This window comes from Edaphosphingomonas fennica (assembly GCF_003034225.1).
GTDB classification, from domain to species: domain Bacteria; phylum Pseudomonadota; class Alphaproteobacteria; order Sphingomonadales; family Sphingomonadaceae; genus Sphingomonas_E; species Sphingomonas_E fennica.
The window spans coordinates 111,832-157,783 of the sequence record NZ_PHHF01000035.1 but is presented as its reverse complement, the minus strand read 5'-3'; the positions used below and the strand labels follow the sequence as shown (position 1 = coordinate 157,783).

The following is a 45,952-nucleotide window of genomic DNA, read 5'->3' as shown; positions in this document are numbered from 1 at the left end:
GCGCTTCGCCAAGCCGCTGGACGAGGCGCTGATCCGCCGGCTGCTGTCCACCCATGAGGTGGCGGTCACCATCGAGGAAGGCGCGATCGGCGGCCTCGGTGCGCATGTGCTGACGCTGGCCTCCGACGCCGGGTTGATCGACGGCGGCCTGAAGCTGCGCACCATGCGCCTGCCCGACATCTTCCAGGATCAGGACAAGCCCGAGCGCCAGTACGAACAGGCCGGCCTCGACCACAACGCCATCACCGCAACCGTCCTCGCAGCCCTCAGAAAAAATAGCGGCGGCGTGTCGCAGGAGGCCCGCGCCTGAAAGCGCTTTTCCGGGCCGCATGGCCGAAAGGCTGTCCTACACGGCTGGAATCGCTATAATCGCGCAAGGTCCGCGCGCTTATCGCCTGGATGATCGCCTTCTCCGGTTTTGAAGCCGGAGAAGGAGCGATCCCGATGCCTCAACTTCCTCAACTTTACCGATTCCTCGAACGCCTCGATCCCTTGCCGCGCATGCTGCGGGAGGCGCTGAAGCTGCTCGACACGCGCGAGCAGCCGGGGCCGGGCAACAATCCCGTGATCATGCAATGGGTGCGGGAGCTGGCCGACCCCGCCGTCGCCAGCGTCTATACCGCCGATGCGGTGCCGTGGTGCGGGCTGTTCATGGCGATCGTCGCCAAGCGGGCGGCCCGGCAGCCGGTGTCCGGGCCGCTCTGGGCGCTGAATTGGGGAAAATTCGGCGTCGAGGCGGGCCAGCCGATGCTGGGCGACGTGCTGACCTTTGTGCGGCCCGAGGGCGGGCATGTGGCGCTTTATGTCGGTGAAAGCGCGCGCAGCTATCATGTGCTGGGCGGCAACCAGTCCGACCGGGTATGCTTTACCGAGATCGCCAAGACCCGGCTGCGCGCCGCGCGCCGGCCGGCCTATGCGAACCGCCCGGCGACGGTGAAGCCCTATATACTGGGATCGAGCGGCTCCCTTTCCGTAAACGAAGCCTGATGGGTTGGGCCGGGTTGCGGACGGCTGCTCAGATCGTCCGCAGCCCGGCCTCCTCATGCGTCAGCGACGCGAGGATCTCGTTCAGGCCGGCGCCCTGCGCCATCGGCCCTTCCGCCGTGCCGATCAGCCGATCGAGCAGGCGTTGCCCTTCTTGCCACAGGCCGATGCCGCTGGCGGCGTTGATGTGGCCGCAGGCACCGATATTGACGAAATGGCTGCCCCAGTCCCGCGCCATATCGAAGCCGCGCTGGACGGAGGAATAGGGATCGTCCTCGCTGACGACGACGATCGAGGGGAAGGGCAGGCTGCACCGGGGCGTGGGCGCGAATCCCGCGACCTCGGCGGGCATGTCGCGACGGTCGACATCGGGCGGCGCCACCAGCAGCGCGCCGGCGACCGGCCAGCCCCAGGGCTGCCCGGCCAGTTCCGCCCACCACGCCACGGCGAGGCAGCCGAGGCTGTGGGCGGCGAGCAGCACGGGCTGTTCGGCGGACCGGATCGCCTGATCGAGCTTGGTGACCCAGGGGTTGCGGCGCGGCGTATCCCACATGCCCAGCTCCACCCGCACGACATCGCCGCGACTCTGTTCCCACAGCGATTGCCAATGCGCGGGGCCTGAACCATTGAGGCCGGGAACCGTGAGCACCAGCGGCCGCCGGCCGCTGAATTCGGAGATTGCCTGCACCATGCGTCGTCTCCCGATCCTGTCCGCACCGGGAAGAAGCTCCCCCGAAGCGATTCGCTGGGGAGGAGGATATCTCTATCGTTGCAGTCAACAAGAGGGGCGGCGCTCAATTATGGCTTTATTGCGGCAATCCGATCAGCCATGGACGGCGCCATGACGAAGAATATCCGGGCGGATCAGCTGCTGGTGGAACGCGGGCTGGCGGAAAGTCGGGCGCGGGCGCAGGCGCTGATCCTGGCAGGTCTGGTCTATGTGGCTGACCGAAAAGTGGAAAAAGCGGGGCAGGCGCTGAAGCCCGATGCGGCGCTGGAGGTGAAGGGCCGCGACCATCCCTGGGTGTCGCGCGGCGGCGTCAAGCTGGCCCATGGGCTTCAACATTTTGGCTGGAATGTGGCAGGCGCGATCGCGATCGACGTCGGCTCCTCCACCGGCGGCTTCACGGACGTGCTGCTGACCAACGGCGCGGCGCGGGTCTATGCGGTCGATTCGGGCACCAACCAGCTTGCCTGGAAGCTGCGCCAGGACCCGCGCGTGGTGGTGCATGAGCGCACCAACGCCCGCAACCTGACGGCCGAACATGTGCCGGAGGCGGTGGACGTCATCGTCTGCGACGCGAGCTTCATCTCGCTGGCCAAGGTGCTCGATGCCGCGCTGGGCTTCGCTCGCCCCGGCGCGCACCTGATCGCGCTGATCAAGCCGCAGTTCGAGGCGGGGCGCGGCGAGGTGGGCAAGGGCGGCGTGGTCCGCGACCCGGACGTGCACGAACGGGTGTGCCGCGAGGTGGCCGACTGGCTGACCGCACGTGGCTGGAATGTGGCCGGAATCACGCCCAGCCCGATCACCGGCCCCGAAGGCAATGTGGAGTTCCTGATCGGTGCCGTTCTGCCGCAAGAATCCGCGATCGTTGCGGAGGCGTGAAACCAAATCGCCTCCCCTGCTTTTACGCGAAATGCGGGGCGCACCAATGCGGGACGGGGACGAAATGGTTGTGCTTTGACCGGATCGCAAAGAGACGATACGCAGGATATCGAGCGGACCTGTAGCAAGGGGAAAACGTGGCTTTACCTCGCCTCTTTGCCTTGATCGTCGGGCTGCTGGCGGCGGCCTATTTCGGCTTTGGCCTGGCCCAGTATACGGTAAGCCCGATCGTCGCGGGCATCATGCTGTTCGCGGCCCTGATATTGGTGGCGGCGTCGCCGCGCCGGGCCGTCACCCGCCTGCAGCGCAACCTGGTGGTGGCCGCCTGGGGAGTCTTCAGCCTGCTTTCGATCGCCGCGCTGATCGTGCTGCTGCTGATGGGGGGCGACAATCGCGCCAAGGCGATGGCCCTGCTGCTGTTCCTGACCGGCTTCGGCTTCACCGTCCGTTCGGCCTGGCAGGCAGGCAAGAAGAAGCGCCGGAAATGGGACAATTATTTCGATAAATAAGGGCGGAAGGCCGGGCTCCCGTCAGGCGCCTTCCGATCGCAGCGTCGCCACCCAGATATCGGCGAGCGTATCGAGCAGCCCTTCGAAATCCGTTTCCCAGCCCTGGATGTGGACCGCCATCATCGCGCGTTCGAGCTGGAAGATCAGCAATTGCGCGCGCCGCCGCGCCTCATCGGCGGTGAAGGCCGACCAGCGCGCGCCATCCCCGATCAGCGCGGCGACGAAGGCGGCCTCGTGCGCGCTTGAATCCGCCGAAATCTCGGCCAGCATTTCGCGCAGCAGGGTGCGCATGCCGTCATTATGGACCCGCCAGGCGGCGCCGACCTCCGCCAGCCAGCCGCGGATCGAGCGGCGCGACCAGTCCGGCAGTTCGGCGAAGCGGACGTAGAGGCCGGTTCCCCGCTCCCACATGTCCGCCAGGATCGCCCGGCCGACATCGGGCTTGCCGGTGAAATGGGCATAGAAGGTGGCGCGGGAAACGCCGGCCGCGCCCAATATCTCCTCGATCGTGGCGGCCGCCATGCCGCGCCGTTCGAACACCGCCAGCGCGGCATCGACGATCCGCGCGCGGGTGGCGCGGCGCTGCTGTTCCCGAAGCGGGATCGGGCTGGGCCGGGCCTGGATGCTGGGCGCGATCGACATGGACCTTGGCTATCAGACGCGGCGGCGAAGACAAGACCATACATATGTATGGAATATTGACGATCATATGGCCCGTGATATGTCTTTTGCCGAAAACAGAATGGAGAGGCCCAATGAATGCGATCAGCCCGATTCCGATGCGCTATCGGACGCACGACACCATCTATCCGCGCGGATGGTATTGCATCGCCGAGTCGGAGGATGTGGCCGCCGACAAGATGCTGCCGGTGAGCTGGCTGGGCCAGCAGCTCATCATCTACCGCACGAAGGACGGCGCGGCGCAGGCGGCCGACGCCTATTGCCCGCATTTGGGCGCGCATCTCGCCAGCCATGACGGCAAATTGTGCGACGGGCGGATCACCTGCCCCTTCCACAAATGGGAGTTCGACAGCGCGACCGGCAAGGTCGAGCATATCCCCTATACCGACGTGCCGGTGCCGGCGAGCGTGCGGCTGACGCTGCACCCCACGCGCGAGACCGACGGCATGGTGCTGATCTGGCACGACCCGGCCGGCGGCAAGCCGAGCTTCGAGCCGTTCGATTCGAGCGGGCTGCGCGGCGATGACAAATGGGTGCGCTATGCGGTGAAGAGCTGGGAGACGCGCTGTCCCTTCCGCGACATGCTGGAGAACATCTTCGACACCGCGCACATCACGCAGCTCCACAATGCGGCCTCGCTGCCCGACATCACCAATTACGAGCCCAGGGATTACGGGCTGCGCCTGCAATATGTGACGGACCCAGACGCCGGCGAGGAGACGCCGATTTCCTCGTTCGAGATGAACCTTTCCGCGCTGTCGCTGCTGACCCAGATCTATCACGGCGTGCATTTCACGGCGCTGTTCGTGATCTCCTTCACGCCGATCGACGAGGAGCGGATGGTGGAAACCGCCCGGCTCTACCTGAAGGACAATGGCAATGCCGAGGCGATGGAGCAGATCGGAAAGGCCTTCGTCGAGCGCTTCGTGTTCGAGGTGGAACAGGACCTGAAGGTGCTGGACTATAAGAAGCACCTGACCCAGCCGCGCCTGTGCGCCGGCGACGGCCCGATCATGAAGTTCCGTAGCTACGCCGCGCAATATTACGACTGAGCGGAAACAGGGGTTGCGGCGCGCTTTGGGGCGCGTGCCGCGATCCGGGGCCGGGTTTCGCGCCCGGCCCCGTGACGTTTCAGGCGACGAGCGCGGCGGCCCAGCGCGCGAAGCCGAGCCAGGCTTCCGTCTGCCAGACCAGGATGGGCAGGACCATCGCCGCCAGCGCATAGAGGCCGCCCCACAGGGTCGCGCGATGGATGCGGCGGATGGTCGCCATGTCCCACAAAGCGACGAGGACGATGTAGAGCGCCGGCACCAGCACGATCCCGCTGAGCCCGGCGAACCAGGGCATGCGGCCGAAGGCGGCGCCCATCATCGGCACCATCGCGAGCACCATCAGCCGCTTGTGAGTCTGCGGCGCCCGGCGCTTCCACAGGGCGGCGAGGATCAGGCCGCCGAAGCCGGGCACGGCGAACAGCGGGATCGCCGCCCAGGACAAGGGCGGCACGATCGGCGGGCCGGAGGCGCGGGCGACGCCGTGAAGCCCGGTCAGGGTGCCGATGACGATCATCGCGATGACCAGCGGCAGCCCCAGCATGCCGAGTCGGCGGTGGATATCGGTGCGGCCGGCGCCGGCCAGCGCGGTCTGCGTCACGAACAGCAGCATCCACGCCGAAAAGACCGCGCCGTGCAGGTGCACCAGCGGCGTCGGCGACAGGACATGCGCCGGCCGGCCGTTGAACGGCACCAGGAACCAGGACGGCGCGAAGCCGATGAAGACGGCGACCAGCATCGACGCCGCGATGCCGGTATAGAAGATATGTTCCGGCGCCCATCGGCGCCGGCGAGCAAGAGCAATCGTAGCCAATCCGGCCTCCCCACAAGGCGGGAGCCCCGAAGGTGGGGCTCGCGGGATGTGGGGCGGGAAAGGCCCGATCGCGGGCGGATCGGCCAGAGGCGCGCGACGAAGATGCAATTCCGCGCGATCTTGCGACGAAATTGCGCCGCCGCCGCCGGGCGGGATCGCTGCCGGATCGGATGGCGGCCGCCCGTTCCGGCGCCGGTGGCTGGAACGGGCGACGGCGCCTCAGTTCAGATAATGGGTCAGCTCAGATAATGGGCCGTCGTCCTGGCGGCGACTTCCTCCGCCGTCACGCCCGGCGCCAGCTCGATCAGCCGGAAGGGGGACTTGTGGTCCGGCCGCTGGAACACCGCGAGATCGGTGATGACCATGTCCACCACATTCTTGCCGGTCAGCGGCAGGGTGCAGGCGGGGATGAACTTGGGGCTGCCGTCCTTGGCGTTATGCTCCATCACCACGATGATCTTCTTGACGCCGGCGACGAGATCCATCGCGCCGCCCATGCCCTTGATCATCTTGCCGGGGATCATCCAGTTGGCGATGTCCCCGCTTTCGGAAACCTCCATCGCGCCCAGCACGGTAAGGTCGATATGGCCGCCGCGGATCATCGCGAAGCTGTCCGCCGAGGAAAAGTAGCTGGACGACGGCAGCTGGCTGATCGTCTGCTTGCCGGCGTTGATCAGATCGGCGTCCACCTCGTCCTCATAAGGGAAGGGGCCGATGCCGAGCATGCCGTTTTCGGACTGGAGCGTCACCTCCACGCCTTCGGGCACATGGTTGGCCACCAGCGTCGGGATGCCGATACCGAGATTGACGTAGAAGCCGTCCTGCAATTCCTTCGCGGCGCGGGCCGCCATCTGGTCGCGGGTCCAGCCCTTGGTTGCTTCCGTCATCATGCCGCCTCCCGCGTCCGCACGGTGCGGAACTCGATCTTCTTGTCATAGGGCGCGCCCAGGATCAGGCGCTTCACATAGATGCCGGGCAGATGGATGCAGTCCGCATCCAGGCTGCCGACCGGCACGATCTCCTCCACCTCGGCCACGCAGATCCTGCCGGAGGTGGCCGCGGGCTGGTTGAAGTTGCGCGCCGTCTTGCGGAACACGAGATTGCCGGCTTCGTCGGCCTTCCAGCCCTTGATGATCGAAAGATCGGCGCGGATGCCGCGTTCGAGCACATAGGTCTCGCCGTCGAACTCCTTCAGCTCCTTGCCTTCGGCCACCAGCGTGCCCACGCCCGTTTTGGTGTAGAAGCCGGGGATGCCGGCGCCGCCGGCGCGCATCCGTTCCGCCAGCGTGCCCTGGGGGCAGAATTCCACCTCCAGCTCGCCGGCCAGATACTGCCGCTCGAACTCCTTGTTCTCGCCCACATAGGAGGAGATCATCTTGGCGATCTGGCGGGTGCGCAGCAGCTTGCCGAGCCCTTCATTGTCGATGCCGGCATTGTTGGAGGCGACGGTGAGCCCCTTCACGCCGGAAGCCTGGATCGCATCGATCAGCCGTTCCGGGATGCCGCACAGGCCGAAGCCCCCGGCCGCGATCGTCATGCCATCGAACAGCAGCCCTTCCAGTGCCGCCGCAGCATCGGGATATATCTTGTTGGCCACGCCTTCTCCTCTCCCCTGAACGCTTCTGTGCCGGCGGGATAAAAGCAGGCGGGGATGGCCGTCAATCGAAGCTTGTCCCGATTGTCCGCCACGCAATCGCACTCGGGAAACGCGGAGGCGGGATGTCCCTTTTTCCGCCGATCGGGGCGGGTTATGGATGCATCATGAGCAATCAACGCACTGGCGGGCGGATCCTTGTGGACGCCCTCGTCGCCCAGGGATGCGATCGCATCTTCTGCGTGCCCGGCGAATCCTATCTGGCCGTCCTCGACGCCCTGCACGACACGCCGGAGATCGAGCTGGTCGTCGCCCGGCAGGAAGGCGGCGTCGGCTTCATGGCGGAGGCGGACGGTGCGATGACCGGCCGGCCCGGCATCGCCTTCGTCACGCGCGGCCCCGGCGCCGCCAACGCATCGATCGGCGTGCATGTGGCGATGCAGGATTCGACGCCGATGATCCTGTTCATCGGCGACGTCGCGCGCAGCGACCGCGACCGCGAGGCTTTCCAGGAGATCGACTTCACGGCGATGTTCTCCCCCATCGCCAAATGGGCCTCCCGCATCGACGATGCGGAGCGCATTCCCGAATATGTCGCGCGCGCCTATGCGGTCGCCATGTCCGGCCGGCCGGGGCCGGTGGTGCTGGCGCTGCCGGAGGACATGCTGACCGATCTGGTCGGCGCGGTCGATCGGCCCCGCGTGGAGCCGCCGCAGCAGGCGGTGGGCGCGGAGACGATGGCCCAGGTGAAGGCCCTGCTGGCCGAGGCCAACGATCCGGTGGCGATCATCGGCGGCGCGGGCTGGAACGGCAAGGCCGCGCGCGACTTCGCCAGCGCGGCCGAGGCGATCGGCCTGCCCGTCGCGGTGGCGTTCCGCCGGCAGGATGCGATGCCCAATGATTGCGCCGTCTATGCCGGCAATCTGGGCTATGGGCCGAGCCCCGCGCTGGTGCGGCGGGTGAAGGAGGCGGACCTGCTGCTGGTCGTCGGACCCCGGCTGGGGGAGGCCACCACCGATGGCTATACCCTCGTCACCCCGAACCATCCCGGCCAGAAGCTGATCCATGTCCATCCCGATCCGGCGGAGCTGGGCCATGTCTATCGCGCGGACCTTGCCGTCTGCGCGGGAATGGCGGCCTTTGCCGCTGCCCTGGGCGGGATGGTCCGCGACGATGCCGGCAGCGGGGACATCGGCTTCACCACCGGCAAGGATGCCCATGTCGAATGGCTGGCATGGTCCACGCCCACGCCCGGCAGCGCGACGCTCGATCTCGGCGCCTGCGTGACGGCGATGCGCGAGGCGCTGCCGGCGGACAGCATCATCTGCAACGGCGCCGGCAATTTTTCCGGCTGGTGGCACCGTTTCTGGCGCTATGCCGGCCCGGTGAGCCAGCTTGCGCCGACCGCTGGCGCCATGGGCTACGGCCTGCCGGCGGGCGTTGCCGCCGCGATGCGCGCGCCGGAGCGGCAGGTGGTGGTGCTGGCCGGCGACGGCTGTTTCCTGATGAACGGGCAGGAACTGGCGACGGCGGTGCGATATGGCCTGAAGCTGCTGGTGCTGGTGATCGACAATGGCAGTTACGGCACCATCCGCATGCATCAGGAACGGCGCTACCCCTCCCGCATTTCCGGCACCGACCTGGTGAACCCGGACTTCGCCGCGCTGGCGCGGGCCTATGGCGCCTGGGCGGAGACGGTGACGGAGACGGCGGCGTTCGCGCCCGCGCTGGCGCGCGCGCAGGAACAGCCGGGCGTGGCGCTGCTCCACCTCAAGACCGATATCGAGCAGATCGGGCCGGGGATCACGGTGAGCGCGCTGCGCGGCCGATGAGCGCGGGATAGAGTGAAGGAAGCGCCCGTCCGGGATGGAGCGGGCGCTTCCCCGCGACCCTCGCGGGTAATCGTCGATCGTTTGATGACAGCAATGTTACCGGTCCCATCGGCCGGGCGAAACCGCAAGTCCACGGGGCGTTGGAAAAGGGCGATGGCCGGCCTTCCGCGAAGCCGCTCGCCTAGCGCGCGGCGCTGCGCTAAGGGGAGGGCATGATCCTCGAACTTGCTGAAATCGATATCCTCCCCGGCAAGGAAGCCGCGTTCGAATCGGTGCTGGAGGAGGCTTCGGGCCATTTCCTGCGGACACCCGGCTGCCTGGGCATGAAGGTGACCCGATCGATGGAGCATCCGCACCGTTTCCGGCTGCTGGTGCAGTGGGAATCGGTCGATGCGCATATGGTGGGCTTCCGCAATTCGGATGCCTTCCTGGAATGGCGGCGGCTGGCCGGGCCGTGTTTCGCCAAGCCGCCGCGCGTCGAGCATCTGAGCCTGCTGATCGACAAATGATCGGGCGCGCCGGCGATCAGCCGGCGGAGTTTTGCCCTTCGCGCTTCGCGAGGATGCCGGCGACGAGATCATAGTCGCTGGCCTTGTCCACATCGATGCCCGCTTCGGCGCGGTCGAGCAGCACCGGCTTCACCCGGAAGCCGAGCCGGCGCCCCGCCGTCGCCAGCGCATCGGCCAGCGTGATCGTGCGGGTGAGCGCGCGGAGGGCGAGGCAGGGGCCGAAGCGCATCATCAGCTTGCGTGCGGCCTTGCGGTCCTGTTCGGCGCCGGCCCACAATTCCAGCGCCGGGGCCACGGCCGGGCCGGTGAGCGCGAACAGGTTGGCGCCGGTGAACCCGCCGTCGCGGAAGCGCAGCCAGGTGCGCTTGTTCTCGGGATAGGCGGCCAGCAGCACGCGGGCGGGCACCATCGCCACGGCCACGTCGGTATCGCCCACGCCATCGATGAAGGCATCGACATCGGCGGGCAGCAGCAGCGGATGATCGGCGGTGGCGATCAGCACGGGCCACGGCGCCTCCGGCCGGCCGGCGACCGCCTCGATGCTGCGCGATATGCCCATGCCGCTGACGTGGAGCCGCACCTTGGGGTGATCGGCGATCCAGCCGAGATCGCCCGCGACGACCGCCTCGGGCTCCTGCGAGAGGATGAGGATGCGGCCGATGCGATCGACGGCGGCCAGCGTGCGCACCATGCGGGCGATCATCGCCTCGCCCGCGATCGGGATGCGGGCCTTGAAGCGTTCGCCATAAGCCTCGGCGAAGGGATCGCCGCCCGGCCGCGACCCGGCGAGCAGGATCGCCGTCCATTGGCCCGTTTCGTTCACCGCCGCTCCGCCCTTCCTGTCCGCCGGCCAGCCTGCCGGGAAGCCCGAGCTTATAGCCGCCGCCCCGGAAAAGTCACGATTGCGGGCGATAGGCGCGGGCCATATTCTGTCCCCATCATCAGCGCGAGCGCATCATGACCATCCGCAAGGCCGTTATCCTGAGCGCGGGCAAGGGATCCCGCCTGCTGCCCCTCACCGAGAACCGGCCGAAATGCCTGCTCGACTGTTCGGGCAAGACGCTGCTGGAATGGCAGCTCGACGCGCTGTTCTCCGCCGGCGTGGAGGAGGCGGTGATCGTCACCGGTTTCCGTTCCGATCTCGTCGACGCGCTGGTCGCCGCCCGGCCTGACCGGCGGGCGCGCACGCTCTACAACCCCTTCTACCATGTCGCCGACAATACCGGATCGGTGTGGATGGCGCGCGAGGAGATGAAGGAGGATTTCCTGATCCTCAACGGCGATACGCTGATCGGCCCCGATATCGTCCGCAGGGTGATCGACAATGCGACCGCGCCGATCACCGTGACGGTGGACGAGAAGCCGGCCTATGACGATGACGACATGAAGGTGCTGCGCGACGGCGACCGGCTGCTGCGCATCGGCAAGACCATCACCGAATGCAATGCGGAGTCGATCGGCTTCCTCGCCTTCCGGGGGCAGGGGCCGGCGGTGTTCGTCGATGCGGTCGATACGCTGATGCACGGGCCGGAAGGCGTATCGAGCTGGTATCTGAAGCTGATCGACCAGCTCGCCCCGCTCGGCATCGTCAGCACGACATCGATCCACGGCATGGAATGGCAGGAGGTGGATTTCCTCCCCGATCTCGACGCCGCGCAGAAGCTCACCGCGCGCTGGCGCGAAGCGGGGCGATAGGCCCGATCAGCCGCGCGCCTTCGGAACCAGCTCCACCACGTCGAGCAGCGATTCCCAGCGCGGATAGGGCAGGACGAGGCGCCAGCGCTGGTCGCCGATCCGTTCGAAGGCGCCGATCATGTCGCGTTCCGGATCGCGGCCATATTCCAGCGCGCGCCGTTCGTCCCCCAGCATCATCGTGCCGAGGAAGATCATGCGGCTGCCATCCTGGGGAAAGAGCAGCCCCACCGGCTTCTGCCCGCCTTCCAGCTTGGTGAGGCTGAGGATGCCGCCTTCCTGCGCGACGCGGCAGGTGAAGGGCGGCAGGGTCGTGACCACGGGCCCGGCAGGGCGGCGGGAACCGAGCTTGAAGACGCGGCAGGCATAATCGCCGGCCGGCGGCGTGGCGCCGGGCTGGGCCGCATCGGGCTGCATCAGCGCGCCCAATGGGGCGATCTGCTGCGACTGGCCGGCGGCGGCGACCTGGTCCAGCGCCTTGATCCAGGCCGTCCGCCATCCGCGCAGGCGTTCGCGATCGGCGCTGGTGGCGATGACGCGCCAGTTGGTCGGCGGCGGGGAATCATCGGCATGGGCATCGATCGCCGCGCCCGCAACGCAGCCGGCGAGAAGGATGAGCGACAATATCCGGGGGGATGATTGGAGGCTCTTCAGCAAATCATGTTCCTTCGGCCCTTCATCGCCGGGCTGGACGTGCCGAGGGGATCGCGGCAACCGGAAGCCGTAAAGACGACGGGAGATACAGGATGATGACAGACCTCGAGACCCGGATCGACCGCCTCGAATCGACCGAGGCGATCCGTCAGCTCGTTTCGCGTTATTCCCTGTCGCTCGACATGCGCGATCTCGACGCGCACGTGAACCTGTTTGCGCCCGACATTCGCGTGAGCCGCGACAAGGTGGGTCGCAGCCACCTGAAGCGGTGGCTGGACGATACGCTTCGCCTGCAGTTCACGGGCACGTCCCATCATGTCGGCAACCATGTGATCGAGTTCGACGATGCCGATCATGCACATGGCGTCGTCTATTCCAAGAACGAGCATGAGACCGGCCCCGAATGGGTGATCATGCAGATGCTCTACTGGGACAATTATGAACGGATCGACGGGCGCTGGTATTTCCGGCGACGGCTGCCCTGCTACTGGTATGCGACCGACCTGAACAAGCCGCCGATCGGCGACATGAAGATGCGCTGGCCGGGGCGGGAGCCCTATGAGGGGACGTTCCACGCGCTCTGGCCGTCCTGGAAGGACTTCTGGGCCAATCCGCCGCGGTCGGACGAGCCGGAGGTGGCGGAGCCGGCGCCCCTGGGCGAGTTCCTGAAGCGGATGCGGCGGGATGCGGCCGATCCGCGCATCCGGGTGCGGTGAGCGGGAAGGGGCGGAACGGGCTTGAGGCCGCCCGCCAAGCTGTGTATTGCTTGCATAACACAGTGGAGGATCGACCGATGCGCCTTGCCCTTATCGCCCTGCCCGCGGCCTTGCTCGCAGCCTGCAACGCCGGTGGACCGGCCGCGGCCGACAATGGCGGCGGCGGACGCGACGTGCGGCAATTCTCCGCCGCCGGCTTCGATCGGGTGGCGTTGCGCGGGCCTGACGACGTGACGGTACGGGTGGGGCCTGCCGTGTCGGTGCGCGCCGAGGGCGATCGCGCGGTGCTCGACCGGCTGGAGGTGAGCGTGGTCGACGGCGAGCTGCGCCTCGCCCGCCGCAAGGAAGGCTGGAATTCCAACACGCGCGGCAGCGCCCGCTTCATCGTGACCCTGCCGGCGCTGCGCGGCGCGACCGTCGCCGGATCGGGCAACATGTCCGTGGATCACGCCAAGGCCAGGGAATTCGCGGCGTCGATCGCGGGATCGGGCAATCTGGGCGTGGGCGCCGTGGAAGGCGAGACGGTGGACCTTTCGGTCAACGGATCGGGCAATCTGACGGTGGCCGGCAGCACGCGGACGGTGAGCGGATCGATCAACGGATCGGGATCGATCCGGGGCCAGGGGCTGAAGGCGGACACCGCCTCCATCTCGATCGCGGGATCGGGCGACGCCGACCTGACGGCGCGATCCACCGCCGCCATATCCGTGATCGGATCGGGCAATGCGACCGTCACCGGCGGCGCCAAGTGCACCATCCGCCGCGTGGGATCGGGCGGGGCCAATTGCAGCTGAACTGAAGGCGCGCGCGTCGTCGGCGCGCGCCTTCAGGCCGTGGGTTCCAGCCCCGCCGGGGTGAGCAGGCCGCGACGGGTGGCGGCGTTGAAGATCAGGTTCACCACCGGGTTCGACCAGCCGCAATTGGTGGCGAAATCGCGGGTGAGGGTGTCGTGGTGGAGTTGGTGGGCGGCGGGCGTCATCAGCAGGCCCAGCCGCCGCATCGCCCGCACCACCGGCGGATTATGATCCCGGTGCAGCGTGCCGTGGAAATATTGGGCGAAGGTGCCGCCCAGGATGAAGGTGAACGCGCCCGCCACCGCCCAGCCGGGCACGGGCAGCGCCAGCCACAGGATGTTGAGCAGGATCGAGGCGGGCAGCGCGCCCGCGATCACCGTCGATCCGATCTGCCGCCACATCGTCCGCCGGCCGAGCGCGTTGGGGCGGGGATGGTGGTTCTTGAAATCATAGACCAGCCGCTCGAGCGGGGAGAGCTGGGCCATCGTCTGCCGGAACAGCGCCTGATAATGATCGGACTCGCGCGATCCTTCGTAGAAATAGAGCCGGTCCAGCCCCATGCCGGGGCGGCAGGGCCGGTAATCCATATACATATGGACCAGGCCGGACATCAGATCCGCGGCATACCAGCCCGCGATCATCGCCGGCGGGATCAGCCAGCTCCAGCGATCGACCGCGCCCGAGAGGTTGAGGGCGAGCGAGCCCGCGAACAGCAGAACGATCGCGAATATCGTGAATTTCCGGCCCGTCACCGATCCAGAACCTGCGCCTGACTTCCCACGGCATAGCCATGCGCCGGCAGCGATTTCATGTCAAAGCCGGGGCGACGAGGCGCCTTCAAGCCACGGCTGCGCCAGCCGTTCCGACGCCGCCATGAAGCGATCGATATGGTCCGGCGTCAGCGCGGCCGTGGGCAGGATCGCGCGGGCCTTGCGATCGAACATCGCGCCGTTGAACCGTTCGAGATCGGGCGAAAGGAGGAGCGGGGCGATCCGGCGCGCATAGCTGTCGGCATCCGGCGCCAGCAGGCCGATCAGGGTTTCGACGATGCGGTGGCGCAGGCTGTTCTCGCCCAGCAGGTTGCCGCGGATATCGGTGCGGATCAGCCCTGGATTGAGCCCGAAGCTGCCGATGCCGGGAAAGCGGCGGGCCAGATTGATCACCAGCATCTCGTTGCCGGCGATGGTGTTCTTGTGGGCGCCGAGGGCCGTGTATCGCCGTTCGGCATTGAGATCGCCGGGATCGCCGGCCGCACCCGTGCCGGGATAGCCCATGACGAATATCCGGGGGCGGAACGCGGCATCCCGCCGATCGCGGCCGAGGCGGGGTGCCAGCGAACGCAGCATGACGAAGCGGTTGAGATAGCTGACCGCCAGGTCGCGCTCTATGCCGTCCGTCGTCATCTGCCGGTGCGGCGCGGCGAAGATGCCGGTGGTGAAGATCAGGATATCGGCATTTCCGGCCGGCAGCTCCTCCGCCACGCGCCGGGCCTCACCCATCAGGCCGAGATCGGCGGGGACGAAGGCGATGCCCGGCCGGTCGGCATCGCGGAACCTCCGCCCGACGACCGTGACATCGGCGCCGTGGGAGGCGAGCAGGCGGCTGATCGCGCGGCCGATGCCGCCCGTGCCGCCCACCACGATCACCCGCTTGCCCGCGATGGCCGCCATGCCGGCCGGGTGCCAGACGATTTTTCTGTCGCGTCGCATCGCGGGCCTCCTGCCGTCAGGCTGCGATCAGGGCCGCCTGATCCAGCGCGGCGGCCATGGCGGCGGTGCGCGTCGCTTCACTGATGGCAAGGCCTTCGGCGACGATGACTTCCAGCGCGGTGACACCGATGAAGCCGAACACGCTGCGCAGATAGGTTTCGGCATGCTCGGCGGCGGCGGCCGGGGAGCCGGGGCCGTAGAGGCCGCCGCGCGACAGGGCGACGATTACCCGCTTGCCGCCGGCCAGCCCCTCCGGCCCGTTGGCGCCGTAGCGGAAGGTCTGCCCCGCCACGAGGATGCGATCGATCCACGCCTTGAGCTGGCTCGGGATGGTGAAATTATACATGCCCGCGCCGATCACGACGATGTCGGCATCGAGGAATGCCTTGAGATCGTCCCCTTCGGCCACCTCCGCGAGATCGGCGAGGTCGAGATGGGCCGGCGGCGCGGCGGCGAGATCGCGATAATCGACGGCGAGGCCCGGATTTTCGGCGCGCAGGCGATCGACGATCGCGGCGGTGAGCGCGCGGCTGGCGGAGCGTTCGCCCTGGATGCTGGAATCGAGGTGGAGCAGGTTCACGATAATCTCCGGTATGGATTTGTGACCTGATCCAGTTATGGAACCCCCTGTGCGCTGCCAAGAACGCAAATCTTTGGGACCTGGTCACATGAATAGGACTGCATCCGCCATCGGGCATCCGGCCAGCGAGCCGCCGCCGGACATCGAGCATCGCGATTGCCGGATGATCAGCGAGATACTGGGCCGGATCGGCGACAAATGGACGGTGCTGGTGGTGATGACGCTGCGCGAGCGGCCCCGCCGCTTCAACGAGCTGAAGCGCGCGGTGGACGGCATTTCGCAGCAGATGCTGGCGCGCACGCTGAAGGCGCTGGAACGCGACGGCATGGTATCGCGCCGCGTGCAGGACAGCGTGCCGCCGCAGGTGGAATATTCGCTGACCGAGCTTGGGACATCCCTGGCCGAGCCGGTGAAGCAGCTTGGCCAGTGGGCCTGGGCGCATCTGGAGCTGATTCGGGGCCATCGCGCCCATTATGACCGTAAGACGGGTTAGGCCGCATTTGGGGGAGGATATTCCGCCGGCCTTATTCATCATTCCCGCGAAAGCGGGAGCCATAGGTTAGCGTAGCTGTTTCACAGATGCGGTCGGCTCGATTGAGTCGATAGCTCCCGACACAATGGATTCCCGCCTGCGCGGGAATGACGGAGGGGGCGACGCAACGGAAAGGCACATGCCGGCCGGGGCGACGGCCAAGACCCTTTCAGGGGCGGAACAATATCGCGTGGGATGCCGTTCTGCGAAGGCGGGACGTGCCCGTCCGGCGATGTTGGGGAGAAGGACCATGAAGGTTCGTATCGGCACCGCGATTGCCCTTTCGCTCATCCTGCTGGCCGGCGGCTGCGCGCCGCAGGCGGGGCCGGCCGGGGTTTCGCCGCCCGATGCGCATGATGCGCGCAATTCGCTGGACTGGGCCGGCGCCTATCGCGGCGTGCTGCCCTGCGCCGATTGCGAGGGGATCGAGACCGTGGTGACGCTGGGCCAGGACGGGCGCTTCCGCGAGGAGGTGAAATATCTGGGCAAGGGAGACGGCAAGGTCCTGACCCGGGAGGGCGCGTTCCAGTGGAACGACGCCGGCAATGTCGTGACGCTGGAAGGCGACGGGCCGGCGCGTTATTTCGTGGGGGAGAACCGGATCACGCGGCTGGCGAGAGACGGTTCCAGGATCACCGGCGGCCTTGCCGATCGCTATGGGCTGGAGAAGATGGCCGGGCACCTGACCGAGACCTACTGGAAACTGGTGGAACTGAACGGCCGGCCCGTGCCCCGGCTGGAGCGCGAACCCTATCTGATCCTGAAGGCCGAGGGCGGCCGCGTGAACGGCTTTGGCGGGTGCAACAGCTTCAGCGGCTCCTATACGGTGGACGAGGCGGCATCGCGGATCAGCTTCGGGCAGGTCGCCTCCACGATGATGGCCTGCGTGTCGGGCATGGACGTGGAGCAGGCGTTCCACCGGGTGCTCGGGCAGGCCGACAATTATTCGCTGAACGGCGATCATCTTACCCTGAATCGCGCGCGGATGGCGCCGCTGGCGCGGTTCGAGGCGGTCTATCTCCGCTGATCCGGCCGGCAGCGGCGCTTGACGGCGGCCGCCGCCCACGGGCTAACTTCCGCCCCGCCGGATGACGATGGCATCAAGTGGGGGGGAATATGAACGTTGCGACCAAGCCCGTGGCCCTGGTGACGGGCGCGTCTTCCGGCATGGGGCTGGATTTCGCGCTCAGGCTGATCGCGGAAGGCTATACCGTCTATGGCGCGGCCCGTCGGGTCGACCGCATGGGGGGGATCGCGGCGGCGGGCGGGATCGCCATCGCCATGGACGTGACCGACGATGCGACGATGGTGGCAGGCGTCGACCGGATCATTGCCGATCAGGGGCGGATCGACGTGCTCATCAACAATGCCGGCTATGGCCAATATGGCGCGCTGGAGGATGTGCCGATCGCCGAGGCGCGCCGCCAGATGGAAACCAACGTCATCGGGCTGGCGCGGCTGACCCAGCTTTGCCTGCCGCACATGCGGGCACGGCGTTTCGGCAAGATATTCAACATATCCTCGATCGGCGGCCGCTTCGCCCTGCCGCTGGGGGGCTGGTATCACGCATCAAAGTTCGCGCTGGAAGCCTATTCGGATGCGCTGCGCAACGAGGTGCGCGGCTTCGGCATCGACGTGATCGTGATCGAGCCGGGCGGCATCGAAAGCGAATGGAGCGGCATCGCCACGGCGGAGGCCGAGCGTTATTCGGCGGACGGCGCCTATGCCGCGATGACGAGGCGCTTCGGCGAGCTGCAGGCCCGCATCCGCAAGCAGCCCCCGCCCAGCGTGATCAGCGACCTGATCGTCCGCGCGCTGAAGGCCCGGCGGCCCAGGGCCCGCTATCATGGCGGGCTTTATGCGGGGACGTTCCTGTTCCTGCGCCGCGTGCTGCCGGACCGGCTGTTCGACCGGATGATCATGGCGGCGCTGAAATAGGGTCAATGCGCGGCGCTGGTATCCACATCCTTGCGAGGGCGGGGGCTGAGCCAGATGATCGCGGCGGCGAAGGCGAACATGGCGCTGGCGACCAGGAAGACCTGGGTGGTCGCCAGCGCCTGCGCCTGCTGTTCCACCGACCGTTCGATCAGCACGCGGACCTGATCCAGCGAGAAACCCTGGGCGGATAGCGCGTCCGACACCGACTGGGTGTTGAGGCTGGACACGATTTCGCTGCGGGCGACGCGCGTCTTGTCGTCCCAGGCGGTGGCGACGATCGAGGTGCCCACCGCGCCGGACATGGTGCGCAGGAAGCTCAGCAGGCCGGCGGCGGATGCCGTCTCCTCCGGCCTGACCGCGCCGAGCGCCAGGGTCGTCACCGCCACGAAGAAGAAGGGCATGCCGAAGCCTTGCACCATCTGCGGGATGGCGAGCGTCCAGAAATCCGCCTCGGTGGACCAGCCGGCGCGCAGCAGCGACGTCATCCCCAGCCACGCCACGCCGAAGCAGACCAGCGCGCGCGGATCGATCTTGCTGATGAGCTTCGCCACGATCGGCGACATGACGACGGCGGCGACGCCCATGAACGCCATCACATAGCCCGCCTTGGTGGCCGTGTAGCCGAGGCCCACCTGCAGCCATTGCGGGATCACCACGATCGTCGAGAAGAAGGTGCCGAAGGCGAAGGCGGTGGTGACGACCGCGGCCGAGAAGCCCCGGTGCCGGAACACGCGGAGATCGACGACGGGGTTCGCCTCCGTCAATTCCCAGATCAGGAAGGCGACGAAGCCGACGGCGGCAATGATGGCGAGCGCGACAATGAAGCTGTCGGAGAACCAGTCATGCTCGCGGCCGAGATCGAGCATGATCTGCAGCGCGCCGATCCACAGGACGAGGAGGGCGAGCCCGATCATGTCGATCGGCACGCGCCGGATCGGCGTTTCGACGACGCGGACCACCAGCATCGCGCCCGCCGCGCAGCCCAGCGCCACCGGGATGTTGATGAAGAAGATCCAGTGCCAGGACCAGTTGTCGCTGATCGTGCCGCCCAGGATCGGCCCGAGGATCGGGGCGACCACCGTCGTCATCGCCCAGATGCCCATGGCCTGGGCGTGCTGTTCCTTGGGGAAGATGCGCAGCAGCAGCGTCTGCGACAGCGGCATCAGCGGGCCGCCGCACAGCCCCTGGCCGACGCGGCAGGCGACCAGCATGGTGAGCGTGGTCGAAACCCCGCAGAGGAAGGAGAAGAGGCCGAAGCCGACCATGCCGAAGGCGAAGGTGCGCACCGCGCCGAAGCGCTGGGCGAGCCACCCCGTCAGCGGCACGCACACCGCCTCCGCCACCGCATAGGAGGTGATGACCCAGGTGCCCTGGCTCGCCGATATGCCGAGGCCGCCGGCGATGTGCGGCACCGAGACGTTGGCGATGGTGGTATCGAGCACCACCATGAAGTTGGTGACCGCCAGCGTGATGCAGGCGATGACGAGGCGGATGCCGTGGAGCGGCTCGGCGCTCTGGCCGGCGGCGGGGGCTGCGGAGGCCATGGCGGACGGCCCCCTCAGCGGTTCGAGATATCGACGTCGACTTCCATCGAAAGCCCGACGCGCAGCGGATGCTCGCGAAGCTCCTTGGGATCGAGCTGGATGCGCACCGGCAGGCGCTGCACCACCTTGATCCAGTTGCCGGTGGCGTTCTGGGCCGGGATCAGCGCGAAGGACGATCCCGTGCCGCCGGCCAGGCCCACGACCTTGCCGTGATAGACGACGCCGTCGCCGTAGAGGTCGGACGTCAGCTCCGCCGTCTGGCCGATGCGGACATGCTTGAGCTGGCCTTCCTTGAAATTGGCGTCGACATAGGCCTGATCGACGGGGACAATCATCATCACCACCGTGCCGGCGGCGACCCGTTGGCCGAGCTGGACCTGACGGCGGGTGACGATGCCGTCGATCGGCGGGCGGATCACCGTGCGGGAAAGATCGAGGCGGGCCTTGTCCAGCTTCGCCTGCGCGGCGCGGACATCGGGATTTGTGCTGACGGTGGTGCCGGCGATGATCGCATCGTTGGCGGCGAGATCGCCGGCGGCGGCGATGCGCGTGGAATTGGCCTGGGCGACGCCGGCCTGCGCGGTTTCCAGATTGGCGCGGGCGGCGGCGAGCGCGTTGGTGGCGCTCGTCAGCTCATCGCCCGAAACGGCGCCGCTGGGAGCGAGCTTCGCCCGGCGATCGAAATCGACCTGCGCCTTGGCGAAGGCGGCGCGGGCGGAGACCAGCTCGGCCTGCGCGCGCTCGATCTCCGCCTGGCGGGCGCGGACCTGCGCGGCGAGTGCCTCGCTGCTGGCCGACGTCCGGCCGAACTGGCGCTGGGCACGGGCAAGCTCGGCCTCGGCCTCGGCGACGGCGATGCGGGCATCGCTGTCGTCGAGCCGGACGAGCACGTCGCCGCGTTTCACCGCCTGGGTATCGGACACCGCGACCTCGATCACCTGCGCCGCGATCAGCGGGGTGATCTGCGCGGTCTCGGCGTTCACATAGGCATTGTCGGTGGTGGCATGGCGGCTGCCGATCAGCAGATACCAGACGCCGTAGCCGACGCCCGCCAGGATGACGACCGCGGCGAGGCCGGTGAGCAGGCGCTTGCGCAGGCCCGGCCGCCCGCCGCTGGGGGCGGCGCCGGTTGCGCGGGGGGCCTGCAGGTCCTGGGGATCGGCCTCAGCCATCGTCATTTTCCTTGGCAATAATATCGTTTGTCGCAAAGCCGCCGCCGAGCGCGCGCACCAGCGCTACATCGAGCGTGAAGGCGCGCGCCTCCAGATCGGCGACGATCCGCCGGTTCAGGAGCACGGCGTCTTCGGCGGAAAGAACGTCGAGGAAGGTGGAAAGACCCCCTTCATAGCGCTGGCGCGCGACCGCATAGGCCTGTTCCGAGCTGGCCAGCGCGCGGCGCGTTTCATCGAGGCGCACGGCCAGCGACCGCTGGCTGGTGACGGCATCGGCGACCTGATGATAGGCCTCCACCACGCTGCCGTCATAGCTGGCGACGGCCTGGTCGTAATCGGCGCGCGCGCCCTTGTAGCGGCCGGCAAGCTCGCCGCCGTGGAAGATCGGCAGGCTGATCGCGGGACCGACGCTGCCGATGGAGGAGCCGCTCTTCACCAGATTGTCGATGCCGAGCGATTGCAGCCCGATCATCGCCGAGAGATTGATCGCCGGGTAGAAATCCGCCCGCGCCACCTTGATGCGCGCGGCGGCCGCCTCGACCCGCGCGCGGGCGGCGGCGACATCGGGCCGGCGGCCGATGAGATCGGTGGTGACGCCCGGGGGTAGCCCGCGTCCGCCGAGCGCCGGCGTGGCGGGCCGCTCGATCGCGAGGCCGCGATCGGGGCCGGCGCCGATCAGCGCCGCCAGACGATTGCGGGTCAGCGCGATCGCTTCGTCCGTCGCGGCGACATCGGCGCGGGCGGCGGGCACGGCGGCCTCCGCCTGCTTGAGCTCGGCCTGCGTGTCGAGCCCCGTGGCGACGCGGTTGGCGACCAGCGCCAGCGTTTCGCTGCGCACCCGGAGCGCGGATTGCTGCACGTCCCGTTCGGCGAACAGCCGGGCGAGATCGGCATAAGCGGCGGCGATGTTGGTGGAGAGGACGAGACGCGCCTCCTCCAGCTCGATCCGCGCGGCGGCGGCATCCGATGTCGCGGCCCGAAGCGCGGCGCGATTGCGGCCCCACAGATCGAGATCGAGGCCGAGATCGAGCGCGGCGCGGCCATTATCCTGCCAGCCGCGCGGCACGAAGGCGGGCGGGATGCCGTTATTGTAGCTCTGCTTCGCCCAGCCGCCGCTTGCGCTGGCATCGAGCGAGGGGAGGAGGGCGGCGCCGGCCTGCTGGGCGAGCGCATCGGCCTTGCGCAGGCGGGCGGCGGCGGCGGCGAGATCGGGCGCGCCCTTCAGACCTTCGTCGATCAGCGCGGAAAGCTGGGCATCGCCATAGGCCTGCCACCATCCGGCCTGGGGCCAGGCGGTCTCACCGGCGGCGAAGCTCTGCGTCGCCACGATCGAGCCGGCCGCCAGCGGACGCGGCGCGGCGCCGAGATCGGGAACCGGCGCGCAGGCAGCCAGCAGCGCCGTTCCGCCAAGCAAGGGCACGGCGCAGGCTGGAAGAAGACGAATCAAGGACATGGATAAAGAACCGTACTGGCTGGTACGGCGCCTTTCCGCCTCTCCATCGCCCTTGTCAATCAAAAACCGTACTCTATAGTACGATTTCACTATGACGGCGGTGACACTCAAAGACCGGCGCGACGCGCGCAAGCAGGACAGGCGGGAGACGATCCTGGCCGTGGCGGCCCGATCCTTCCTGGAAAAGGGCTATGCCGCGACGTCGATGTCGGCCATCGCCGCGACGCTCGGGGGGTCCAAGGGAACCTTGTGGAGCTATTTCCCGTCGAAGGAGGCGCTGTTCGAGGCGGTGCTCGATCACCAGACGGTGGCCTATCGCCGCGATCTTGAACATGCGCTCGACTTGGCTGGCGACCTGCGGGAAACGCTCACCCGTTTCTGCCGCAATTTCCTGGAGAAGGTGACGTCGCCCGACGCGCTGGCGCTGCACCGGCTGGTGCAGGCCGAGCATCAGCGCTTTCCCGAGGTAGGGCGCATCTTCTACGAACGCGCCCCGCGCGCGACGCAGCGGTTGCTTTCGGCCTATCTGGAACGCTGCATCGCGAACGGCTGGCTGCGGCCGGGCGACTCGCTGCGCATGGCCCGCCGGCTCATCGGCCTGTGCATATCCGGCTGCCACCAGCGCCTGATGTGGGGCGTGGGGCCGGCATCGCTGCCCGAGGCGATCGAGGAGGACGTGGCCGACGCGGTGGAGATATTCATCCGCGCCTATGCGGCCTGAAGGCCCGCCCGCCGGGACATCAATCCCCGGCGGACCGCCGCCAGTTGGGATCGGGCCCGCGCAGCATCGCCGCCAGTGATCCACGCGGGCGCGCGGGGCGGGGAAGCGCCGCGCCGGCCCCCAGGTTGAGCTTGCCGGCATAAATCACCGTCGCGATCGTCATCTCCGTGATGAAGGAGTTGCGCCCGCCGAAGAAGGTGAACAACAGCATCTGCAGCACCGCCAGGGCCATCGCGAAATAATAGCCCATCGCCTCGTGCATCTGCGGCGTGCGCACGCGGGTGGCGAAGCGGACGGCGATCACGGGAATCGCCGCCAGCGCGCCGATGAACATGACGAGGCCGATCACGCCGGAAACGAGCGCGACATAGATGTAGCTGTTGACGAAATCGATGATCCGCTCGCCCTGGCGCATATCCTCCATATGGCTGGTGAATTCGTCCTGGTTGGTGCCGATGAGCGGATGCTTGGCGATCTCCTCCAGCCCGCGATGGAACAGGCGGACGCGATAGGCGGCGGTGTCCTCGGTATCGCTGCCCGTTTTCGTGGACTGGGGGGATTCGTTCAGGAACAGCGTGGTCGGCACGGCGATCAGCATGACGGCGAAGACGAGGAGCGCCTTGGCCGTGGCGGGCTTGGCGAAGCGCCGGAACGCTTCCGACGCGATGATCGCTACCGCGAGGCCGAGATGGGCGTTGCGCGACTGGCAGGCGGTGACGCCCACGAAGATCGCCCCGAAAACCGCCAGCCGCGACAGATTGTTCTGGAAGAAGCTGCGGAACTGCCAAGCCACCATCGCGAAGAAGGACAGGCCGAACGCCATCGCCGTCGCTTCGAGGAACGGCCCCGCGGCGCGAAGGAAGCCGTGCCGCCACTTCACCCGGAACCACTGGGCATCCAGGCCGTAGCGGCTCAGCGTCTCGCGGAAGACCACCCAGCCGGTGACCGATTCGAGCGCGACCAGCGCCGACAGCACCATGCCGGCCGAAAGCAGGTAGACGATGAAGGTGCGGAAATCGGATTCGGTGCGCAGCGACCGCGTCACCACATAATAAGGCAGATAGAGATCGAGCAGCTGCTGGGTGGTGACGCGCAGCACGTTGGTGAAGCTGGTGTCGCGCGCCTGCCCGACCACGAAATAGGCGACCAGCAGCAGCGCCACGATATCGGACAGGCGCGCCGGCTTCGCCCGCTTTCCCTGCACGAACAGCATCATGAGCGCGCCGAGGCCGATCGTGTGCGACGGCCCCCAGGGAAACAGCCAGACACCCGCCACCGTGAGATGGGTGTGCATTTCGGGCACGAGCAGCATGGAGATCAGCATCATGCCGCCGAGATGCTCCGGCCGGCGGCACAGCACGGGGACGATGAAGAAGAGGGCGACGGAGGTGAGGATCAGGTTGGGCGACAGGACGAGGATCGACAGCACCGCCGCGCAGACGATCGCCACCTGGGGGATCACCGCCTGCAATTCCTTGCCCTTGAGGCAGACATGGAGGAAGGCCAGCGCGCCGAGGCTGGCGAACAGCATGTAGGCGAGCTTGATCAGATCGTGGAGCATTAAGCCCGTCTCCCCATGCGGCCCCAAGGAACCCGTCCGCGCCCGTTGATATCGTAACGGCCGGCGGCGTCCAGCCTTCGATGGCGCAAGGCCGGCGGAGCGTGCCGCCATCGTGCGCGGCCGAAAGCGGGGGCTGGACGAAGCGCCGTGCCGTTTCTGCGAACTGCTTTGCACCCGGAACGATCCAGCGATAGGGTGCGGCCATCCCGGCCGGCCCCCGGCCGCCCAATATTGGAAAGCCGCTTATGCCGCGTTTCTTCTCCGGCTCGATCGCCGCGCTCCTCCTCGCAACCACGGCCCCCGCCTTCGCCGCCAAGCCGGCGCCGGTGAGCGCGCTCGTGAAGGCGGTGGACATCCCCTACCAGCAATTCACCCTGGCCAACGGCCTGCGCGTGATCGTGCACGAGGATCGCAAGGCGCCGATCGTGGCCGTATCCGTCTGGTATCACATCGGATCGAAGGACGAGCCCAAGGGCAAGACCGGCTTCGCCCACCTGTTCGAGCATCTGATGTTCAACGGGTCCGAAAACGCCAACATGGATTTCTTCAAGCCGCTGGAGCAGGTGGGCGCCACCGACCTCAACGGCACCACCTGGTTCGACCGGACCAACTATTTCGAAACGGTGCCGACGGGCGCGCTGGAAACGGCGCTGTTCCTGGAATCGGACCGGATGGGCCACCTGCTCGGCGCGATCGACCAGGCGAAGCTCGATAACCAGCGCGGCGTGGTGCAGAACGAGAAGCGGCAGGGCGATAACGAGCCCTACGGCCTGGTCGAATATGCCCAGCTTGCCGCCCTGTTCCCCGACGGGCACCCCTATCGCCATTCCACCATCGGATCGATGGCGGACCTCGACGCGGCGAGCCTGGAGGACGTGAAGAACTGGTTCCGCGCCCATTACGGCCCCAACAATGCCGTGCTGGTGCTGGCCGGCGACATCGACGCGAAGACCGCCAGGCCCCTCGTCGAGAAATGGTTCGGCGATATTCCGCGCGGGCCGGACACGGTGCGCGCGGAGGTGACGGTGCCGACCTTGCCCGCACCCGTGGACCAGGTGATGAAGGATCGCGTCGCCACCACGCGGATCATGCGGAGCTGGGCGGTGCCGGGCCTCAACGATCCGGAGACGACGCAGCTCCAGATCGCGATGTCGATCCTGGGCGGGCTCGCTTCCTCGCGGCTCGACAATGCGCTGGTGCGGCAGGACAAGACGGCGGTGAGCGTTTCGGCCTCGGTCCAGCCGTTCGAGAAGATATCGATCGTCGAGATTGCGGCCAATGTGAAGCCGGGCGCCGATGCGGCGCAGGTGGCGGCGAAGCTCGATTCGCTGATCGCCGATTTCCTGAAGAACGGCCCAACCGCCGACGAGGTGACGCGCGCCGCCACCCGGGCGATCTCCTCGCAGATCGGCGGGCTGGAATCGGTGGGCGGCTTCAGCGGCAAGGCGGTGACGCTGGCCGAGGGCGAGGTCTATTCCAACGATCCCGCCAAATATAAGCAGGATCTGGCCGAAGCCGCCGCCGCCACGCCCGCGACGGTGGCGGCCGCCACCCGCAAGTGGCTGGGCCGGCCGGCCTACCGCCTGACCGTGGAACCGGGCGAGCGCAGCGAGGCGGATATCGCCATCGCCGGCGGCATCCGGGCCGAGCCGCGTTACTATCGCGATCCCAAGCGCGAGGGCGGGGCGGCCGCGCCGGCCGCCTCGATCGCGGCGGTCGACCGCAGCAAGTTCCCCGAGGTGAAGCCGATCGGCGACCTCACCTTCCCGGCGATCGAGCGGACCACCCTATCCAACGGCATGCAGGTGACGCTGGCGCGCCGCACCACCGTGCCGACGGTGCGGGTGTCGATTTCCTTCGACGCGGGCAATGCCGCCGATCCCAAGCAGAAGCTGGGCACGCAGGCGCTGATGCTTTCCCTGCTGGACGAGGGCACCAAGACGCGCAACTCGATCCAGATCGCGGAGGAGCAGGAGCGGCTGGGCGCGGCGATCGCCACCAGCCAGTCGATGGATCGCACCGGCGTCTCGCTGTTCGCGCTCAAGGCCAATCTCGCGCCCTCGCTCGACCTGCTGGCCGATGTGGTGCGCAACCCCGCCTTCGAACCGGCCGAGATCGAGCGCCTGCGCGGGCAGCTCGTCACCTCGATCGCGGCGGAGAATACCCAGCCGCGCGGCATCGCCCGCCGGGTGATCCCGGAACTGCTCTACGGCAAGATCCACCCTTATGGCGTGCCGATGTCCGGCAGCGGCACCGAAGCGGGAGTGAAAGCGGTGACGCGGGACGATCTGGTGGCTTTCCACCAGGCGTGGCTGCGCCCCGACAACGGCAAGATCTTCGTGACCGGCGATACCACGCTGGCGGAGATCAAGCCGCTGCTGGAGGCGCGCTTTGGCCAGTGGCAGGCACCGGCCACCCCCAAAGGCGCCAAGCTGTTCCGCATGGACCGCATGGCGCGGCCGGCGCGGATCGTGCTGATCGATCGGCCGCAGAGCCCGCAATCCTACATCATGGCGGGCCAGCTCCTGCCGTTCCGCGGCACGGACGATCCGCTGGCCTTCACCACGGCCAATGAGGTGATCGGCGGCAGCTTCCTCTCGCGGCTCAACATGGACCTGCGCGAGGACAAGGGCTGGGCCTATGGCGCCTTCACCTCCGCCCCGCTGGTCCGCGATACCATGCCCTTCTACGTGATCGCGCCGGTGCAGACCGACCGGACCGGCGATTCGATCGCGGCGGCGATCGGCGACATCAAGACCTTCCTCACCGCCAAGGGCGTGGACGAGGAGGAGCATGACCGCACGATCAGCAACCAGATCCGCTCGCTGCCGGGATCGTTCGAGACGAGCAGCGATCTTCTGGCCGGGCTGGTTTCGCTCGATACGCTGGGCCGGCCGGACGATTATTACACCAGGCTCGCCGATCGCTATCGCGCGATGACCGCCGCGGAGATGGACAAGGCCGCCCGCGAGGCCATCCGCCCCGACGACCTGATCTGGGTGGTGGTGGGCGATGCCGCCAAGGTCCGCCCGCAGCTCGAAAAGCTCAAGGCGCAGGGCATCAACCTGCCGGTGGAGGAAGCCAAGCCCGGCGCCTGATCGCTGCCCAATACGGAGGTTCTTGACGCAAGCGTCAGGTGCCTCCATCCCTGTGCCACCGAATGAACGGAGAGGAATGAACATGGCGAATGTCGACGGACAGTGGGATTGCGTGACCAAGACGCCGATGGGCGAGCAGAAGTCCGTCTTCACGGTGGTCAGCAACGGCGACACCTTCACCGGCAGCAATGCCGGGCCGATGGGATCGCTGGACGTGGTCGACGGCAAGGTCGACGGTGACACGCTGAGCTGGAAGATGGAGCTCAAGGTGCCGATGGCGATGACGATGGACGCCACCGCGACCGTCGACGGCGACACGCTGACCGGAACCATCAAGCTGGGCGCGTTCGGCGTCGCCCCGATGACGGGCACGCGCAAGGCCTGAACCGACGTAGCCCGGCCCTCGCGGCCGGGCGAACCTCCCTCCTGAGGGAGGGGAATGAGGGTGGGCAGGCGCGCGAAGCGTGCCTGCCGACCTCACCGCATCTGGCGGTTCCCCCTGGGAACCTCCGCAACGCCACCCGTGCCAGGGCGGAATGCCTACCTCCGATCGAACTTGTTCTCGCGGCGGCGGCCGAAGAGGAGGTTGCGTTCGAGGCGGAGGCGGAGCGCGGTGTAATAGGCGTTGAGGAATTCGCTGTCCCCGCCGGGGGCCTGCCAGCCGATCCGGGTGCGGATGGCTTCGGCGACCGTCTGGATCGTTGCCCAGTCATTGGCGCGGAGCACGTCTTCAAGCGTCTGCAGCTCGTAGACGCCATAGGCGTCGAGCTGGGCGTCGGTGAAGCTGTAGGCGGGGCCGCGGCGCGGACGGGCGGCGATGCGGATCAGGTCGAGGTCCAGCTCCGTCTTCGGCGCGCGGACGACCCAGGTGCCGGCCAGCAGATCGCCCACGCGCAGGCGATCCCTGTTCATCAGCGGGAAGAACAGGAAGATGCCGCTCCACCCCAGGCCGAACAGCGCGGTGGCGGCGTCCGCCACGCCTTCATGGGCCTGGTAGAACCAGAAGCTCAGGGGCAGGAACAGCTCGATCTCCCGCATCAGGTTGCGCGCGATCACGGCGTCGCCGGTCAGCCGGCCGCCATTGCGGGCGACGACGCGCAGGCCGCTGCGGCGCTTGCCGGGCGTGGCGCCGCGCGGCCCCATCTCGAACAGGATGAAATAGCCGTTGCGGGCCACGAACAGGCCCAGCAGCCAGAGGATGATGGCGATCTGGCCGGTATTGCCGCCGAACCAGGCGCCGATCACGAGGAGCAGGATGGTGGCGAGCAAGAAGGTGGCGGTGATGATCGCCGCATCGATCGCGAAGGCGGCGGCGCGTTCGCCGGCCGATGCCAGCACGAGGCCGAGATCGACGCCTTCGGGGGTGATGAAGCGGCGGCGGAGCCGTTCGTCGGCATGTTCAGGCATCGGCGGGCCTCCGGCGCGGCCAGTAGAAATATGCAAGCCAGAGCAGCAGCGCCCCGCCGCCGATGGCATAGCGCGCGGCATTGGCGTCGATCCGCTGGCGGGCGATGCCTTCCAGCAGGCCCGCGACCATCAGCATCACCACCACGCCGGCCATGGCGGTGGCGGATATCCGGCCGGCTTCCCGCGCGGCGGCAAGGCGGGTGCTGGGGCCGGGAAAGGCCACCGCACGGCCGATGCGCAGGCCGGCGGCCCCGGCGATGAGGATCGCGAATATCTCCGTCGTGCCGTGGATGGCCAGCCATCCGCCCAGATCCACGCCGAGCCCGCGGGGCGCGAACAGGGCGAAGAAGGCGCCCAGCGTGCAGCCGTTGGCGACGATCAGCAGCGCGGACGGCAGGCCAAAGGCGAAGCCCAGCGCGAAGGCGAAGATCGCGACGCTGGCGTTATGGGTGAAGAGGAAGGTGGCGAAGATGCTGAGGCCGTCGCGATCGGCCGCCGGCCCGCCGGGTTCGGCATGGAGGGTGGCGCGCAGCGCGGCGGTGGAACTGGTGGGATCGCGCCCGCCCGCAAGCTCGCTGGGGATGATCGAGTAGAACCAGCTCGTATCGTGGATGACGAGCAGATAGGCGGCCACCACCCCGGCGACGGTGAGGAGAAGCGTGACGAGCGTTTCCCGCCAAAGCGCGCGGACCGAGGCCGGCCAATCGTGGAGGACGAAGGCGCGGAGCCGCTGCCCGGCGGGCGTGCGCACGCCATAGAGGAAGAAATAGGCCCTCGCGCTCAGGCTTTCGAGATATTCGACCAGCGCGCGATCGAGCGATGTTTCCCGCGCGACCGAGAGCGAGGACAGCGCCTGGCGGTAGAGCACGGGAAGGGCCATCAGCTCCTCCTCGTCCAGCGCGCGGAGCGATCGCTTCTCGGCCAGCGTGAGCAACTCGTCGAGGCGGCGCCAGTCCGCCTCATGCGCCTCGCGGAAGCGGCGCGCGGTGGCGGCGGGATCGGCCGGTGCGGCGGGAGAGCGGAACGGATTCACAGCAGGTTCCGTCGCTTGAGATCGACATAATAGTCCACCAGCCGCAGGCCGACGCGGTCGTGGGGCGATTCCAGCACGTGGAAGCCGCTGTGGCGCAGGCGGGTGATGACGATGCGGCGTTCGCGCAGCAGCTCCGCCGCCATCACCGCGCGGGTGACGTCGTCGGGATCGTGCGGCTCGGCAGCGGCAATATCGACAAGTTCCCGATCCTCCAGCACCACGAACAGGACGAGATGGCGGTCGAGCAGGCCGGCGGCGGCGCGCAGCATCAGCTCCGCGCTGGTGGGATCGGAAAATTCGGTGAAGACGACGATCAGCGAGCGGCGGTTGAGGCGGCCGCCCAGCGTGGTGAGGGCGAGGGTGTAGTTGGTTTCCTCCCCCGAATAATCGATCTCAGCCGCCAGCCGCTGGATCAGCCCGAAGGCGCGCGCGCCCGCAACCGCGCCGCTGGTGATGCGCGGGCGCGAATCGAAGCCGAACAGGCTCACCCGATCGCCGAGCTTGAGCGCGACATAGGCCGAGAGGAGCGCCGCCGAGACGGCACGGTCGATGCGCGGCACGCCGTCCAGCGGCTCGCACATGTTGCGGCCGGCATCGAGGGCGAAGACGATATTGTTGTTGCGCTCCGTCCGATATTCCTTGGCGAGCAGCCTGGAATGGCGGGCGGACTGCTTCCAGTCGATCGCGCGGCGATCCATGCCGGGCTGGAAATCGGCGAGCGATTCGAACTCCGCGCCATCGCCGCGATCCAGCTGGGCGACAAGGCCGTGCATGGTGCTGCGCAGGAAGAGATGCGCGCCGCGATCGCGCACGGCATGCACGTCCGGGGTGATGAGTATCCGCAGGTCGAGGGGGGCGCGGCGCTGCTTCCAGGTGAGGCCGAGCGGGCCTGTCCAGCGGAGCCACAGCGCCTCCAGCCGCGCCGCGCCGCGCCGGGCGGCGGCGAGGGGGAGGGAAGCCGCGCCGCTGCCGCCAGCGAGCGCGATCGTCCGGCTGGGGCCGTCGGGCGTTTCCAGAAGATCGGAATGTTCGAGGATGATTTCCGCCGATGCGGGCGCGGCGCCCGTGAAGGCCACGCGGACGAGCGCCTTGAGGCCCGCGCCCACGCCGGCGGTGTCGGGCGCCTCCACATCGATGCGCGGATCGCGCGGCCAGGCGCCGGACACCGCGTCGATGGCGGTGAGCGCGAAGACGAACAGCGTCCAGCCGATGCCGGCATACCAGTAAGCCGGCCAGAGCACGCCCACCACCAGCACGGCGGGTGCGCCCGCCGCCGCCAGCAGCACCGCGCGGCGGGTGGGGTAGATCAACGCGGCGCCTCGATCCGCTCGATGATCTCGGCGACCACCGATTCGACCTGCCGGCCGTCTATCTCGGCGGCGGGCGAAAGGATCACACGGTGGCGCAGCACGGCGGGCGCCAGCGCCTTCACGTCATCGGGGATCACGAAATCGCGCCCGTCGAGCGCGGCGCGCGCACGCGCGGCGGCGGCGAGCATCGCGCCCGCGCGCGGCGATGCACCGCTTTCCAGATCGGCGACATCGCGGGTCGCGCGGATCAGGGCGACGATATAATCGATCACCTGGTCCACCAGCCGCACCTCCGCGACGGTGGCGACCGCCGCATCGATGGCCGCGGCATCGGCGCGGGGGGCGACGCCCCAATCCTCGGGTTTCGGCGCGCCGAAGCGGACGCCGTGGCTGGCGATGATCCGCCGTTCCTCCGCCGCGTCGGGATAATCCACGGTCTGCTTGAACAGGAAGCGATCGAGCTGGGCTTCCGGCAGGGGATAGACGCCCTGCTGCTCGATCGGGTTCTGGGTGGCCACCACCATGAAGCGGGCGCCCAGCGGCAGGGTTTCCCCGTCGATGGTGACGGTGCGTTCCTGCATCGCCTCCAGCAGGGCGGCCTGCGTCTTGGGCGGGGTGCGGTTGATCTCGTCCGCCAGCAGCAGATCGGTGAAGATGGGGCCGCGCGTCAGGGTGAAGCTGCTCGTCTGGAAGTTGAACAGATTGGCGCCCAATATATCGCCGGGCATCAGATCGGGCGTGAACTGGATGCGACCGAAATCGAGGCCGGTGGCCCGCGCGAAGCATTGGGCGAGGAAGGTCTTGGCCGTTCCCGGCGGCCCTTCCAGCAGGACATGGCCGGCGGAAAAAAGGGCGACCAGCATCAGCTCCACCGTTTCGGCCTGGCCGACGACGGCCTTGCCGATTTCGCCGCGTATATCGTCGGCGAGCGCCTTCACCTCTTCAACCTTCACGGATCACGTCCCTTCTCCAGCGATAGAGTGCGCGCGCCGCCTGCGCGAGTTCCGCCGGATCGGCGGCAGCGCGGGCGGCAGCGGCGAGTTCGGAAAAGCGCGGCTCGGCCAGCCGATCAAGATAGGCGTCGAGCGCGGCCTCGTCCGCCTGGGCCGGCGCACCGGTCGCGGCGACCACGGCATCGCGGGTGAGCAGCGCATAACGGCCACCGACGCGATGCTGGCGGCGGGCGAGCTTGAGCAGCGCGGCGCTGTTATCGACCAGCGCGCGCTTGCCGAAGGCGATCTCGCGTTCCTCCCGCGCGGGCGGGCCGAAGCGGAACAGCGCCTGGATGCCGGCCAGCAGCGCCGCGCCGAGCAGGCAGAGGGTAAGCGCCAGGAAGGGCGGCTCCAGCGCCAGCTTCATCAGGCTGGGCGACCGGCCGAAACCGTTGAGGGTAAGATCGAAATCCACCGTCTCGGCGCCGCTGGAATTGAGCCAGTCGATCATCGCGATCGCCGCCCGCGCGGTATCGGCGCTGGCCAGCCCCTGATTGTTGAGGAGATCGGGATCGGCGAGGATATAGAGCGGCCGTCCACCCACCTCGGCCAGCACGATCCGCCCTTCGCCATCGACGATCAGCGGGCGGAGGTTGCGGCCTGATATGGTCTGGAGCTGGGCGGGCGCGCCGGTGGCGGCATCGGCCGGCAGGCCGTTCACCGCGCGGAGCTGCCCGCCGGCGCTGCGGTGGAGCGCGAAATTGGGCACCTGGCGGATGAGCCGCTGAATCTCCTCGACGGGCAGGGTGCCGGCGCTTTCCACCCAGGCGGGCTTTTGCGGCATCTGCCGCACCCACCATTTGGGCAGCACGATCAGGGTGGGCTTGTCCGCCCGCGGGGCGAGGCGCTTGCCGATCTCGTCCGGATCCGTGCCCGGCTCGGGCGTCAGGACCAGCAGTTCCTTGCCGTCCCATTCGCCGTCGCTGCGGACGAAATAGGACCAGTCTTCCCAGGGCAGGCCGTCGATCAGGTCGGCAAGGCCGTGGAAGCCGATCGCGGACGTCGACAGCGCATGCGCGCCGCCGTTGCGCCCGTTCCTGAGATCGGGGGCATAGGTGCCGAGGATCAGCAGGCCGGCAAAGGCGAGGATGCCGGCAGCCACCACCCACAACATCGTGCGGACAGAGAAGGGGGAGGCGGAAGCGGCGCTCACCGCCAGGCCCCCGGCAGCGCGAAATCCTCATAGGCCGCGCGCGCATCGCGCCACGCCGCCGCATCGACCGGCCGGCCGCCGAACAGGCTGCGCTCGACCAGCCCGGCCAGGCCGGCGAAGACCCGGCGCGCCTTGCCCGGCAGCGCATCGGCGGCGGCGATGTCCCGCGCGGTGAGCGCGGGGCGGACGAGGTGGGGGCGGCGGCGCTCGATCTCCTCGATGCTGCGGACGAGGAGGAGGTGGACGGCCTCGGCATGGCGGCCGGCGGCGGCCAGCGCGTCCGCCTCGGCCAGCAATTGCCGGGCCGAGCCGGCTTCGGGCCGCCATTCGGGCTCTTGCCCTTCCTCCGCCACGGCCCTGCGGCGGAAGAAGGGCAGGCCGTGGGCGAGGAGGTGGCGCGCGACGATATAGAGAAGCGCCAGCGCGGCCAGGATCAGCAGGCCCCAGGCGATATATTCCATATAGGGCGCGATCGCCTTCAGCAGCCGCACGAGCCAGGCAGGCGGCGGATCGGGCGGCGGCATCGTCGGCAGATCGAACTGCAGCGCGGGATCGGCGCGCAGCTTTTCATGCGCGGCGGCGAAATCCGCATCGCTGATGCCCGTGCTGCCAATGCCGCCCGACGCCGCCAAGAGCTTCCCCCAAATTCCCCGGAGCCATGCTTAGAGCGGATCGCGGGCCGACGGAAAGCCCCGATTCCGCCCTATGGACAAAAGCTTGGGGACGCGGAATGATCCTGGCCGGGGAATTGGGGGAATATCATGGCCTATGAGGATAATGCGCTCGATATCGGGCGGGTGATGCGGTGCACGGGCGCCGTGGTCGGCGCGCGGCCGGCGGCGATCTTCGGCATTGCGGCGGTGTCGATGGCGGTGCCGGCGGCGATCAGCTACGCGCTCGGGGAACCGGGCAGGGACGCGGCCGCCAGGGGGATGGGCCTTGCCGGCGGGATGACGATGCTCGGCCTCATCGCCAATGCGGCGATGCAGGCGGCGCTGTTCCGCATCACCATCGACGAGGCGGCAGGCGTGAGGCGCGGCATGAGCGAGATCGTGCCGGGTGCGCTGCGGGCGCTGCCGGCGATGATCGGCCTCACGATCCTTTCCTGGCTGGGCATATTCGGTGCTTCGCTGCTGCTGGTGGTGCCGGGAATCATCGTGGCGCTGATGTGGGCGGTGGCCGGACCCGCGCTGATCGCGCGGCAGGAAGGCGTGCTTGCGGCGCTGGGATATAGCCGCGCGATCACCAGGGGCGCGCGGGGGAGCCTGTTCCTGCTGCTGAGCGGGATCGGCATCGTCGTTTCGATCATCGCGATCGGCGCGTTCATGGCGAAGCCGGATCTCGCCACGCCGGGCGGGGTGACCGTGGGCATCCTTGTGATTCAGGTCGCCATCAACGCCGTGGTCTATGCGCTGTGGTCGGTGCTGACGGCCGCCATCTATGTCGATCTGAGCGCGGGCGACGGCGAACTGGCGAGCGAGCGCTATGCCGAGGTCTTCGCCTGACGCGGAAGGGGCGCGGCCCGGCGGGATCAATCCCGCCAGCCGCGATCCTTGCGATCGACCAGGCGGACCAGGGCGTTGAATTCCGCCTCGCCGGGCATGCCGGGGCGGACGAGCTTGGCCTGATCGCGCTGGTGGACGGCCAGCACCTCCGCCGGAATTTCCCGAAGGCGGCCCATCGGCGCGGATGCCACCTGGATCTGGCAGGCCCGTTCCAGCGCCCAGAGCCTGAGGAAGGCGATCGGCAGCGTCGGCCCCATCGAAAGCAGGCCGTGGTTGCGCAGGATCATCAGCCGCTTGTCGCCCAGATTGGCGATCAGGCGGGGGGCCTCGTCGTCGCGCACGGTGATGCCTTCGAAATCATGATAGGCGATCTGGCCCGCGATCTGGCCGGCGTAGAAATTGCTGATCGACAGCCCGTCCTCCAGGCACGCCACGGCCATGCCGGCGGTGGTGTGGGTGTGCATCACGCAATGCGCGTCGGGCAGGTGGCGATGGAAGGCGGCATGCTGGACGAAGCCGGCCAGGTTCACGCCCCAGGGCGAATCGGAAAGCTTGTTGCCGTCGATATCGATCTTCACGAGGTTGGAGGCGGTGACCTCGCTGAAATGCAGGCCGAAGGGGTTGATGAGGAAGGCGCCTTCCTCCCCCGGCACGCGCAGGGTGATGTGGTTGAAGATCAGTTCCGTCCAGCCGAGGTGATCGAACACGCGGTAGCAGGCGGCAAGCTGCTGGCGGGCGGACCATTCCGCCTCGCTGATGCCGGCCCGTTCCGGGATAGCGGTGGCCATGGCGTCTCTCCTGACAATTATGTCAATATAGTGCCGCGCCGCTTTGCCGCTGTCGAGCCGCAGCCCTATCGGCGGGAAGCGGCCTTTTCGGGTTGAAGAATCGCCCACCCACTGCTAGGGCGCACGCCTTGCGACGCGGACCGGGGTTCGCGGCGAACCCTATTCACGTCCGTCGAGTGGCCGGAAGCCGCCCTGCGGAAGCGAGAGACTGGAGATCGACGGCCTTATGCAAATCATTGTTCGCGACAATAATGTCGACCAGGCGCTGCGCGCGCTCAAGAAGAAGCTGCAGCGTGAGGGCGTCTATCGCGAGATGAAGCTGCGCCGTCATTACGAGAAGCCGTCGGAAAAGCGCGCGCGCGAGCGTGCCGCCGCCATCCGCCGCGCGCGCAAGCTGGAGCGCAAGCGCGCCGAGCGTGACGGCGTCCGGTAAGACGCCGCATCGTGTGGGGCCGCAAGGCCCCGCCCGAGAAAGATGACCTGTCCATTCTGACATAGCGAGCCTGCCCCATGTCCGTGACTGCCGTTCCGTTGCGTCCGATCAAGAAGGGCTCGCTTACCAAGCTGTGGATCGGCATCGGCCTGCTGGCCGCCGTCGGCATCGGCGCCGCCTGGCTTTCGACCAAGGCGGCCGTCGTCGCGGCGCAGACGCCGGACGAATATCTGACGGATAACGGCAAGCGCGCCGGCGTCGTGACGCTGCCGTCCGGCCTGCAATATGAGGTGCTGAAGGAAGGCAACGGCCCCAAGCCGACGCCGGCCGACCTCACGCTGGTGAACTATGAGGGCAAGCTGGCCAAGACGGGCGAGGTGTTCGACGCCTCCGAACGGCATGGCGGCCCCGCCACCCTTCCCGTGACCGGCCTGATTCCGGGCTGGACCGAAGGCGTGCAGCTAATGAAGCAGGGCTCCAAATATCGCTTCTGGATGCCGCCGAGGCTCGCTTATGGCGATGCCGGCGCCGGCCCCAATGGCGAGATTCCGCCCAATGCGGTGCTGGTGTTCGACCTGGAGCTGCTGGCCGTGCAGCCCGGCGCAATGAACGCGATGCCCGGCATGGGTGGCATGGGTGGCATGGGCGGCGGCATGGAAGGCCATCCCGGCATGTGATCACCCGGCCGCCGGGCTCCGGTGGCGGACATCGTCGACCAAGACGCAGGCGGCGTCCCGAGGCATCGGGGCGCCGTCTTTCCGTTTGCGCTCTGCGAGGCGCGCGCCAGTTCCGGCATGGCGCGACATTTTCCCTTGTCGCCTCCCCCCCCCATCGTCATGCCAGCGCAGGCTGGCCTCGTGTCGCGGCTGGGTGCTGTGCCGAGGTGCTGCCGCTTGCAGCGGTGAGCGATGCCAGCCTGCGCTGGCATGACGATGGGGAAGAAATGCCGGCTCCAGTCGACCGTCGCGCCCCATCCGTCAGCGGCATGGCCCCCGGACGGCGCGAGCGATCCTTAGCCCGTGATGCGGTGCGTGACGGCGGAGGCCGCGGCTTCCTCGGCCTTGGCGTCGGAGCGTTGTTCCAGCAGCACCTTGATCATCGCGACGAGCGGATCGGCCAGTGCAAGGCCGAGGATGCCGCAGAGCGAGCCCAGGAGGAGCTGGGCGCTGAGCACCAGCGCGGGCGCGAGATCCACCGAGCGCTTGGCGACGGTCGGCACGATCAGATAGCCGTCCACCGTCTGCACGACGAAATAGACGGCGATCGCCCACAGCCCGGTCTCGACCCCGGCCGAAAAGCCGACCAGCACCAGCAGCAGGCCCGATACGATCGCGCCGATATTGGGCAGGAAGGCGAGCAGGCCGGTGAGGATGCCGAGCAGCGCCGCCATCGGCACGCCACCCACCAGCAGAAGCAGCCAGGTGCCGACGCCTTCCACCGCCATGCCGAGCAGGCGCCCGGCCATCAGGCGGCGCATCGTGTAGCCGAGCTTGGCCGAGGTTTCGTAGAATTCCTGGCGCCTTTCCATCGGCAACATCCAGGCGAAGCCGCGTTCGTAGAGGCGCGGCTCGATCGCCACGAACACGCCGATCACCAGGATCATCGCCATGCTGGAGACGGCGCCGATCGCGGTGCCGAGCGCGCTGGTGAGCCGGCCGAGCGATCCCATCACCTGCTCGCCGATCGCGTTGGCGCTGTCGCGGGGCATCAGCCCCATCGCCTGCACCCAATCGACGATGCGGTTGAACTGTTCGGTCACGACGATGCGCAGCGTGCCGAACTGCGCGCCGATCGAGGCGCCCGCGAAATAGAAGGTCCAGAGCAGGAAGGCGGTGACGGCCAGGCACACGATCGCCAGCCGCCAGCCCCGCCGGATCGGCAGCACCCGGCCGAGCAGGCGGGCGCCGCCGTCCAGCATCGAGGCGATGACGAGGCCGCCGGCGATCAGCAGCAATGTCTGGATCAGATACCAGGCCAGCACGATGCCGGCGGCGAGCCCGAGCCAGACGGCGGCGCGCTTCAGTTCCCGGGTGGTGATCGGATCGCGGAAATCCGAAGGGCCGGGCTGTTCGGGCGCGCGCGCCTCGTCGCTCATTGCGCGGGGGCCTCCGCATGGGCCGGGCGCAGGCTGGTGCCCGCGCGGCCGCCGCGCATCGCCGTGAACCAGCTAATCGGGTTCCACAGCGTCGAGGTGCCATCGAGCGAGAAGGTGATGAATTCCGCGCGGCCGCCCAGATTTTCCACCGGAACCGGCCCGCCCAGGCCGCCTTCCATCGATGAGACCCTGCTGTCGGCGGATTGATCGCGATTGTCGCCCATCAGGAATACATGGCCCTCCGGTATGGTCAGCGCCGGATAATCATCGTTCTGGCCGCCGGGGCCGAGATCGATCGTGTCGTAACTGACGCCGTTGGGCAAAGTTTCCCGGACGCGGGGCATCTGGCAATATTCGCGGCCGTCCGGCCCCGTCACGCGCAGGCGATAGACGTCGGGCGTGTCGCAGGGGATGTTGGGATCGATCGGGATCATCGCGGGCGACAGGAACTGCCGCTTCACCGGCACGCCGTTCAGGATGACCACGCCGTTGCGCAGCTCGATCCGGTCGCCGGGCAGGCCGATCACCCGCTTGATATAATCGGTATATTGCGTCGGCGGCTTGGCGATCACCACGTCGCCGCGCTGGGGCAGGTGGCCGAACAGGCGCCCGTGGATGAAGGGGATCGACAGATAATCCTGCCCCGTCAGCCGGCCGAGCCAGCGGCCCGGCGCGCCGGGGATGCGGGTGATGCTGGGCGACACATAGGACCAGCCATAGGGATATTTGGTCACCACCAGCCGATCGCCCTTGATGAGCGTGGGCATCATCGATTCGGACGGGATGTAGAAGGGCTTGGCGAGGAAGCTGTGGAAGGCGAGCACCGCCAGCACCAGCCAGAACACGCCTTTCGCCTCCGCCCACCAATCCGTCTTCGGCCGGGAATCGGCTGTGGAGGGCAGCGGGGCCTGCGGCTGCGGTTGGGGCTGGGCGGTGTCTTCGATACTCATCGATACTTGCTGATCGCTCAAGCGATCCACTCCTTAGATCCGGGCGGCGCCTAGACGGCGCGGGCATAGAGGATGACGAACGCCTGCGCCCAGGGGTGGTCGTCGGTCAGCGTCAGATGCACGTCAACGGCGTGGCCCGGCGGCGTGATCGCGTCAAGCCTTGCCTTGGCGCCGCCGGTCAGCGCCAGCGTCGGCGCGCCCGACGGCGCGTTGACCACGCCGATGTCCTTCATGAACACGCCCGAACGGAAGCCGGTGCCCACCGCCTTGGAGAAAGCCTCCTTCGCGGCGAAGCGCTTGGCATAGGTGGCCGCGCGGGTGAGCTGGCGCCGCTCGGCCTTGGCGCGCTCCACATCGGTGAAGACGCGGTTGACGAAGCGCTCGCCGAACCGGTCGAGCGAATTCTGGATGCGCTCGATATTGCAGAGGTCGGAACCGATGCCGATGATCATCGTGCCTGCTCCATCAGTTCGCGCATCCGCGCCACGCTGGCGCCGAGGCCGGTAAAGATCGCCTCGCCGATCAGGAAATGGCCGATGTTCAGCTCGGCGAGCTGCGGGATGGCGGCGATGGCCGTGACATTGTCGAAGGTCAGGCCGTGGCCGGCATGCGGCTCGATCCCGTTCTTGGCGGCCAGCGCCGCAGCATCGGCGATGCGGCGAAGCTCGGCCGTGCGATCGGCGCCGTCGACATGGGCATAGCGGCCGGTGTGGAATTCGACCACGGGCGCGCCGAGCCGGATCGCGGCCTCGATCTGGCGGGGATCGGGTTCGATGAACAGGCTGACGCGGACACCGGCATCGCCCAGCCTGCGGACGAAGGGCAGGAGGTGATCGAACTGGCCGGCGGCGTCGAGGCCGCCTTCGGTCGTCCGCTCCTCCCGCCGTTCGGGCACGATGCAGGCGGCGTGCGGCCGGTGGGCCACCGCGATGCCCAGCATCTCCTCCGTCGCCGCCATCTCCAGATTGAGGGGCAGGGCGATTTCCGCCATCAGCCGATCGATATCGCCGTCGGTGATGTGGCGGCGGTCCTCGCGCAGATGGGCGGTGATGCCGTCCGCGCCCGCCTGCGCCGCCAGAATCGCCGCCAGCACGGGATCGGGATGATCGCCGCCCCGCGCGTTGCGGATGGTGGCGACGTGATCGATGTTCACACCCAGGCGGAGACGGCCGGTCATGGCGGCGGCATCCTTTTATAAGGAGGGTTGATTATGAGGCGGCCCTGCTTCCGGGCTTGATCGCGGGGATCGCCGCGAGCTCGGGCGGCAGCGCATCGGCCGCATAGGTCGGCACGGCGATGCGAATCAGCGGGTAGAAAGGCACGCCGAGATCGGCCTTGCCGTCCGACCGGTCGACCAGCGAAGCCGCCGCGATCACCTGGCCGCCGGCTTCCTCCACCGCCTTGATCGCCTCGCGCGAGGAGAGGCCGGTGGTGACGACGTCCTCCATCAGCAGCACCTTCAGCCCCGGTGCGAGGCGGAAGCCGCGGCGCAGCTCGAACGTGCCGGTGGGGCGTTCGACGAACATCGCGTCGAGGCCGAGCGCGCGGCCCATCTCATGCCCGGCGATCACGCCCCCCATGGCCGGCGATACCACCGCGCCGAGCTGGATCTTCACCTTGTCCGGTATCTTCCGCGCCAGCGCTTCGGCCAGCCGCGCGGCGCGCGCCGGGTTCATCAGCACGCGCGCGCACTGCAGATATCGGGACGAACGCAGCCCTGAGGACAGAATGAAATGGCCTTCGAGCAGCGCATCGGCGTCGCGGAATTCCGCCAGTATCTCTTCATCCGTCATGTCGTTTCTCCCGGCGGTTCGATGCCCCGCCAGATAGGCCGCACGGGCGCGTGCATCAACTGCCCGAAATTCTGCGATTACCCTGCTTGAGACCCGCGACACCCGCGCCTATAAGCCCCCCAATCGCGATAAGCCCGCATAGAGACGAACAGCCGCGAGGGAAGCGGCGCTGACCGGGGGTGAGATGAGTACGCTGAAGACGATGTTGATGGCATTCGCGCTGGCTGCGACGCCCGCAGCCGCGCTTGCCCAGGGCGCTCCCGCGCCCGTCGCGGCCCAAACGGCTGCTGCGCCGGTCGCCGCGGCGACCGCCGCCCCCGAATCCGCAAAGCCTGCCTTCCAGCATGCCGCGCCCGAAGCGGATATCGGCCAGCCGATTCCCGGCGGCTGGAAGATCCAGCCGCAGGTGACCGCGCTGGGCGAGGATGGCCAGTGGCTGCACAACAGCGTGCTGGTGCCGATCATCACCGCCATCTGCGTCTTCGTTCTGGCGCTGATGCTGTGGGTGATCGTGCGTTACCGCGCCAAGGCCAATCCGGTGCCGTCGCGGACGACGCACAACACCTTCATCGAGGTGGTGTGGACGCTGGTGCCGGTGCTTATCCTGCTGGTGATCGCGGTCCCCTCGATCCGCCTGCTCGCCGCGCAATATAACCAGCCCAAGGCCGATCTCACCATCAAGGTGATCGGCAACCAGTGGTACTGGACCTACCAATATCCCGACAATGGCGACTTCGAGCTGGTCTCCAACATGCTGAAGGAGAAGGACGAGGTTAAGCCGGGCGACCGCTTCCGCACCGACGCGGACGGCCCCCGCCTGCTGGCGGTCGACGAGCGCATCGTCGTTCCGGTCGGCGCGGTCGTGAAGCTGATCGTAACCTCGAACGACGTGATCCACAGCTTCGCCGTGCCCGCCTTCTGGACGAAGATGGACGCCGTGCCCGGCCGCCTGAACGAAACCTGGTTCAAGGCCGATCGCCCCGGCGTCTATTTCGGCCAGTGCTCCGAACTGTGCGGCGCGCGCCATGCCTACATGCCGATCGCCGTCGAGGTGGTGGAGCCGGCCCGTTTCGCGGAATGGGTGAAGTCGAAGGGCGGCACCATGCCGGGCGAGGCGGCCGAGGCCCCCGCCGGCGAGGCCGCCCCCGCCGCCAACGAAGCTGCCCCCGCCGAAGCGCCGGCGGCAGCTCCCGCCGCCGCCGCGGCGACGACGAACTGAGGCTGACAGCAGATGACCGATACGACAGCCACCGCTGCCCATTTCCAGGCGCATGACGATCATGCGCACCATGATGCCGATCACAAGCCGGGCTTCTTCGCCCGCTGGTTCATGTCCACCAACCACAAGGACATCGGCACCCTCTATCTGATCTTCGCGATCGTCGCCGGCATCATCGGCGGCGGGATCTCCGGCCTGATGCGCGCCGAGCTGGCGGCGCCGGGCATCCAGTATCTGCCGACCTGGCTGGCGATGCTGCACGGACCCGGCACCTTCGACGAGGCGCTGCACCTGTGGAACGTGCTCGTCACCGCGCACGGCCTGATCATGGTGTTCTTCATGGTCATGCCCGCGATGATCGGCGGGTTCGGCAACTGGTTCGTGCCGATCATGATCGGCGCGCCGGACATGGCCTTCCCGCGCATGAACAACGTGTCCTTCTGGCTGCTGATCCCGGCCTTCACGCTGCTGCTCGCCTCGCCCTTCTTCGGCGGCGCCGGCACCGGCTGGACGGTCTATGCACCGCTTTCCACTTATGGCGAGCCGGGGCCGTCGGTCGACATGGGCATCCTTTCGCTCCACATCGCGGGCGCGAGCTCGATCCTGGGCGCGATCAACTTCATCACCACCATCTTCAACATGCGCGCGCCGGGCATGACGCTGCACAAGATGCCGCTGTTCGTGTGGTCGGTGCTGGTCACCGCCTTCCTGCTGCTGCTGGCGCTGCCGGTGCTCGCCGCCGCGATCACCATGCTGCTGACCGACCGCAACTTCGGGACGACCTTCTACGATCCCGCCGGCGGCGGCGATCCGATCCTCTACCAGCATCTGTTCTGGTTCTTCGGCCACCCCGAAGTCTACATCATGATCCTTCCGGGCTTCGGCATCGTCAGCCACATCATCGCCACCTTCTCCCGGAAGCCGGTGTTCGGCTATCTCGGCATGGCCTACGCCATGGTCGCGATCGGCGTGGTCGGCTTCATCGTGTGGGCGCACCACATGTTCACGACCGGCCTGGACGTGAACACCAAGATGTATTTCACCGCGGCGACGATGGTGATCGCGGTGCCGACCGGCATCAAGATCTTCTCCTGGATCGCGACGATGTGGGGCGGGTCGCTCACCTTCAAGACGCCGATGGTGTGGGCGCTGGGCTTCATCTTCATGTTCACCGTCGGCGGCGTGACGGGCGTCGTGCTCGCCAATGGCGGCGTCGACAACTATATGCACGACACCTACTATGTGGTGGCGCACTTCCACTATGTGCTGTCGCTGGGTGCCGTGTTCGCCCTCTTCGCCGGCTTCTACTACTGGTTCGGCAAGATGTGGGGGAAGCAGTATAACGAGTTCCTCGGCCACCTCCATTTCTGGGTGTTCTTCATCGGCGTGAACCTGCTGTTCTTCCCGATGCACTTCCTGGGCCTGGACGGCATGCCGCGGCGCTACCCCGACTATCCGGATGCCTTCACGCAGTATAATCACCTCGCCACCCTGGGCTACAAGGTGATGGCGGCCGGCATGGTGGTGTTCTTCGTGAACGTCATCTGGTCGCTGATCGCCGGCAAGAAGGCGGAGGACAATCCGTGGGGCGAAGGCGCCACGACGCTGGAATGGACGCTCTCCAGCCCGCCGCCGTTCCACCAGTTCGAGACGCTGCCCAAGATCGACTGAGATCGGCGGCGATCGAAAGGGGAATGATGGCCGCCGTTCCGGTTCGCGCCGGGGCGGCGGCCAGCCCATGAGCGGGTATCGACCCGCCGGAATTGGAATGAGATGAACACGACCGCGATGAACACCACAGCGATGGAGCCGGCAGGCGCGGCCACGGCCGAGTGGCGGGACTTCCTCGCGCTCTGCAAGCCGCGCGTGCTGACGCTGGTCGTCTTCACCGGGCTGTGCGGGATGCTGGCGGCGCCGGTGTCGATCCACCCCGTGCTGGGCTTCACCGCGATGCTGTGCATCACGCTGGGCGCGGGCGCGGCCGGCGCGCTCAACCAGTGGTATGAGGCCGATCTGGACGCCAAGATGCGGCGCACCGCCGGCCGGCCGCTGCCCGCCGGGCGGATGGACCGCCAGTCCGCCCTGCATTTCGGCGTGGGGCTGGGCGCTTTCTCCGTGCTGCTGATGGGGCTGGCGGTGAACCTGCTGGCTGCCGCGATCCTCACGGTTTCGATCCTGTTCTATGTGCTCGTCTACACGGTGTGGCTGAAGCGGCGGACGCCGCAGAACATCGTGATCGGCGGCGCGGCCGGCGCCTTCCCGCCGCTGATCGGCTGGGCGGCGGCGACCGGCCGGGTGGAATTGCTGCCGGTGCTGCTGTTCGCGATCGTGTTCCTGTGGACGCCGCCGCATTTCTGGGCGCTGTCGCTGTTCGTGCGCACCGACTACGCCAATGCCGGGGTGCCGATGCTGCCGGTGGTGGCAGGCACGCGGACGACGAGGGCGCAGATCCTGCTCTATACGCTGCCGATGGTGGCCGCCGCCGTCGCGCCGTGGCCGCTGGGGCTGACGGGCGCGATCTACGGCCTTGCCGCCGTGGCGCTTTCCGGCCTGTTCCTGCTGCTTTCCGCCCGCGTCGCCTTCAGCCAGGAGGCGGATCAGGCGAAGATGAAGCCGGAACGGCGGCTGTTCGCTTATTCGATCCTCTATCTCTTCATATTGTTCGGCGCGCTGGTCGCCGATCGGATGGTGCTGGCATGAATCCGCTTCCCGACGACGAGATCCGCCGCCGCCAGCGTTCCCGCGCGCTGGTGATGGCGCTGCTGCTGGGCGCGCTGGTGATCCTGTTCTACGCGATCTCGATCGCGAAGATGGCCTGACCATGGCGACCTTGGCCGAACGCAACCGCCGGGTGGGCCTGATGGCGACCGCGATCGTGGGCGCGATGATCGGCCTCGGCTTCGCCAGCGTGCCGCTCTACCGCATGTTCTGCCAGGTGACCGGCTTCAACGGCACGACGCAGAAGGCCGAAGGCGCGAAGGCGCCGGGCGCGGTGGTCGGCAAGATCGTGAACGTGCGCTTCGACGGCAATGTGAAGCCGGGCATGGCGTGGAGCTTCGCGCCCGAGGAGCATGTGCAGCGCGTGGCCATCGGCGCAAGGGACATGGCCTTCTACAACGCCACGAACAATTCGGACAAACCGGTCACGGGATCGGCGACCTTCAACGTTTCGCCCAGCCAGGCGGGGCAATATTTCACCAAGATCGAATGCTTCTGCTTCAAGGAGCAGACGCTGAAGCCCGGAGAATCGGTGCGGATGCCGGTCGTCTTCTATGTCGATCCGAGGATCCTCGACGATCCGGATGCCAGGGATATCAACGAAATCACGCTTTCCTACACCTTCTTCCCGGTGGATTCCGCCGGGAACGGCGGTTAAGGACGACGCACGGTAGAGCCAAAGGGGACGGAAAGAATGGCCGGCGCCAAGACCCACGATTATCACATTTTGCCACCGAGCATCTGGCCGCTGTCCGGGTCCATGGCCGCGCTGGTCATGGCTTCGGGCGGCATCATGTGGATGCACGAGGCGGCC

Annotated in this window: 51 protein-coding genes (1 of these 51 cut by a window edge); 25 read left to right on the top strand and 26 right to left on the bottom strand. The window is 67.8% G+C overall.

Features of this window, described 5'->3' with window-relative positions:
- Both CV103_RS08590 and CV103_RS08585 read left to right on the top strand, forming a co-directional pair.
- Positions 1–310 (top strand): transketolase C-terminal domain-containing protein (locus CV103_RS08590; RefSeq protein WP_281258469.1); only part of this gene is annotated, 310 nt, incomplete at its 5' end.
- A gap of 134 nt (positions 311–444) precedes the next feature.
- Positions 445–987 carry a TIGR02594 family protein gene (locus tag CV103_RS08585; RefSeq protein WP_070935496.1) on the top strand — a complete coding sequence of 181 codons (543 nt, stop codon included), beginning with the start codon at positions 445–447 and terminating at the stop codon, positions 985–987.
- 28 nt (positions 988–1,015) lie between these two features.
- On the opposite strand, the gene CV103_RS08580 is transcribed toward CV103_RS08585, so the two are convergent.
- Entirely contained in the window at positions 1,016–1,675 is a 660-nt protein-coding gene (locus tag CV103_RS08580; protein WP_015459503.1) for an RBBP9/YdeN family alpha/beta hydrolase, read from the bottom strand.
- A gap of 150 nt (positions 1,676–1,825) precedes the next feature.
- Between CV103_RS08580 and CV103_RS08575 the strand changes: the two genes are divergently transcribed.
- Positions 1,826–2,590, top strand: a complete 765-nt coding sequence (locus tag CV103_RS08575; protein WP_015459504.1) for a TlyA family RNA methyltransferase — start codon at positions 1,826–1,828, stop codon at positions 2,588–2,590.
- 137 nt (positions 2,591–2,727) lie between these two features.
- Complete coding sequence (locus CV103_RS08570; RefSeq protein WP_236626786.1) at positions 2,728–3,099, top strand: hypothetical protein; 372 nt, start codon at positions 2,728–2,730, stop codon at positions 3,097–3,099.
- Between the two features lie 21 nt (positions 3,100–3,120).
- On the opposite strand, the gene CV103_RS08565 is transcribed toward CV103_RS08570, so the two are convergent.
- A complete protein-coding gene (locus CV103_RS08565; RefSeq protein ID WP_070932735.1) occupies positions 3,121–3,741 on the bottom strand; it encodes a TetR/AcrR family transcriptional regulator in 621 nt (206 codons plus the stop codon).
- A 113-nt stretch (positions 3,742–3,854) separates the two neighbouring features.
- Between CV103_RS08565 and CV103_RS08560 the strand changes: the two genes are divergently transcribed.
- Positions 3,855–4,832, top strand: a complete 978-nt coding sequence (locus tag CV103_RS08560) for a Rieske 2Fe-2S domain-containing protein (protein ID WP_107394639.1) — start codon at positions 3,855–3,857, stop codon at positions 4,830–4,832.
- Between the two features lie 79 nt (positions 4,833–4,911).
- Here the strand turns inward: CV103_RS08560 and CV103_RS08555 are convergent, their stop codons facing one another.
- The 3 genes from CV103_RS08555 to CV103_RS08545 form a co-directional block, all read right to left on the bottom strand.
- The gene (locus CV103_RS08555; protein WP_107394638.1) at positions 4,912–5,643 is read right to left on the bottom strand and encodes a hypothetical protein; all 732 of its coding nucleotides are present in this window, start codon (positions 5,641–5,643) and stop codon (positions 4,912–4,914) included.
- A gap of 236 nt (positions 5,644–5,879) precedes the next feature.
- Entirely contained in the window at positions 5,880–6,530 is a 651-nt protein-coding gene (locus CV103_RS08550; RefSeq protein WP_041865433.1) for a 3-oxoacid CoA-transferase subunit B, read from the bottom strand.
- A complete protein-coding gene (locus tag CV103_RS08545) occupies positions 6,530–7,240 on the bottom strand; it encodes a CoA transferase subunit A (RefSeq protein WP_015459510.1) in 711 nt (236 codons plus the stop codon). Before CV103_RS08545 ends, CV103_RS08550 begins: the two co-directional genes overlap by 1 nt.
- A gap of 164 nt (positions 7,241–7,404) precedes the next feature.
- Here CV103_RS08545 and CV103_RS08540 point away from each other — a divergent pair, with 164 nt between their 5' ends.
- Together CV103_RS08540 and CV103_RS08535 are read left to right on the top strand one after the other, a co-directional pair.
- Entirely contained in the window at positions 7,405–9,069 is a 1,665-nt protein-coding gene (locus CV103_RS08540; protein WP_107394658.1) for a thiamine pyrophosphate-binding protein, read from the top strand.
- 212 nt (positions 9,070–9,281) lie between these two features.
- Positions 9,282–9,578, top strand: coding sequence for an antibiotic biosynthesis monooxygenase family protein (locus tag CV103_RS08535; protein ID WP_015459512.1), 297 nt, complete (start codon positions 9,282–9,284; stop codon positions 9,576–9,578).
- Positions 9,579–9,594: 16 nt separating this feature from the next.
- Here CV103_RS08535 and CV103_RS08530 read toward each other — a convergent pair whose 3' ends face one another.
- Positions 9,595–10,401, bottom strand: coding sequence for an NTP transferase domain-containing protein (locus tag CV103_RS08530; RefSeq protein ID WP_070932737.1), 807 nt, complete (start codon positions 10,399–10,401; stop codon positions 9,595–9,597).
- A 134-nt stretch (positions 10,402–10,535) separates the two neighbouring features.
- On the opposite strand from CV103_RS08530, the gene CV103_RS08525 reads away from it, so the two are divergent.
- Positions 10,536–11,273: a phosphocholine cytidylyltransferase family protein gene (locus CV103_RS08525; RefSeq protein WP_015459514.1), complete on the top strand. Its 738-nt coding sequence runs from the start codon at positions 10,536–10,538 to the stop codon at positions 11,271–11,273.
- A gap of 6 nt (positions 11,274–11,279) precedes the next feature.
- Here CV103_RS08525 and CV103_RS08520 read toward each other — a convergent pair whose 3' ends face one another.
- The gene (locus CV103_RS08520; RefSeq protein WP_236626787.1) at positions 11,280–11,927 is read right to left on the bottom strand and encodes a DUF4893 domain-containing protein; all 648 of its coding nucleotides are present in this window, start codon (positions 11,925–11,927) and stop codon (positions 11,280–11,282) included.
- A gap of 89 nt (positions 11,928–12,016) precedes the next feature.
- Between CV103_RS08520 and CV103_RS08515 the strand changes: the two genes are divergently transcribed.
- The gene (locus tag CV103_RS08515) at positions 12,017–12,640 is read left to right on the top strand and encodes a nuclear transport factor 2 family protein (protein WP_107394637.1); all 624 of its coding nucleotides are present in this window, start codon (positions 12,017–12,019) and stop codon (positions 12,638–12,640) included.
- Positions 12,641–12,717: 77 nt separating this feature from the next.
- On the top strand, positions 12,718–13,434 hold the full coding sequence (locus CV103_RS08510; protein WP_015459517.1) for a head GIN domain-containing protein: 717 nt from the start codon (positions 12,718–12,720) through the stop codon (positions 13,432–13,434).
- Between the two features lie 32 nt (positions 13,435–13,466).
- Here the strand turns inward: CV103_RS08510 and CV103_RS08505 are convergent, their stop codons facing one another.
- Genes CV103_RS08505 through CV103_RS08495 form a run of 3 tightly spaced genes read right to left on the bottom strand, consistent with a single transcriptional unit; the run spans position 13,467 to position 15,723 of the window.
- Positions 13,467–14,186: a fatty acid desaturase CarF family protein gene (locus CV103_RS08505; protein WP_107394636.1), complete on the bottom strand. Its 720-nt coding sequence runs from the start codon at positions 14,184–14,186 to the stop codon at positions 13,467–13,469.
- A gap of 60 nt (positions 14,187–14,246) precedes the next feature.
- On the bottom strand, positions 14,247–15,143 hold the full coding sequence (locus CV103_RS08500) for an SDR family NAD(P)-dependent oxidoreductase (protein ID WP_107394635.1): 897 nt from the start codon (positions 15,141–15,143) through the stop codon (positions 14,247–14,249).
- 16 nt (positions 15,144–15,159) lie between these two features.
- Positions 15,160–15,723 carry an FMN-dependent NADH-azoreductase gene (locus CV103_RS08495; RefSeq protein WP_107394634.1) on the bottom strand — a complete coding sequence of 188 codons (564 nt, stop codon included), beginning with the start codon at positions 15,721–15,723 and terminating at the stop codon, positions 15,160–15,162.
- 88 nt (positions 15,724–15,811) lie between these two features.
- Here CV103_RS08495 and CV103_RS08490 point away from each other — a divergent pair, with 88 nt between their 5' ends.
- The 3 genes from CV103_RS08490 to CV103_RS08480 all read left to right on the top strand — a co-directional run bounded on the left by CV103_RS08490 (position 15,812) and on the right by CV103_RS08480 (position 18,193).
- Entirely contained in the window at positions 15,812–16,216 is a 405-nt protein-coding gene (locus tag CV103_RS08490; RefSeq protein ID WP_015459521.1) for a winged helix-turn-helix transcriptional regulator, read from the top strand.
- A 289-nt stretch (positions 16,217–16,505) separates the two neighbouring features.
- Positions 16,506–17,282 (top strand): META domain-containing protein, encoded by a 777-nt coding sequence (locus CV103_RS08485; RefSeq protein ID WP_107394633.1) that lies wholly within the window; start codon positions 16,506–16,508, stop codon positions 17,280–17,282.
- An 89-nt stretch (positions 17,283–17,371) separates the two neighbouring features.
- Complete coding sequence (locus CV103_RS08480; RefSeq protein ID WP_015459523.1) at positions 17,372–18,193, top strand: oxidoreductase; 822 nt, start codon at positions 17,372–17,374, stop codon at positions 18,191–18,193.
- 2 nt (positions 18,194–18,195) lie between these two features.
- On the opposite strand, the gene CV103_RS08475 is transcribed toward CV103_RS08480, so the two are convergent.
- From CV103_RS08475 to CV103_RS08465, 3 genes are read right to left on the bottom strand one after another with little or no spacing between them, the layout of a single operon-like run.
- The gene (locus tag CV103_RS08475; protein WP_015459524.1) at positions 18,196–19,737 is read right to left on the bottom strand and encodes a DHA2 family efflux MFS transporter permease subunit; all 1,542 of its coding nucleotides are present in this window, start codon (positions 19,735–19,737) and stop codon (positions 18,196–18,198) included.
- Between the two features lie 14 nt (positions 19,738–19,751).
- Positions 19,752–20,909 carry an HlyD family secretion protein gene (locus tag CV103_RS08470; protein ID WP_107394656.1) on the bottom strand — a complete coding sequence of 386 codons (1,158 nt, stop codon included), beginning with the start codon at positions 20,907–20,909 and terminating at the stop codon, positions 19,752–19,754.
- The gene (locus CV103_RS08465; protein ID WP_107394632.1) at positions 20,902–22,362 is read right to left on the bottom strand and encodes an efflux transporter outer membrane subunit; all 1,461 of its coding nucleotides are present in this window, start codon (positions 22,360–22,362) and stop codon (positions 20,902–20,904) included. Before CV103_RS08465 ends, CV103_RS08470 begins: the two co-directional genes overlap by 8 nt.
- Positions 22,363–22,453: 91 nt before the next feature.
- On the opposite strand from CV103_RS08465, the gene CV103_RS08460 reads away from it, so the two are divergent.
- On the top strand, positions 22,454–23,083 hold the full coding sequence (locus tag CV103_RS08460) for a TetR/AcrR family transcriptional regulator (RefSeq protein WP_107394631.1): 630 nt from the start codon (positions 22,454–22,456) through the stop codon (positions 23,081–23,083).
- Between the two features lie 19 nt (positions 23,084–23,102).
- Here the strand turns inward: CV103_RS08460 and CV103_RS08455 are convergent, their stop codons facing one another.
- On the bottom strand, positions 23,103–24,644 hold the full coding sequence (locus CV103_RS08455; protein WP_170112593.1) for an O-antigen ligase family protein: 1,542 nt from the start codon (positions 24,642–24,644) through the stop codon (positions 23,103–23,105).
- A gap of 245 nt (positions 24,645–24,889) precedes the next feature.
- Here CV103_RS08455 and CV103_RS08450 point away from each other — a divergent pair, with 245 nt between their 5' ends.
- A complete protein-coding gene (locus CV103_RS08450) occupies positions 24,890–27,742 on the top strand; it encodes a M16 family metallopeptidase (RefSeq protein WP_015459529.1) in 2,853 nt (950 codons plus the stop codon).
- A gap of 82 nt (positions 27,743–27,824) precedes the next feature.
- Entirely contained in the window at positions 27,825–28,127 is a 303-nt protein-coding gene (locus CV103_RS08445) for a hypothetical protein (protein ID WP_041865436.1), read from the top strand.
- A gap of 155 nt (positions 28,128–28,282) precedes the next feature.
- Here the strand turns inward: CV103_RS08445 and CV103_RS08440 are convergent, their stop codons facing one another.
- Genes CV103_RS08440 through CV103_RS08415 form a run of 6 tightly spaced genes read right to left on the bottom strand, consistent with a single transcriptional unit; the run spans position 28,283 to position 34,269 of the window.
- Positions 28,283–29,149 carry an RDD family protein gene (locus tag CV103_RS08440; protein WP_107394629.1) on the bottom strand — a complete coding sequence of 289 codons (867 nt, stop codon included), beginning with the start codon at positions 29,147–29,149 and terminating at the stop codon, positions 28,283–28,285.
- Positions 29,142–30,182 (bottom strand): stage II sporulation protein M, encoded by a 1,041-nt coding sequence (locus CV103_RS08435; protein WP_107394628.1) that lies wholly within the window; start codon positions 30,180–30,182, stop codon positions 29,142–29,144. The genes CV103_RS08440 and CV103_RS08435 overlap by 8 nt, the downstream gene beginning before the upstream one ends.
- Complete coding sequence (locus CV103_RS08430) at positions 30,179–31,492, bottom strand: DUF58 domain-containing protein (protein WP_107394627.1); 1,314 nt, start codon at positions 31,490–31,492, stop codon at positions 30,179–30,181. The genes CV103_RS08435 and CV103_RS08430 overlap by 4 nt, the downstream gene beginning before the upstream one ends.
- Positions 31,489–32,445 (bottom strand): AAA family ATPase, encoded by a 957-nt coding sequence (locus CV103_RS08425; RefSeq protein ID WP_015459534.1) that lies wholly within the window; start codon positions 32,443–32,445, stop codon positions 31,489–31,491. Before CV103_RS08425 ends, CV103_RS08430 begins: the two co-directional genes overlap by 4 nt.
- Entirely contained in the window at positions 32,435–33,637 is a 1,203-nt protein-coding gene (locus tag CV103_RS08420; protein ID WP_107394626.1) for a hypothetical protein, read from the bottom strand. Before CV103_RS08420 ends, CV103_RS08425 begins: the two co-directional genes overlap by 11 nt.
- On the bottom strand, positions 33,634–34,269 hold the full coding sequence (locus CV103_RS08415) for a DUF4129 domain-containing protein (RefSeq protein WP_107394625.1): 636 nt from the start codon (positions 34,267–34,269) through the stop codon (positions 33,634–33,636). Before CV103_RS08415 ends, CV103_RS08420 begins: the two co-directional genes overlap by 4 nt.
- Before the next feature lie 129 nt (positions 34,270–34,398).
- Here CV103_RS08415 and CV103_RS08410 point away from each other — a divergent pair, with 129 nt between their 5' ends.
- Positions 34,399–35,142, top strand: a complete 744-nt coding sequence (locus tag CV103_RS08410) for a hypothetical protein (RefSeq protein ID WP_107394624.1) — start codon at positions 34,399–34,401, stop codon at positions 35,140–35,142.
- 26 nt (positions 35,143–35,168) lie between these two features.
- Here the strand turns inward: CV103_RS08410 and CV103_RS08405 are convergent, their stop codons facing one another.
- On the bottom strand, positions 35,169–35,930 hold the full coding sequence (locus CV103_RS08405; RefSeq protein WP_107394623.1) for a class II aldolase/adducin family protein: 762 nt from the start codon (positions 35,928–35,930) through the stop codon (positions 35,169–35,171).
- Positions 35,931–36,156: 226 nt separating this feature from the next.
- Between CV103_RS08405 and rpsU the strand changes: the two genes are divergently transcribed.
- On the top strand, positions 36,157–36,363 hold the full coding sequence (rpsU, locus tag CV103_RS08400; protein ID WP_010126124.1) for a 30S ribosomal protein S21: 207 nt from the start codon (positions 36,157–36,159) through the stop codon (positions 36,361–36,363).
- A gap of 77 nt (positions 36,364–36,440) precedes the next feature.
- Positions 36,441–37,040 carry an FKBP-type peptidyl-prolyl cis-trans isomerase gene (locus CV103_RS08395; RefSeq protein ID WP_107394622.1) on the top strand — a complete coding sequence of 200 codons (600 nt, stop codon included), beginning with the start codon at positions 36,441–36,443 and terminating at the stop codon, positions 37,038–37,040.
- Positions 37,041–37,375: 335 nt separating this feature from the next.
- On the opposite strand, the gene CV103_RS08390 is transcribed toward CV103_RS08395, so the two are convergent.
- Genes CV103_RS08390 through pyrE form a run of 5 tightly spaced genes read right to left on the bottom strand, consistent with a single transcriptional unit; the run spans position 37,376 to position 41,201 of the window.
- Entirely contained in the window at positions 37,376–38,458 is a 1,083-nt protein-coding gene (locus CV103_RS08390) for an AI-2E family transporter (RefSeq protein ID WP_015459540.1), read from the bottom strand.
- On the bottom strand, positions 38,455–39,408 hold the full coding sequence (lepB, locus tag CV103_RS08385; protein ID WP_191225148.1) for a signal peptidase I: 954 nt from the start codon (positions 39,406–39,408) through the stop codon (positions 38,455–38,457). Before lepB ends, CV103_RS08390 begins: the two co-directional genes overlap by 4 nt.
- Before the next feature lie 50 nt (positions 39,409–39,458).
- On the bottom strand, positions 39,459–39,860 hold the full coding sequence (acpS, locus tag CV103_RS08380; RefSeq protein ID WP_015459542.1) for a holo-ACP synthase: 402 nt from the start codon (positions 39,858–39,860) through the stop codon (positions 39,459–39,461).
- The gene (locus tag CV103_RS08375; RefSeq protein ID WP_107394621.1) at positions 39,857–40,585 is read right to left on the bottom strand and encodes a pyridoxine 5'-phosphate synthase; all 729 of its coding nucleotides are present in this window, start codon (positions 40,583–40,585) and stop codon (positions 39,857–39,859) included. The genes acpS and CV103_RS08375 overlap by 4 nt, the downstream gene beginning before the upstream one ends.
- Before the next feature lie 31 nt (positions 40,586–40,616).
- Complete coding sequence (pyrE, locus tag CV103_RS08370) at positions 40,617–41,201, bottom strand: orotate phosphoribosyltransferase (protein ID WP_015459544.1); 585 nt, start codon at positions 41,199–41,201, stop codon at positions 40,617–40,619.
- Positions 41,202–41,385: 184 nt separating this feature from the next.
- Between pyrE and coxB the strand changes: the two genes are divergently transcribed.
- The 6 genes from coxB to CV103_RS08345 form a co-directional block, all read left to right on the top strand.
- Positions 41,386–42,420: a cytochrome c oxidase subunit II gene (coxB, locus tag CV103_RS08365; RefSeq protein WP_107394620.1), complete on the top strand. Its 1,035-nt coding sequence runs from the start codon at positions 41,386–41,388 to the stop codon at positions 42,418–42,420.
- A gap of 12 nt (positions 42,421–42,432) precedes the next feature.
- On the top strand, positions 42,433–44,091 hold the full coding sequence (gene ctaD, locus CV103_RS08360) for a cytochrome c oxidase subunit I (RefSeq protein WP_070932773.1): 1,659 nt from the start codon (positions 42,433–42,435) through the stop codon (positions 44,089–44,091).
- 102 nt (positions 44,092–44,193) lie between these two features.
- Entirely contained in the window at positions 44,194–45,120 is a 927-nt protein-coding gene (locus CV103_RS08355; protein WP_015459547.1) for a heme o synthase, read from the top strand.
- Positions 45,117–45,239: a hypothetical protein gene (locus tag CV103_RS23055; protein WP_015459548.1), complete on the top strand. Its 123-nt coding sequence runs from the start codon at positions 45,117–45,119 to the stop codon at positions 45,237–45,239. The genes CV103_RS08355 and CV103_RS23055 overlap by 4 nt, the downstream gene beginning before the upstream one ends.
- 2 nt (positions 45,240–45,241) lie before the next feature.
- A complete protein-coding gene (locus CV103_RS08350) occupies positions 45,242–45,796 on the top strand; it encodes a cytochrome c oxidase assembly protein (RefSeq protein ID WP_107394619.1) in 555 nt (184 codons plus the stop codon).
- 36 nt (positions 45,797–45,832) lie between these two features.
- On the top strand, positions 45,833–45,952 hold the 5' portion of the coding sequence (locus tag CV103_RS08345) for a cytochrome c oxidase subunit 3 (protein ID WP_015459550.1). The gene runs 726 nt beyond the window's last position; the window shows 120 of its 846 coding nt (coding positions 1–120); the start codon lies at positions 45,833–45,835; its stop codon lies off the right edge, out of view.

Bases quoted from the DNA above. Each gene is read 5' to 3' on its own strand.
- CV103_RS08585 (WP_070935496.1), top strand. From the start codon at position 445: ATGCCTCAACTTCCTCAACTTTACCGATTCCTCGAACGCCTCGATCCC.
- CV103_RS08580 (WP_015459503.1), bottom strand. From the start codon at position 1,675: ATGGTGCAGGCAATCTCCGAATTCAGCGGCCGGCGGCCGCTGGTGCTC.
- CV103_RS08575 (WP_015459504.1), top strand. From the start codon at position 1,826: ATGACGAAGAATATCCGGGCGGATCAGCTGCTGGTGGAACGCGGGCTG.
- CV103_RS08565 (WP_070932735.1), bottom strand. From the start codon at position 3,741: ATGTCGATCGCGCCCAGCATCCAGGCCCGGCCCAGCCCGATCCCGCTT.
- CV103_RS08560 (WP_107394639.1), top strand. From the start codon at position 3,855: ATGAATGCGATCAGCCCGATTCCGATGCGCTATCGGACGCACGACACC.
- CV103_RS08550 (WP_041865433.1), bottom strand. From the start codon at position 6,530: ATGACGGAAGCAACCAAGGGCTGGACCCGCGACCAGATGGCGGCCCGC.
- CV103_RS08540 (WP_107394658.1), top strand. From the start codon at position 7,405: ATGAGCAATCAACGCACTGGCGGGCGGATCCTTGTGGACGCCCTCGTC.
- CV103_RS08535 (WP_015459512.1), top strand. From the start codon at position 9,282: ATGATCCTCGAACTTGCTGAAATCGATATCCTCCCCGGCAAGGAAGCC.
- CV103_RS08525 (WP_015459514.1), top strand. From the start codon at position 10,536: ATGACCATCCGCAAGGCCGTTATCCTGAGCGCGGGCAAGGGATCCCGC.
- CV103_RS08515 (WP_107394637.1), top strand. From the start codon at position 12,017: ATGATGACAGACCTCGAGACCCGGATCGACCGCCTCGAATCGACCGAG.
- CV103_RS08510 (WP_015459517.1), top strand. From the start codon at position 12,718: ATGCGCCTTGCCCTTATCGCCCTGCCCGCGGCCTTGCTCGCAGCCTGC.
- CV103_RS08500 (WP_107394635.1), bottom strand. From the start codon at position 15,143: ATGCGACGCGACAGAAAAATCGTCTGGCACCCGGCCGGCATGGCGGCC.
- CV103_RS08490 (WP_015459521.1), top strand. From the start codon at position 15,812: ATGAATAGGACTGCATCCGCCATCGGGCATCCGGCCAGCGAGCCGCCG.
- CV103_RS08485 (WP_107394633.1), top strand. From the start codon at position 16,506: ATGAAGGTTCGTATCGGCACCGCGATTGCCCTTTCGCTCATCCTGCTG.
- CV103_RS08480 (WP_015459523.1), top strand. From the start codon at position 17,372: ATGAACGTTGCGACCAAGCCCGTGGCCCTGGTGACGGGCGCGTCTTCC.
- CV103_RS08475 (WP_015459524.1), bottom strand. From the start codon at position 19,737: ATGGCCTCCGCAGCCCCCGCCGCCGGCCAGAGCGCCGAGCCGCTCCAC.
- CV103_RS08470 (WP_107394656.1), bottom strand. From the start codon at position 20,909: ATGGCTGAGGCCGATCCCCAGGACCTGCAGGCCCCCCGCGCAACCGGC.
- CV103_RS08465 (WP_107394632.1), bottom strand. From the start codon at position 22,362: ATGTCCTTGATTCGTCTTCTTCCAGCCTGCGCCGTGCCCTTGCTTGGC.
- CV103_RS08460 (WP_107394631.1), top strand. From the start codon at position 22,454: ATGACGGCGGTGACACTCAAAGACCGGCGCGACGCGCGCAAGCAGGAC.
- CV103_RS08455 (WP_170112593.1), bottom strand. From the start codon at position 24,644: ATGCTCCACGATCTGATCAAGCTCGCCTACATGCTGTTCGCCAGCCTC.
- CV103_RS08450 (WP_015459529.1), top strand. From the start codon at position 24,890: ATGCCGCGTTTCTTCTCCGGCTCGATCGCCGCGCTCCTCCTCGCAACC.
- CV103_RS08445 (WP_041865436.1), top strand. From the start codon at position 27,825: ATGGCGAATGTCGACGGACAGTGGGATTGCGTGACCAAGACGCCGATG.
- CV103_RS08440 (WP_107394629.1), bottom strand. From the start codon at position 29,149: ATGCCTGAACATGCCGACGAACGGCTCCGCCGCCGCTTCATCACCCCC.
- CV103_RS08410 (WP_107394624.1), top strand. From the start codon at position 34,399: ATGGCCTATGAGGATAATGCGCTCGATATCGGGCGGGTGATGCGGTGC.
- CV103_RS08405 (WP_107394623.1), bottom strand. From the start codon at position 35,930: ATGGCCACCGCTATCCCGGAACGGGCCGGCATCAGCGAGGCGGAATGG.
- rpsU (WP_010126124.1), top strand. From the start codon at position 36,157: ATGCAAATCATTGTTCGCGACAATAATGTCGACCAGGCGCTGCGCGCG.
- CV103_RS08395 (WP_107394622.1), top strand. From the start codon at position 36,441: ATGTCCGTGACTGCCGTTCCGTTGCGTCCGATCAAGAAGGGCTCGCTT.
- CV103_RS08390 (WP_015459540.1), bottom strand. From the start codon at position 38,458: ATGAGCGACGAGGCGCGCGCGCCCGAACAGCCCGGCCCTTCGGATTTC.
- lepB (WP_191225148.1), bottom strand. From the start codon at position 39,408: ATGAGTATCGAAGACACCGCCCAGCCCCAACCGCAGCCGCAGGCCCCG.
- acpS (WP_015459542.1), bottom strand. From the start codon at position 39,860: ATGATCATCGGCATCGGTTCCGACCTCTGCAATATCGAGCGCATCCAG.
- CV103_RS08375 (WP_107394621.1), bottom strand. From the start codon at position 40,585: ATGACCGGCCGTCTCCGCCTGGGTGTGAACATCGATCACGTCGCCACC.
- pyrE (WP_015459544.1), bottom strand. From the start codon at position 41,201: ATGACGGATGAAGAGATACTGGCGGAATTCCGCGACGCCGATGCGCTG.
- coxB (WP_107394620.1), top strand. From the start codon at position 41,386: ATGAGTACGCTGAAGACGATGTTGATGGCATTCGCGCTGGCTGCGACG.
- ctaD (WP_070932773.1), top strand. From the start codon at position 42,433: ATGACCGATACGACAGCCACCGCTGCCCATTTCCAGGCGCATGACGAT.
- CV103_RS08355 (WP_015459547.1), top strand. From the start codon at position 44,194: ATGAACACGACCGCGATGAACACCACAGCGATGGAGCCGGCAGGCGCG.
- CV103_RS23055 (WP_015459548.1), top strand. From the start codon at position 45,117: ATGAATCCGCTTCCCGACGACGAGATCCGCCGCCGCCAGCGTTCCCGC.
- CV103_RS08350 (WP_107394619.1), top strand. From the start codon at position 45,242: ATGGCGACCTTGGCCGAACGCAACCGCCGGGTGGGCCTGATGGCGACC.